Annotated in this window: 57 protein-coding genes, 1 tRNA gene, 1 riboswitch and 2 other annotated features (2 of these 61 cut by a window edge); of the genes, 49 read left to right on the top strand and 9 right to left on the bottom strand. The window is 34.8% G+C overall.

What is annotated here, in order from left to right; translation table 11 throughout:
* The 3 genes from gndA to FC86_RS06185 form a co-directional block, all read left to right on the top strand.
* Positions 1 to 1,264, top strand: partial view of an NADP-dependent phosphogluconate dehydrogenase gene (gene gndA / locus FC86_RS06195; RefSeq protein ID WP_056975198.1) — the 3' portion only. 161 nt of this gene lie to the left of the window's left edge; 1,264 of the gene's 1,425 nt are visible here — the last part of the coding sequence; the start codon falls outside the window, past its left edge; it ends in the stop codon at positions 1,262 to 1,264.
* A 110-nt stretch (positions 1,265 to 1,374) separates the two neighbouring features.
* Positions 1,375 to 2,112, top strand: coding sequence for a response regulator transcription factor (locus FC86_RS06190; RefSeq protein WP_056975197.1), 738 nt, complete (start codon positions 1,375 to 1,377; stop codon positions 2,110 to 2,112).
* Positions 2,069 to 3,670, top strand: coding sequence for a HAMP domain-containing sensor histidine kinase (locus FC86_RS06185; RefSeq protein ID WP_056975196.1), 1,602 nt, complete (start codon positions 2,069 to 2,071; stop codon positions 3,668 to 3,670). The genes FC86_RS06190 and FC86_RS06185 overlap by 44 nt, the downstream gene beginning before the upstream one ends.
* Before the next feature lie 126 nt (positions 3,671 to 3,796).
* On the opposite strand, the gene yidC is transcribed toward FC86_RS06185, so the two are convergent.
* Positions 3,797 to 4,765 (bottom strand): membrane protein insertase YidC, encoded by a 969-nt coding sequence (yidC, locus tag FC86_RS06180; protein WP_056975195.1) that lies wholly within the window; start codon positions 4,763 to 4,765, stop codon positions 3,797 to 3,799.
* Positions 4,766 to 4,916: 151 nt separating this feature from the next.
* Here yidC and FC86_RS06175 point away from each other — a divergent pair, with 151 nt between their 5' ends.
* The 6 genes from FC86_RS06175 (at position 4,917) to greA (ending at position 11,493) form a co-directional block, all read left to right on the top strand.
* A complete protein-coding gene (locus FC86_RS06175; RefSeq protein WP_056975194.1) occupies positions 4,917 to 5,681 on the top strand; it encodes a TrmH family RNA methyltransferase in 765 nt (254 codons plus the stop codon).
* A 64-nt stretch (positions 5,682 to 5,745) separates the two neighbouring features.
* Positions 5,746 to 6,084 carry a winged helix-turn-helix transcriptional regulator gene (locus FC86_RS06170; RefSeq protein ID WP_236692297.1) on the top strand — a complete coding sequence of 113 codons (339 nt, stop codon included), beginning with the start codon at positions 5,746 to 5,748 and terminating at the stop codon, positions 6,082 to 6,084.
* 37 nt (positions 6,085 to 6,121) lie between these two features.
* Positions 6,122 to 6,332, top strand: a binding site (T-box leader).
* 37 nt (positions 6,333 to 6,369) lie between these two features.
* The gene (pheS, locus tag FC86_RS06165) at positions 6,370 to 7,425 is read left to right on the top strand and encodes a phenylalanine--tRNA ligase subunit alpha (RefSeq protein WP_056975192.1); all 1,056 of its coding nucleotides are present in this window, start codon (positions 6,370 to 6,372) and stop codon (positions 7,423 to 7,425) included.
* Positions 7,425 to 9,827: a phenylalanine--tRNA ligase subunit beta gene (gene pheT / locus FC86_RS06160; protein ID WP_056975191.1), complete on the top strand. Its 2,403-nt coding sequence runs from the start codon at positions 7,425 to 7,427 to the stop codon at positions 9,825 to 9,827. The genes pheS and pheT overlap by 1 nt, the downstream gene beginning before the upstream one ends.
* Positions 9,828 to 9,847: 20 nt before the next feature.
* On the top strand, positions 9,848 to 10,933 hold the full coding sequence (mltG, locus tag FC86_RS06155) for an endolytic transglycosylase MltG (RefSeq protein ID WP_056975190.1): 1,086 nt from the start codon (positions 9,848 to 9,850) through the stop codon (positions 10,931 to 10,933).
* A 77-nt stretch (positions 10,934 to 11,010) separates the two neighbouring features.
* Positions 11,011 to 11,493: a transcription elongation factor GreA gene (gene greA, locus FC86_RS06150; protein WP_056975189.1), complete on the top strand. Its 483-nt coding sequence runs from the start codon at positions 11,011 to 11,013 to the stop codon at positions 11,491 to 11,493.
* Positions 11,494 to 11,517: 24 nt separating this feature from the next.
* Here the strand turns inward: greA and FC86_RS06145 are convergent, their stop codons facing one another.
* Positions 11,518 to 14,166 (bottom strand): YfhO family protein, encoded by a 2,649-nt coding sequence (locus tag FC86_RS06145; protein ID WP_056975188.1) that lies wholly within the window; start codon positions 14,164 to 14,166, stop codon positions 11,518 to 11,520.
* A gap of 104 nt (positions 14,167 to 14,270) precedes the next feature.
* Between FC86_RS06145 and FC86_RS06140 the strand changes: the two genes are divergently transcribed.
* The 7 genes from FC86_RS06140 to FC86_RS06115 all read left to right on the top strand — a co-directional run bounded on the left by FC86_RS06140 (position 14,271) and on the right by FC86_RS06115 (position 19,506).
* Positions 14,271 to 16,373 carry a peptidoglycan D,D-transpeptidase FtsI family protein gene (locus tag FC86_RS06140; RefSeq protein WP_056975187.1) on the top strand — a complete coding sequence of 701 codons (2,103 nt, stop codon included), beginning with the start codon at positions 14,271 to 14,273 and terminating at the stop codon, positions 16,371 to 16,373.
* Between the two features lie 74 nt (positions 16,374 to 16,447).
* Positions 16,448 to 16,597 carry a 50S ribosomal protein L33 gene (gene rpmG / locus FC86_RS06500; protein WP_082618877.1) on the top strand — a complete coding sequence of 50 codons (150 nt, stop codon included), beginning with the start codon at positions 16,448 to 16,450 and terminating at the stop codon, positions 16,595 to 16,597.
* Positions 16,598 to 16,651: 54 nt separating this feature from the next.
* The gene (locus FC86_RS06135) at positions 16,652 to 17,200 is read left to right on the top strand and encodes a 5-formyltetrahydrofolate cyclo-ligase (protein WP_056975186.1); all 549 of its coding nucleotides are present in this window, start codon (positions 16,652 to 16,654) and stop codon (positions 17,198 to 17,200) included.
* Positions 17,201 to 17,216: 16 nt separating this feature from the next.
* Positions 17,217 to 17,924, top strand: coding sequence for a rhomboid family intramembrane serine protease (locus tag FC86_RS06130; protein WP_056975185.1), 708 nt, complete (start codon positions 17,217 to 17,219; stop codon positions 17,922 to 17,924).
* Positions 17,924 to 18,136 (top strand): YqgQ family protein, encoded by a 213-nt coding sequence (locus FC86_RS06125; RefSeq protein ID WP_056975184.1) that lies wholly within the window; start codon positions 17,924 to 17,926, stop codon positions 18,134 to 18,136. Before FC86_RS06130 ends, FC86_RS06125 begins: the two co-directional genes overlap by 1 nt.
* Complete coding sequence (locus tag FC86_RS06120) at positions 18,129 to 19,085, top strand: ROK family glucokinase (RefSeq protein ID WP_056975183.1); 957 nt, start codon at positions 18,129 to 18,131, stop codon at positions 19,083 to 19,085. The genes FC86_RS06125 and FC86_RS06120 overlap by 8 nt, the downstream gene beginning before the upstream one ends.
* A gap of 22 nt (positions 19,086 to 19,107) precedes the next feature.
* On the top strand, positions 19,108 to 19,506 hold the full coding sequence (locus FC86_RS06115) for a rhodanese-like domain-containing protein (RefSeq protein WP_056975182.1): 399 nt from the start codon (positions 19,108 to 19,110) through the stop codon (positions 19,504 to 19,506).
* 45 nt (positions 19,507 to 19,551) lie between these two features.
* Here the strand turns inward: FC86_RS06115 and FC86_RS06110 are convergent, their stop codons facing one another.
* Positions 19,552 to 19,737: a DUF3042 family protein gene (locus tag FC86_RS06110; RefSeq protein WP_056975181.1), complete on the bottom strand. Its 186-nt coding sequence runs from the start codon at positions 19,735 to 19,737 to the stop codon at positions 19,552 to 19,554.
* A gap of 75 nt (positions 19,738 to 19,812) precedes the next feature.
* Here FC86_RS06110 and miaA point away from each other — a divergent pair, with 75 nt between their 5' ends.
* From miaA to glnA, 3 genes are all read left to right on the top strand, one after another.
* On the top strand, positions 19,813 to 20,736 hold the full coding sequence (gene miaA / locus FC86_RS06105; protein ID WP_056975180.1) for a tRNA (adenosine(37)-N6)-dimethylallyltransferase MiaA: 924 nt from the start codon (positions 19,813 to 19,815) through the stop codon (positions 20,734 to 20,736).
* Between the two features lie 79 nt (positions 20,737 to 20,815).
* Positions 20,816 to 21,160: a MerR family transcriptional regulator gene (locus tag FC86_RS06100; protein WP_056975179.1), complete on the top strand. Its 345-nt coding sequence runs from the start codon at positions 20,816 to 20,818 to the stop codon at positions 21,158 to 21,160.
* A 39-nt stretch (positions 21,161 to 21,199) separates the two neighbouring features.
* A complete protein-coding gene (gene glnA, locus FC86_RS06095; protein ID WP_056975178.1) occupies positions 21,200 to 22,537 on the top strand; it encodes a type I glutamate--ammonia ligase in 1,338 nt (445 codons plus the stop codon).
* A gap of 22 nt (positions 22,538 to 22,559) precedes the next feature.
* Here glnA and FC86_RS06090 read toward each other — a convergent pair whose 3' ends face one another.
* Positions 22,560 to 23,372, bottom strand: a complete 813-nt coding sequence (locus tag FC86_RS06090; RefSeq protein ID WP_056975177.1) for a LysR family transcriptional regulator — start codon at positions 23,370 to 23,372, stop codon at positions 22,560 to 22,562.
* 118 nt (positions 23,373 to 23,490) lie between these two features.
* Here FC86_RS06090 and FC86_RS06085 point away from each other — a divergent pair, with 118 nt between their 5' ends.
* The 3 genes from FC86_RS06085 (at position 23,491) to ppcA (ending at position 27,590) form a co-directional block, all read left to right on the top strand.
* Entirely contained in the window at positions 23,491 to 24,492 is a 1,002-nt protein-coding gene (locus tag FC86_RS06085; RefSeq protein WP_056975176.1) for a YeiH family protein, read from the top strand.
* A 76-nt stretch (positions 24,493 to 24,568) separates the two neighbouring features.
* Positions 24,569 to 24,749: riboswitch (Lysine riboswitch) on the top strand.
* A gap of 114 nt (positions 24,750 to 24,863) precedes the next feature.
* Positions 24,864 to 26,048: an aminotransferase class I/II-fold pyridoxal phosphate-dependent enzyme gene (locus tag FC86_RS06080; RefSeq protein ID WP_056975175.1), complete on the top strand. Its 1,185-nt coding sequence runs from the start codon at positions 24,864 to 24,866 to the stop codon at positions 26,046 to 26,048.
* Positions 26,049 to 26,105: 57 nt separating this feature from the next.
* On the top strand, positions 26,106 to 27,590 hold the full coding sequence (ppcA, locus tag FC86_RS06075) for a phosphoenolpyruvate carboxylase (RefSeq protein WP_236692301.1): 1,485 nt from the start codon (positions 26,106 to 26,108) through the stop codon (positions 27,588 to 27,590).
* Between the two features lie 49 nt (positions 27,591 to 27,639).
* On the opposite strand, the gene FC86_RS06070 is transcribed toward ppcA, so the two are convergent.
* The gene (locus FC86_RS06070; protein ID WP_056975173.1) at positions 27,640 to 28,611 is read right to left on the bottom strand and encodes an AEC family transporter; all 972 of its coding nucleotides are present in this window, start codon (positions 28,609 to 28,611) and stop codon (positions 27,640 to 27,642) included.
* A 26-nt stretch (positions 28,612 to 28,637) separates the two neighbouring features.
* The gene (locus tag FC86_RS06065) at positions 28,638 to 30,281 is read right to left on the bottom strand and encodes a malolactic enzyme (protein WP_056975172.1); all 1,644 of its coding nucleotides are present in this window, start codon (positions 30,279 to 30,281) and stop codon (positions 28,638 to 28,640) included.
* 138 nt (positions 30,282 to 30,419) lie between these two features.
* Here FC86_RS06065 and FC86_RS06060 point away from each other — a divergent pair, with 138 nt between their 5' ends.
* A complete protein-coding gene (locus FC86_RS06060; protein WP_056975171.1) occupies positions 30,420 to 31,298 on the top strand; it encodes a LysR family transcriptional regulator in 879 nt (292 codons plus the stop codon).
* A gap of 40 nt (positions 31,299 to 31,338) precedes the next feature.
* Here the strand turns inward: FC86_RS06060 and FC86_RS06055 are convergent, their stop codons facing one another.
* On the bottom strand, positions 31,339 to 33,720 hold the full coding sequence (locus tag FC86_RS06055) for a Xaa-Pro dipeptidyl-peptidase (RefSeq protein ID WP_056975170.1): 2,382 nt from the start codon (positions 33,718 to 33,720) through the stop codon (positions 31,339 to 31,341).
* Positions 33,721 to 33,868: 148 nt separating this feature from the next.
* Positions 33,869 to 33,942: transfer RNA gene (locus FC86_RS06050), tRNA-Arg, on the bottom strand.
* Positions 33,943 to 34,093: 151 nt separating this feature from the next.
* Positions 34,094 to 34,166: a sequence feature (ribosomal protein L21 leader region), on the top strand.
* Between the two features lie 18 nt (positions 34,167 to 34,184).
* Here FC86_RS06050 and rplU point away from each other — a divergent pair.
* From rplU to FC86_RS05935, 23 genes are all read left to right on the top strand, one after another.
* Positions 34,185 to 34,496, top strand: coding sequence for a 50S ribosomal protein L21 (gene rplU / locus FC86_RS06045; RefSeq protein ID WP_056975169.1), 312 nt, complete (start codon positions 34,185 to 34,187; stop codon positions 34,494 to 34,496).
* Positions 34,497 to 34,527: 31 nt separating this feature from the next.
* Complete coding sequence (gene rpmA, locus FC86_RS06040; RefSeq protein WP_056975168.1) at positions 34,528 to 34,821, top strand: 50S ribosomal protein L27; 294 nt, start codon at positions 34,528 to 34,530, stop codon at positions 34,819 to 34,821.
* Positions 34,822 to 34,870: 49 nt separating this feature from the next.
* Complete coding sequence (locus tag FC86_RS06035; protein WP_056975167.1) at positions 34,871 to 35,959, top strand: aminopeptidase P family protein; 1,089 nt, start codon at positions 34,871 to 34,873, stop codon at positions 35,957 to 35,959.
* A gap of 62 nt (positions 35,960 to 36,021) precedes the next feature.
* Entirely contained in the window at positions 36,022 to 36,582 is a 561-nt protein-coding gene (efp, locus tag FC86_RS06030) for an elongation factor P (RefSeq protein WP_056975166.1), read from the top strand.
* Positions 36,583 to 36,608: 26 nt separating this feature from the next.
* Positions 36,609 to 37,031: an Asp23/Gls24 family envelope stress response protein gene (locus FC86_RS06025; protein ID WP_056975165.1), complete on the top strand. Its 423-nt coding sequence runs from the start codon at positions 36,609 to 36,611 to the stop codon at positions 37,029 to 37,031.
* 13 nt (positions 37,032 to 37,044) lie between these two features.
* Entirely contained in the window at positions 37,045 to 37,443 is a 399-nt protein-coding gene (gene nusB / locus FC86_RS06020) for a transcription antitermination factor NusB (protein WP_056975164.1), read from the top strand.
* Between the two features lie 56 nt (positions 37,444 to 37,499).
* The gene (locus FC86_RS06015; protein ID WP_056975163.1) at positions 37,500 to 38,345 is read left to right on the top strand and encodes a bifunctional 5,10-methylenetetrahydrofolate dehydrogenase/5,10-methenyltetrahydrofolate cyclohydrolase; all 846 of its coding nucleotides are present in this window, start codon (positions 37,500 to 37,502) and stop codon (positions 38,343 to 38,345) included.
* On the top strand, positions 38,345 to 39,703 hold the full coding sequence (xseA, locus tag FC86_RS06010; RefSeq protein ID WP_082618876.1) for an exodeoxyribonuclease VII large subunit: 1,359 nt from the start codon (positions 38,345 to 38,347) through the stop codon (positions 39,701 to 39,703). Before FC86_RS06015 ends, xseA begins: the two co-directional genes overlap by 1 nt.
* Positions 39,696 to 39,920, top strand: a complete 225-nt coding sequence (locus FC86_RS06005) for an exodeoxyribonuclease VII small subunit (protein WP_056975162.1) — start codon at positions 39,696 to 39,698, stop codon at positions 39,918 to 39,920. The genes xseA and FC86_RS06005 overlap by 8 nt, the downstream gene beginning before the upstream one ends.
* Positions 39,921 to 39,927: 7 nt before the next feature.
* The gene (locus FC86_RS06000; RefSeq protein ID WP_056975161.1) at positions 39,928 to 40,773 is read left to right on the top strand and encodes a polyprenyl synthetase family protein; all 846 of its coding nucleotides are present in this window, start codon (positions 39,928 to 39,930) and stop codon (positions 40,771 to 40,773) included.
* 3 nt (positions 40,774 to 40,776) lie between these two features.
* A complete protein-coding gene (locus tag FC86_RS05995) occupies positions 40,777 to 41,586 on the top strand; it encodes a TlyA family RNA methyltransferase (RefSeq protein ID WP_056975160.1) in 810 nt (269 codons plus the stop codon).
* Between the two features lie 9 nt (positions 41,587 to 41,595).
* Positions 41,596 to 42,036, top strand: a complete 441-nt coding sequence (locus FC86_RS05990) for an arginine repressor (RefSeq protein WP_056975159.1) — start codon at positions 41,596 to 41,598, stop codon at positions 42,034 to 42,036.
* Between the two features lie 14 nt (positions 42,037 to 42,050).
* A complete protein-coding gene (recN, locus tag FC86_RS05985) occupies positions 42,051 to 43,724 on the top strand; it encodes a DNA repair protein RecN (protein ID WP_056975158.1) in 1,674 nt (557 codons plus the stop codon).
* 87 nt (positions 43,725 to 43,811) lie between these two features.
* Positions 43,812 to 44,423, top strand: coding sequence for a guanylate kinase (gene gmk / locus FC86_RS05980; RefSeq protein ID WP_056975157.1), 612 nt, complete (start codon positions 43,812 to 43,814; stop codon positions 44,421 to 44,423).
* Positions 44,424 to 44,438: 15 nt separating this feature from the next.
* Complete coding sequence (gene rpoZ / locus FC86_RS05975; RefSeq protein WP_056975156.1) at positions 44,439 to 44,657, top strand: DNA-directed RNA polymerase subunit omega; 219 nt, start codon at positions 44,439 to 44,441, stop codon at positions 44,655 to 44,657.
* Positions 44,658 to 44,744: 87 nt separating this feature from the next.
* Positions 44,745 to 47,162 (top strand): primosomal protein N', encoded by a 2,418-nt coding sequence (gene priA, locus FC86_RS05970; RefSeq protein WP_056975155.1) that lies wholly within the window; start codon positions 44,745 to 44,747, stop codon positions 47,160 to 47,162.
* Positions 47,163 to 47,175: 13 nt separating this feature from the next.
* On the top strand, positions 47,176 to 48,129 hold the full coding sequence (gene fmt, locus FC86_RS05965) for a methionyl-tRNA formyltransferase (RefSeq protein ID WP_056975154.1): 954 nt from the start codon (positions 47,176 to 47,178) through the stop codon (positions 48,127 to 48,129).
* A complete protein-coding gene (gene rsmB, locus FC86_RS06660) occupies positions 48,119 to 49,456 on the top strand; it encodes a 16S rRNA (cytosine(967)-C(5))-methyltransferase RsmB (RefSeq protein WP_056975153.1) in 1,338 nt (445 codons plus the stop codon). Before fmt ends, rsmB begins: the two co-directional genes overlap by 11 nt.
* The gene (locus FC86_RS06655) at positions 49,457 to 50,197 is read left to right on the top strand and encodes a Stp1/IreP family PP2C-type Ser/Thr phosphatase (protein WP_056975152.1); all 741 of its coding nucleotides are present in this window, start codon (positions 49,457 to 49,459) and stop codon (positions 50,195 to 50,197) included.
* A gap of 4 nt (positions 50,198 to 50,201) precedes the next feature.
* Positions 50,202 to 52,181, top strand: coding sequence for a Stk1 family PASTA domain-containing Ser/Thr kinase (gene pknB / locus FC86_RS05950; protein WP_056975151.1), 1,980 nt, complete (start codon positions 50,202 to 50,204; stop codon positions 52,179 to 52,181).
* Between the two features lie 9 nt (positions 52,182 to 52,190).
* Positions 52,191 to 53,096, top strand: a complete 906-nt coding sequence (rsgA, locus tag FC86_RS05945) for a ribosome small subunit-dependent GTPase A (RefSeq protein WP_056975150.1) — start codon at positions 52,191 to 52,193, stop codon at positions 53,094 to 53,096.
* A 1-nt stretch (position 53,097) separates the two neighbouring features.
* Entirely contained in the window at positions 53,098 to 53,739 is a 642-nt protein-coding gene (rpe, locus tag FC86_RS05940) for a ribulose-phosphate 3-epimerase (protein ID WP_056975256.1), read from the top strand.
* A 3-nt stretch (positions 53,740 to 53,742) separates the two neighbouring features.
* The gene (locus tag FC86_RS05935) at positions 53,743 to 54,417 is read left to right on the top strand and encodes a thiamine diphosphokinase (RefSeq protein ID WP_056975149.1); all 675 of its coding nucleotides are present in this window, start codon (positions 53,743 to 53,745) and stop codon (positions 54,415 to 54,417) included.
* 83 nt (positions 54,418 to 54,500) lie between these two features.
* On the opposite strand, the gene rpmB is transcribed toward FC86_RS05935, so the two are convergent.
* Positions 54,501 to 54,686 (bottom strand): 50S ribosomal protein L28, encoded by a 186-nt coding sequence (gene rpmB, locus FC86_RS05930; protein WP_056975148.1) that lies wholly within the window; start codon positions 54,684 to 54,686, stop codon positions 54,501 to 54,503.
* 176 nt (positions 54,687 to 54,862) lie between these two features.
* On the opposite strand from rpmB, the gene FC86_RS05925 reads away from it, so the two are divergent.
* The 3 genes in view from FC86_RS05925 to recG are tightly spaced (at most 56 nt apart) and all read left to right on the top strand, a layout consistent with a single transcriptional unit that may run on beyond the window.
* Positions 54,863 to 55,225 carry an Asp23/Gls24 family envelope stress response protein gene (locus FC86_RS05925; protein WP_056975147.1) on the top strand — a complete coding sequence of 121 codons (363 nt, stop codon included), beginning with the start codon at positions 54,863 to 54,865 and terminating at the stop codon, positions 55,223 to 55,225.
* A gap of 56 nt (positions 55,226 to 55,281) precedes the next feature.
* Entirely contained in the window at positions 55,282 to 56,943 is a 1,662-nt protein-coding gene (locus FC86_RS05920; protein ID WP_056975146.1) for a DAK2 domain-containing protein, read from the top strand.
* Positions 56,944 to 56,948: 5 nt separating this feature from the next.
* Positions 56,949 to 57,671, top strand: the beginning of a protein-coding gene (gene recG, locus FC86_RS05915; RefSeq protein ID WP_056975255.1) for an ATP-dependent DNA helicase RecG. Its footprint extends 1,311 nt past the window's final position; 723 of the gene's 2,034 nt are visible here — the first part of the coding sequence; it begins with the start codon at positions 56,949 to 56,951; its stop codon lies beyond the right edge, outside the window.

The following is a 57,671-nucleotide window of genomic DNA, read 5'->3' as shown; positions in this document are numbered from 1 at the left end:
AAGTTATAACATCAAAGAATTTGTTGAGAGTCTAGAAAAACCTCGTCGTATTGTGATGATGGTTAAAGCTGGATTTGGGACAGATGCTGTTATCGATGAATTATTACCTTTGCTAGATAAAGGCGATGTTTTAATTGATGGCGGTAATACATTCTTTGAAGACACCGTTCGTCGTAATGAAAAATTAGACAAATCAGGTATCAACTTTATTGGAATGGGTGTATCTGGTGGAGAATTAGGTGCTTTACAAGGACCTTCTATGATGCCAGGTGGTCAAAAAGAAGCCTATGATTTAGTAGCACCAATCTTAAAAGAAATGTCAGCTAAAGCCGAAGACGGCGAACCTTGTGTAACTTATATTGGACCTAATGGTGCGGGTCACTATGTTAAAATGGTGCATAATGGTATCGAATACGGTGACATGCAACTAATTGCTGAAAGCTACAATATTTTGCGCAACGTATTAGGCTTGAGTGTTGATGAAATTGCTGAAATATTTGCTGAATGGAACAAAGGGGAACTTTCAAGTTACCTAATGGAAATTACAGCCGATATCTTAACTCGTAAAGATGACTTAGGTTCAGACAAACCAATTGTTGACTTAATTTTAGATGCAGCTGGTAATAAAGGAACAGGTAAATGGAGCTCACAAAACGCGTTAGAATTAGGGGTTTCACAATCACTAATTACTGAAGCCGTTTATGCTAGATATATCTCTGCCTTTAAAGATGAACGTATTGAAGCAAGCAAAGTTTTAAAGGGACCTAAGTTTGATGGTGCTTCATTGAACAAAGAAGAAGTTATTGAAAGTGTTCGTAAAGCACTATACTTCAGTAAAATCATGAGTTATGCTCAAGGATTTGAACAAATGCGTATTGCAGCAGAACATTATGACTGGCCATTAAACTTTGGTGAAATTGCCAAAATTTGGCGTGAAGGTTGCATCATTCGTGCACAATTCTTGCAGAAGATTACCGATGCATATGATGAAGATGAATCCATTAATAACTTATTAATGAATCATTATTTCGCTGATATTGCAAATGACTATCAAGATTCCGTTCGAGATGTTTTATCTATTGCAATTAAAGCCGGAGTTCCTTCACCAGCATTTTCTAGTGCAGTATCTTACTTTGATTCATATCGTTCAGAAGTAGTTCCAGCCAACCTTATTCAAGCTCAACGTGATTACTTTGGTGCGCATACTTACCAAAGAACTGACCGCGAAGGAACTTACCACTATCCATGGTATGACGAACAATAAATGATAAGGAGCTGTTAATCAATTAGCAGCTCTTTTCTTTTGTCTATGTAAGTGGACTTAAATTATGTTAAAATTAAAAGTGAATATTAAATGAAAGTATCGGTAAAACTATGAGTAAAATTTTAATCATTGAAGATGAAAAAAACTTAGCAAGATTCGTAGAACTAGAATTACAACATGAAAAATATGATACACATGTTGAATATAATGGACGTAAAGGCCTTGAAATGGCTTTAAATGAAGAATGGGATGCCATCTTGTTGGACTTGATGTTACCAGAACTAAATGGTCTAGAAATTGCAAGACGTGTGCGTCAATCAAAGAGTACACCTATTGTGATGATGACTGCTCGTGATTCAGTAATTGACCGTGTTTCAGGACTTGATCATGGTGCAGATGATTATATTGTTAAACCATTTGCTATTGAAGAACTATTAGCTCGTTTGCGTGCTGTATTGCGCCGTGTTGAGATTGAGGACAGCCAAGGGACAAGTAACTTAGCTAAGCAAAAAATTGTTAAATTTAACGATTTAGTTATTGAGACAAGTAATCGTACAGTTCATCAAGATAATAAGATTATCGATTTAACAAAACGTGAATATAATTTGTTGATTACCTTGATTGAAAACGCTAATAATGTTGTTTCTCGTGATCAACTGCTTCACAAAATCTGGGGACCTGATTCAAAAATTGAAACAAACGTTGTTGAAGTTTATATTCGTTACCTAAGAAACAAAATCGATGTTAAAGGAAGACCTTCATACATTAAGACAATACGCGGAACAGGTTATGTAATGAGAACGGATGATTCAGTTGTTAAATCAGACCAAAACGAACAAACAGAATAAAAATAAACAAAAAGAAAAAAAGAATTTTCACATTTCAGTTGCATTTAAATGGACAGCAGTAATGGCATTGACTGTTACAGTGATGTTTGCGGTCTTTTCGTTAGTGATTACACATTTAGTTCAAGAACAGTTAATGGTACAAGAGCGACAAGCTGTAGAGGAAACTACGAAAAATTTTGAAGATCGATTATCAACAATTAGGTCAGATTTAACGATTGCAACTGTGGTTCCAGCACTCTCAACTAAAAATGAGCAATCCAATAATCAGAGTTCAGTTCAAATGTCTTCTGATTTGGATCATAGTGGATTGAGCGAGGCTATTTATAATAATTTAACCAATAAAGATATTAGCGCGACGGTATATAATTTAGACCTTGAAAAATTATTTCAAACGCGACCAACTAATTATTTGCTAAGTCGTGAGACACTATCTTTTGGTGAAAAATTTGTTGAGAATTCAAAGGGTCAAACAATGTATTTGATCAAGGCAATTAAGTCAATAAATGGTCATAATATCACAGGGTATATTGTTGTTGAAAATAAAATGACTAATTATAATAATATTTTGAATGGATTGCGTTTTTGGATGTTTATCTTATCAGCTGTCGGTATTATATTAGGTATACTAGTGAGCTACTTGTTGATATCTGGTATGTTGCGTCCAGTTAGACAAATATCAAAAGTAGCAAGAGAAGTTGATGAGCACCCGGATGAGACAGTTAGAATTCCCGATTTACATCGACATGATGAATTAGGAGATATGGCATCAGCGTTTAATCAAATGCTTGACCGTATGCAACGTTATATTGATCAACAAAAACAATTTGTGGAAGACGTTTCACATGAGTTAAGAACGCCGGTTGCGGTTATTGAAGGCCATTTAAAACTAATTGATCGTTGGGGAAAAGATGATCCAGAAGTACTAGCAGAGTCAATTGATGCTTCAATTCAGGAAATTTCACGTATGAAACACTTAATACAAGAAATGCTTGACTTAACGCGTGCAGAACAGATTGAGGTACTTTTCCCAAATGAGGTTACAAAGGTTTCTCAGGTTGTTCAGCAAGTAGTTGATAACTTGCAGATGATTCATCCAGACTTCAAAATTGTTTTGGATAATGATGTTTCAACGAAGACTGAAGTGAAAATTTACCGTAATCATTTTGAACAAATTTTGATTATTTTGCTTGACAACGCTATTAAGTATTCTAAAAAACGTCAAGAAGTGCATTTATCCGCCTCAACGGACACACGAAATGTTAGTGTGATTGTGCAAGATTTCGGTGAAGGAATTACACCAGAAGATAGAGATAAAATATTTAATCGTTTTTATCGCGTAGATAAAGCTCGAACACGAGAAAAAGGTGGTAATGGGCTTGGATTATCTATTGCACAAAAACTTGTTGGTGAATATGGTGGACAAATTAGTGTTGAATCAGAGCCTAACGTAGGTAGCCAATTTAGAGTTGATTTTCCTATTTACAGACCAGAAAAAACTAAAAGTCGTAATGGAAAACAAAATAAAAAATCAAAATTGATAAAATATGATGAGAAATAGTCATAGTTAAGGAATGTTTTCTGAATTAAAATCAGAAACATTCTTTTTATTTTGAGGGACAAAAAAATCACCTCATAAGCGTTCAAAATTAATTTGAACGCTGTGAGGTGATTTTTAAAAAGTTTGTTAATTTTTTTTATTTTGTTTACCAGCATTTTTTTGACGATTTTGGTCACGTGTATTGGCTGTTTGCGAATTGTCAGAGTTACTTTGAGCTGTGTTGGTTGAAGAAGTACTGTTTAATATTTCTTCAATCACTTCAGGAGTTACAACTTCAACAATTTTAGTGTCTTTGTTTGCTGCTTCACTTTGCTTCTTGATTCGAGGTTGGAGGATGTAAGACATCACCAATTGCTGAATCAATACAACAATACCACCAACTAAGAAGTATAGCGAAATTCCTCCAGGAGTTGCAATACTGATAAAGAAAGTGACTAGTGGGCTAATAAAAGCAGTTGTTTTCATCATAGGCTTTTGTTCTGGTTCGGCCTTGTTATACATAATAAAACTTTGGATAACGTAAAGTAGTGTTGCAATTACTGTGATGATGATAGAAGGACTACCAAGTGAAATACCAAAGAAGCTGGAATGAACAATATCTTGGGAGTATTGAATTGATTGATAAATCCCCATCAAGAACGGTAATTGAATAATTAATGGCAGACATCCAATCCCCCCTGTGATTGACATATTATTTTCACGATAAATTTTCATTTGTAATTGGTTGATCTGCATTTTTTGTTCTTGTGTTGTAGCAGGATTTTTAACTGCTTTTTGAATAAGTTCTGTCTGAGGCTTAACGAGTTTCATGCGTTCTTGGTGACGTAAACTTTTTGATTGCTGATTAATCATTAGTGGCAAAAGAATTAATCTAAGTACGCCGGTGATGATAATTAATCCCCATCCGATACCGTTGGGTTGGCCAATAGTATTACCAATATTTAACATGATTTGTTGAATAGGCTTACCAATTAAAGAATAGATAAAACCTTGGATACCTCCAGGTTCACCAGTAGCAGTGTGAGCAGCACATCCTGTTAAAATCAGGGCCAGTAGTGCAATAAGCACAATAAGTTTTGTGTGTTTTTTAGTCATATAGTTGTCAGAAATCCTTTCTAAGAGTCTCTAGATAATTATACTAGAATAGTCAGTGTAGTCAATTCAAGTCGAAACTATTGAAAAAATGAACCACTTTTGTTTTTTTAGATAAAAGTGGTATAATTATTCATCGCAAAAGGAGAATTTTATGCAACAAATTACATCATTAACGAATAAGACAATCAAAGAATTAAAAAAGCTCCAACAAAAAAAATATCGTCAAAAATATGGCTTATATTTAATTGAAGGCTTTCATACAATTGAGGAAGCATTAAAAACCAACCAATCTTACCGCTACTTGATTGGAACAGCAGATGCTTTGGCTAAGCTAACAGCTAATTATAATGTCAAAGAAGATAAAGTATTAGAAGTAACCGATGAGATTGCGAGCACTTTACGTCAAACCAACACATCACAATCAATCTTTATGGTATTGACTATAAATCAACCTAAGTCCTTTAGCTTTTATCCGGGGAAATGGGTTTTGTTAGATAATCTGACTGATCCAGGAAACGTGGGAACAATTATTAGAACAGCGGATGCAGCAGGTTATGACGGTGTTATATTAAACAATGAAAGTGTTGATTTATATAATGACAAAGTTCAACGAGCAATGCAGGGAAGTCAATTTCATATTACAGTATTGCAACATGAGCTTGGAGATGCAATTACTAGTCTGAAAAACAAAGGAAATCAAGTTTTTGCTAGTTGCTTAAATGATGAAGCTGTCCATTCAAACAAAATTACAGCAGGTAATGCATTTGCTTTGATTATTGGAAACGAAGCTCATGGTGTTAGCACTCAACATTTAGAATTGGCTGATGTCAAAACTTACATTCCTATTTTTGGCCAAGCTGAATCTTTAAATGCAGCTGTTGCTGCTGGAATTATAATGTATCAATTTATTTTATAAAATATAATAAAATATGTTACTATACATTCGTAAGTAACTTTCAAAAATCATGGAGGGATTTAATATGTGCACCAAAACTTTACAGACAACTGAAAATGAAATTTTATGTCATTGTTTTATCGAATCCTTTGAATTTTTAGGTAAAAAATGGAATGGATTAATTATTTGTGCTTTATGTAAAAATGAGGCAATGCGTTTTAAAGATCTAGCCAATATTGTACAAAAGTGTTCTGATCGCGTTTTAACAGAACGTTTAAAAGAACTAGAATCTTTAAAAATCGTTAATCGTTCTGTTGATGAACAAAGTGGCGTTATTCGTTATTCCTTAACTCAAAAAGGTGATGAATTAAAACCTGTTATGGATCAAATTCACGCTTGGGGAAAACGCTGGCACGAGGAATAAATTAGTTGCGATATTGTGCTTTTTAGTTTAGAATTTAAAGCATACAGCGATTGAAGCTAGTAATAGTGTGCCAAATCAAAGCGAGGGTTGGGTAGTGAGAGCAATCCATTTAAGCACTATGAATTTCACTTCAGGAGTAGAATCTAATCCATTCCGGCTATCACCGTTATCTGATGTACTTAAGTGTATTAGACTTTGTGTCTGATAAAACAGGGTGGTACCGCGATGTCAAAAGCCTCGTCCCTTTTTGGGATGAGGCTTTTTTATTTTGAAAGGAGAATTATTATGTCTGTTTTTGATCATATTCAAACATTAAAAGATCAAGGATTAACACAAATTAAAGAAGCTAATGACTTGGATACTTTAAATAATATTCGAGTGAATTTAACAGGTAAAAAAGGTGAACTAACCAAAGTGTTACGTTCAATGAAGGACTTATCAAATGAGGAACGTCCTAAAGTTGGTCAAGTTGTGAATGAGGTTCGTGATTTATTTGCGACAGAAATTGATAACAAAAAAGAACAACTACAACAAGCTGAACTTGAAGCACAAATGCAAAAAGAAGCAATTGACGTCACACTTCCTGGTAAAGAAAGCTATCTAGGAAGCCATCATTTGATTAACATTGTGCGCCAAGATATCGAAGAGTTCTGTGTGAGTTTAGGTTATCAAGTGATTACAGGTCCTGAAGTCGAATCTGATCATTACAACTTTGAAATGATGAACATTCCAAAGAATCATCCTGCTCGTGATATGCAGGACACCTTCTATGTGGATGCTACACACGAACACTTAATGCGTAGCCAAACTTCACCTGTGCAAGCGCGTACACTTGAAAAACACGATTTTTCAAAAAGCCCATTAAAAATGATTTCACCTGGTAAAGTTTACCGTCGTGATGATGATGATGCGACTCACTCACATCAATTTAACCAGTTAGAAGGTTTGGTTATTGATGAAAACATTACAATGGCTCACTTAAAAGGAACACTTCAAGCTATTGCCCAACATGTTTTTGGTGAAGACCGTGAAATTAGATTAAGACCCAGTTACTTCCCATTTACTGAACCGTCAGTTGAAGTTGACGTAACTTGTTTTGCTTGTGGTGGTAAAGGTTGTTCAACATGTAAATCAACAGGTTGGATTGAAGTTTTAGGTGCTGGTATGGTGCACCCTAATGTTTTAGAAAACGCTGGTGTTGATAGTCAAAAATACGGTGGATTTGCCTTTGGTCTTGGATTAGACCGTTTTGCTATTTTGAAATATGGTGTAAGTGATATTCGTGACTTCTACCTTAATGACGTTAGATTCTTAGAACAATTTAGACAGGAGGCCAAATAATGTTAGTTTCATATAATTGGTTAAAAGATTATTTAGATGTGACAGTAGACCCTGCTGATTTAGCTGAAACAATTACACGTACAGGGATTGAAATTGAAACCCTTGAACATCCTCAAGAAGGTTTGAAAAAAATTGTGGTCGGACATGTATTGTCTCTTAAAAATCATGAAGATTCAGATCATTTAAGAGTAGCACAAGTTGATGTTGGTGAAGAAGAACCTTACCAAATCGTTTGTGGTGCACCAAATATTGCAGAAGACCAATATGTGATTGTGGCATTGCCTAACTCACGTATTGCTGGCAATGAAAAAATCAAAAAGGGTAAATTACGTGGCGTTGTTTCCCAAGGAATGATTTGTGGATTACAAGAAATTGGATTCAGTGACTCAGTTGTACCAGAAGAAGTTAAAGACGGTATTTATGTTTTTGAAGATGCGATTGCACCTGGAACAGAAGTTTATGAAGCATTAGGAATGGACGACTATATTCTTGATTTTGATATTACACCTAACCGTGCGGACACTTTATCAATGGAAGGTGCAGCTTATGAAGTTGGCGCTATCTTAAGTCAAAATCCTAACTTAAAGATACCCGAAGTTTCTGAAGATTCACAAAGTTTTGATTCACAAGTCAAGGTATCACTTGATTTAGATGAGTCTGCAGTTTCAAATTATCGTTTAAGATATTTAACAGATGTTAACATTGCTAAAAGCCCACTTTGGATGCAAACACGTTTGATGAATGCTGGAACACGTCCAGTTAATAACGTTGTCGATGCTTTGCAATACGCTATGATTGAAATGGGACAACCATTAGCTGCCTTTGATGCTGATAAAATCGAAGGTGATTTGCAAGTTCGCTTTGCAAAATCTGGTGAAACTATTCAATTGAAAGATCAAGACCCAATTGAACTAGGTACCGAGGACATTGTTATTGCTGACAACCAAAAAATTCTTGCATTAGGTGGTGTTGTCACTTCAACTGCTGCTGAAGTCGATGAAAAAACAACTTCACTCGTATTACAATCAGCTATCTATGATGGTGCTTTAGTACGTAAATCAGCTCAAAGACATGGTGTTAGAACTGATTCTTCTGCTCGTTTTGAAAAAGGTATTAACTGGGATAATACGCAAAAAGCAATCGACTACTTAGCACAACTTATTGCTGAAAATGGTCAAGCAAAAGTATTAGCGGGTACAAAAGTGATTAGAGATACTCAAAAATCACCTGTTGTGATTGATATTACAACTGCTCGTATTAACCATGTCTTAGGAACTGAATTAAGTACAGCAGATATTATTGCTATTTTTGAACGTTTACAATTTGGAGTTGTGGCCGAAGGTGATACTTTAAGCGTGTCAGTTCCAGCAAGACGTTTTGATATTTCAATTGACGCTGATTTAGTTGAAGAAGTTGCCCGTCTTTACGGATACGATAACTTGCCAACTGTTTTACCAGTTGTTGAACAAACAATCGGTGGTTATGATAGACAACAACAAGCATTAAATAAAGCACGTGACTTGTTAGTTGGCTTTGGCTTAGATGAAACAATTAACTACTCTTTAACAACTCATGATAAAGCGATTAGCTTTGTCAAAGAAGCAAAAGATGTAATTGCTTTAGACTGGCCAATGACTAAAGAACACGAAGTGCTACGTCAAAACTTAGTATCTGGGTTATTAGATAGTGCTGTATACAATGCTGCTAGAAAACAAACTGATTTACGTTTATTTGAACAAGGTCGTGTCTTTAGCCAAGAAAATGGTCAAAACCAAGAAGTTGACCACATTGCTGGATTATATGCTGGACAAAACCGTCCAAATAATTGGCAAAATGATGTTAAAAACTTTGATTTCTATGAAGTGAAAGGTCAAGTTGAAGCGTTCTTAAAAGCCATGGGCTTCACTAAAGCAACAAGTTATGTGGCAGAACCAATTAAAGGGATGCATCCAACACGTACGGCAGCTATTTACTACGGTGACCAATACGTTGGCTTTGTCGGTCAAATTGACCCACGTGAATTACCAAAAACTAAGTTGAAAGAAGTTTATGCTTTTGAATTAGATATGGAGACATTACTTTCTATTGATGTTGAACCAACAGTTTCAAAAGAAGCACCAAAATATCCAGCAATCAAACGAGATTTGTCATTGCTAGTCGATGAAGCTATAACTAACTCACAAATCACTTCAGTTATTGATGAAAACGGTGGTAAGCATTTACGTGACGTCCAAGTATTTGACGTTTATTCAGGTGACAAATTAGAAGTCGGTAAACAATCCATTGCTTACCAACTTACTTTCCAAGATTTTGCCCAAACATTGAAAGATGACAGTGTTAATAAGGCTATTGAAGCCATTACACAAGCACTAACATCAGAACTTAATATTAGTGTACGTTAGTTAATGGGGAGCTAATTATTATGAGTAATCGTAAACAAGATAAACCTACAAAAAAATTAGTAAAGTGGATTGTGTCAATACTTGTTATTTTAATTGCTGTCGTAGGAATATCAACGTTTGTATATGTTAATCAATCTTTACAACCTTACAATGTTTCAGATCAATCCAAAAAAACGGTTAATATTCCAGAAGGTGCAACTAATCGTGATGCAGCAATCATTTTGGAAAAAAGTGGGTTAATTAAAAATTCAACTATTTTTACTTACTGGGCTAAGTTTAATCACTATGATGGTTTTAAAGCTGGGGACTACTCACTATCTCCTTCCATGACGCTAAGTGATATTGTCAACAGTCTACAAAATGGCTTAAACAAGGCAACAGAAGGGCAAATTGTCATTAAAGAAGGGGACGATATCGATGATATTGCCACTTCATTTGATAAAAATGGTAAGTTTAAGAAACAAGATTTTCTTGATTTAGTTAATAATAAAGACTTTATTAAAAAATTAGCTGAGAAATACCCAAACTTACTAAATGGTTTAATAGATAGAAATAACTTACGCTACTTATTAGAAGGCTATCTATATCCAGCAAGTTATGACATTTTTTCATATTCAAAACTTGAAGATATTGTAACGACTATGGTTGATAAAACTAACCAAGAAATGACACCATTCTATGACCAGATTAAATCACAAAATAAAACTGTTCACGATGTCTTAACACTAGCTTCTCTAGTTGAAAAGGAAGGCGTTAGTGATAATGATCGTGCTAAAATTGCGGGAGTTTTTGATAATCGTTTAGATCAAGGAATGACGCTTGGAACAGATATTTCAGTATTGTATGCACTAAACCAACACAAGACAATGCTTTCAATTGATGATACCAAGGTAGACTCACCTTATAACCTTTACCAGAATAAAGGAATTGGCCCCGGGCCGTTTGCAATGCCGAGCGAATCTTCGATTAAAGCTGTTTTAAACCCTGCAGATCGTGATCAAAGTTACCTCTATTTCGTAGCTGATTTGAAGACAGGAAAAGTCTACTATAGTAAAACTTATGATGAACACATTGCGACAAATACAAGTTTAGGACAACAAAATTAAACATGTAGTTGACAAATTGGTTTATTCACTCTAATATTTATCAAGAATGAATATAGAAATATGGGGTGTTTATAAGGATGGTCGAAAGAGTATTTCCAATGACAGCTGATGGTAAACAACAGTTAGAGGAAGAATTAGAAACTTTAAAACTAGAAAAAAGACCAGAAGTTATTGAAAGAATTAAAATTGCACGTTCTTTTGGTGACTTATCTGAAAACTCAGAATACGAATCAGCAAAAGATGAACAAAGTGTGCTAGAAGGCCGCATTAAGCAAATTCAAGAAATGCTAAAATACGCACAAGTTGTTGATGCAACTCAAGCAGAAGCAGATGAAGTTGCAATCGGTAAAAAAGTGGTCTTTACAGAAGTGGGTGAAGATGATCCTGAAGAATATATTATTGTGGGTTCATCAGAGTCAGATCCTCTATCTGGAAAGATTTCAAACAATTCACCAATAGCCAATGCATTGATTGGCAAAAAAACAGGAGATGTTGTTTCAATTGCAACCCCTGGTGGCGAATTTGATGTTGAGATTTTAGAAGTAACATTAGCTGATTAAAATAAAAAAACGTCATTAGACATTTTAGTCTAATTGACGTTTTTTTATTTTATGATGTGTATATAAACCACAAATTGTTAAGAAAAATGTCATACTGGATAATATTAACGGATAAATGACATAGTCTGGTTGATAGTAGTATTCAATGTGATGTGAGCCTTGTTCTAGAGGTAAACTCCAAAAAGTATTAGCCCACTTGGTAGGCTTTACAAGATTGCCATCAACTTTGAACTTCCAACCACTATCAGCGGGAATTGAAGTCATGAATCGTTTGTTTTCTGATAAATCAATATCTGACGTATAGTGCGTATTCGATAATTGTTTAGTATTTGTCGGTATTGATTTCAACGAGTCGATATCTGTTTTGAATGAACTATTATCAAATCTATATAAAGACAATAATGAAAACGACAAAAAGTCTTTTTGTAGTTCTAATTTAAAAGTGATTTTGATATCTTTTTGATTGCTAGCAATGTTTAAAACACGATTTTCATTCCCGCCAAGTGAGCTACCACTAACGATAATATCATTAATGTAAAGCTTAACTTGTTTGTTATCAAAGAAGTTTGGCACCAATAAGTAATAGGAATCGTTAGTTTCAGGTGTGAAACTATATTCAACTGTCGCTTTTTTACCTTGCTCTATTACGTGATAAGAAGTTGTATCTAGTGATTTTTCAACACTAACATTTGAAAGAGAAACCGCCATATCAGGTTGCTTTTTAAAGTAGGAGACTTGTTTATTTAGTAAATTAGATAGCAACTCTTCTTGATTTAAAATAGGTCGGTTAGTTGCCAAGGAAACTTCTGAGGAATTTTCTGGTGCAACAAATGAAATTGGTAAAGCATTATCATTTTTATAAACATCAATTTGATAGTTTTTCATGATTTTTTGGTAAGTATCCAGATCAGGTCTGGATGATAGTGTTGCAAATCGATTAGGCGTTTTGAATGGGAACTTATCTGAATTATCAGTGTAATTGTAATAATATTTAACGCCTAATAATGAGTCGGTTAGAAGAGTCCCATTTGTGTAGCTGTAGGAACTACCACTACTTTTAAGACCTATACGGTTCAAAAAACTACTTTGATAATAAGGAGTTAATGAGTTAAAGTGACTGATGCCGTTAAATTGGCCACTAAAAGGATCATCATTTGATCGATAATAAGTTTTTTCTGTTCGATAAAAACTATTATCCGAAGATTTGATTTTTTGGCTGGTATCTGCGTTTTGGTGTGAGTAATTAACGTAAGCACTATTTGATTGATAAGAAATGTTATTCAAACTTGCGGCAAAGTTACTTGAAAGGTCTAATGTGACAAGTGCCATCAATAAAATAGGAGCAATTGCACCCCATGCGTTAAACCGCTTATATAGGTAAATTCCCATTGCAAAGAACATGGCTGTAAAGGCGATATTTAACCAATCTAAAAATGTAAATTGCGTTAAGTTAATTGAGACAAAAATAATAGCTGCAGCAATTAACACTAGTTGAACAATCCAAGTTTTCTTACTATCAAACCTGATATTTTTGAGATAGTCGCTAGCTAGTATTAAACATAAGAAGACTAAACAAAATGTAAATCTACCTGGGAACCAAACAGGAAATTGTCCCATATGCCACATTAAAACAAGCGGAATAAAAGATAAAGAACCAATCATAAAGAAGAAAAGTCCAAAGAAACTAATTCTGATTCGTTTAGCAATGGCTTTGTTCATGAAGAAACCAATAACAGCTAGTAATAAAATACTGCTGAAGTAAATATTTGGCATACCATAAGACATCTGATTGAAGTCAAAGCTACCAATCATTAATTTTGCTAATGTATTTTGTGGAGGATATTGAAAGGCAAATTCGAATTGTGATCCTTGTGACTGCCCTTTACCAGTTAATAGTTCAAGCACAGTGGGAATTAATATAACAGCTGTTAAAAGAGCTGATAAAATATTGGTTGCGGCATATTTGACAAATAGTTTGCCCCAGTTTTTAGGACGATGAATAATCCAAAGTGTGATGTAATAAAAAAGCCCAAACAGTAAAGCCATGTACCCTGAGTAAAAGTTAGTAGTCAACAAAGCACAAGTTATTAATAACAATTTTTTGAAATTGGATTTTGAGATGAACCAATCATCAATGGTCTGAATTAAAATTGGGAGCAAGATAACAGCATCGAGCCACATCAAGTTGAAATTATTAGCCACAACAAAGCCACACATAGCATAAGCGGTTGATAGAGCTAAAGTTGTATAACCGTTTAAATGATTACGTCGATTAAAGTAATAAAAACTACTTAAACCAATAAAACCAATTTTAGTTAAGATAATAAAAAATATCCCCGTTGGGAAGAAGGCGGTAGGGACCAGTAACAAAATCAAATTAAATGGACTTAGTAAATAATAAGCCCAAGTTCCCGACATTGCACCACCTAGTCCCTTGCTAAATGAATAAAAAGCGTCACCAGGATTTTGAGTGACTGTGTGTTTGAAATAAGCCAAAAAGTCAATATATTGTTGACCTAAGTCTACTGTTAAAATTGAATTATCACCAAAAGGATAAGCACCTCTTAGTGCAAAATAAATCAAGAATAAAATAAAAGGTAATAAGAAACTGATCCATCTGAAAGTTTTGATGTTATCGACTTTTATTAGACGAGTTAGATATTTGTTTTGCATAATCTCCATCCATTGTTTAAAAAATTTTCAATACATTTGTACTGAATAGTAATCCACTCCAAATTTTGTTAAAATAATTTTATTATATTAAGGAATGAATTGTCGTGAAATATTTAAAAAAGTTAAAAAATTCAACAAAAAAAAGCACCTCTTCAATCCCTACAAGAATGAATATTCTTTTGGGCGTTATTTTTATTTTATTTGCGTTACTTATTATCCAATCAGGTCATTTGCAATTGAATTATGGAAGCCGGTTTCGTGCTGAAGTCGATACATCAGACCGCAACCTTGTTCAAGCTAATGTTCCCAGAGGAATCATGTATGATTCAAAAGGACGTGTATTGGTTGGAAATGAATCAAAAAATGCCATCACTTATACTCGTGGGATGAATTTAACCACGAAAGGGATGAAAGAAATAAGTGACGACCTTAGTCAGTATATCTCTTTAGACGGTGACAGTGCAACTAGTCAAGACTTAGCAACTTACTATTTAAGTGATACAAGGAATTATAGTGATTTGTTAGCTAAGATGCCTAAAGAGCAGACAGATGCCACAAAATTATCAAGCACACAAATCTATGCTAATGCTGTGAAATATTATATTGGTCAAAAACCACAAGTCACTGACAAGCAAAAGTCAGCATCTATTATGCTACGCAAGATAAGTGCTGCTTCAATGCTTTCGACAGTTTATGTAAAAAATAATAATTTAACCGATAAAGAAGTGGCACTAGTTGCTGAACATTTATCAGAATTACCGGGAGTCAATATTGGTACTGACTGGACAAGAGTTTATCCAAATGGTGACTCTGTTCAAAGTGTTATTGGACGGGTTTCTAGTGAACAAGCAGGACTACCAAGTGACCGGTTGCAATACTACTTAACTCAAGGATATTTGAGAAACGATCGTGTTGGAACTAGTTATTTAGAGCGTCAATATGAGCCGATTTTAAGAGGAACTAAAGCACTTAATCAAGTGAATATTTCATCTTCAGATAATACTATTGAGGAAATCAACACAGTTTATCCTGGATCAAAAGGAAGCAGTCTGACTTTTACTTTAGACTTACAGTATCAACAGATGATTTCAGATAGCTTGAATAAGTATTATCAAAAAGCTCAAGCTGATGGTGTAACAAAATATTCTGCAGGAGCTTATGCTGTGGCAACTAATCCTAAAACGGGTGCCATACTTGGAATTGCTGGCATTGGGCGAAACCCTAAAACTGGCGAAACCTATAGTGATGCTTTGGGAACCATTAATCACGCCTTCACAATGGGGTCTGTTATTAAGGGTGCAACTGTTCTTGGAGGATTGATGAACGGTGCGGTAACCCCTCAATCCAATACTCTACCTGAAGAGGCTATTTATTTAAGAGGAACTCCGGTTATGAAATCGGTTTATCCGCTAGGGACTTTCTCAGCATTAAATGCACAAACAGCGTTAGAAGTTTCTTCTAATATTTACATGATGCAACTGACGCTAAGGTGGTTAAAAGCGGGGTATGTTGCTAATGATTACATAACAATGCCGCAAGATGCTTTTGTGCAAATGCGTAATATTTATTCTCAATTTGGACTAGGTGTTAAGACAGGAATTGATTTACCTAGTGAAGTTGCCGGTTACCCAGGGCGGTCATTTGATACAAAAGGTAATTTGTTATCAGGATCTGCACTGGCGCTTTCTTTTGGTAACTATGATGGGTATACTGTGATGCAATTAGCTCAGTATGTTTCGACAATTGCAAATGGTGGCTATCGTATGAAACCTTATCTTGTTAAATCTATTGGACAAACAACTGACGACAATAAATCCTTTATGACGCAGCACACCAATTCCCCAGAAGTGTTGAACAAAATTGATTTCACATCAGAACAATTACAGGTAGTTAAAGAAGGGTTTTCTCAAGTGGTTCATGGGCATAATGCTTGGGGGACAGCTCATACACTTGCTGATATTCAGCCTGCTGTTGCTGGTAAAACAGGGACTGCACAGACTTTTTATTATGATCCTGATAACCCAGGAAATCCTAACGCACCTGAAACGACAACATCGAGTTTTGTAGGGTATGCACCTGCAGATGATCCCCAAATTGCGATATCTGTTGTTTTTCCTGACTTAGATGTTAATTCCCAGGGACACTACAATTTAGACGTAGCACACGAGATGTTTACAAATTACTTTAAATTGAATCCACAAAAATAGTAGAAAAATCAAAAAAAAAATGTTATTATATACGAGTTAAATGCATCATAGAGAATTTAGGGGGTGTCATACGCATGAACGTAAATATTAACTTAGAGTGTACATCTTGTCACGAACGTCTTTACTTAACAAAGAAAAATAAACGTAACCACCCACAACGTTTAGAATTAAAGAAGTACTGCCCTCGTGAGAGACATGTCACACTTCATCGTGAAACAAAATAATGAAAACAGCAGGGCTAACCTGTTGTTTTTTTAATATATAAAAGGATTTCTATTATGGATAAGACCGAGCTCAGAAAAGTACAGTTTAAGAGATTACAAGAATTTTCTAAAACCACTCAAAAGCAACGAGAAGAAATCAGCTTATTTCACCAGTTTACTTCGCATCCAAAGGTTAAAATAGCTGAGACTATTGGGTTGACTATCGGAGACATGTTTGAAGTAGACACGCTTCCTTTGATTGAGGCGTTGCTTGAAATGGGGAAATCGGTTTATTTAGCTAAAGTACGACCAAAAAAGCAGATGGATTTTATTGCTTATAATTCAGGTGATGGGTTACATCAGTCTAAATTTGGTGTATTAGAACCTAAAAAAGAGTCACCAGTTAAAAATCAGTTAGATTTAATTGTGGTACCGGCGCTAGCAATTAGCAAAACTCACCGCTATCGTGTTGGTTTTGGTGGTGGTTATTTTGATCGTTTCCTAAATCAATATCAAAGTAAAACCGTAACTTTAGCGCTAACGCCGATGATATTTGAAAAAGCAGAGTGGCCGGTTTCTATGATGGATGTTCCAATTGACGAGTTAATTATTCCTGGTGAATAGTAAAGGAGTCTAGTAATTGCAAAAAATTAAACGTTTTATTACTTCAGACATGGTTGTTACTTATACCTTATTAGGTGTAATGGCATTAGTATTTTTGTTTGAATGTCTAAGTAGTCGTCGACTAGCCTTGTTTGATAGTGCGATAGATTCAGGAACATTATTGAACTTTGGTTCGTTATTTAATCCATTGGTTATCATGTTTAATCAATGGTGGCGACTAATCACCGCTCAGTTTATTCATATAAATTTACTACATTTTATCTCCAACGCTGTTATGATTTACTATGTCAGTCAATTTTTAGAACCTACTTTAGGAAAAATAAAGTATTTGAGTGTTTTTTTACTATCAGGAATTGGCGGAAATTTAATGTCTTTAGCCTTTGGTTCGGACTTAACGGTTTCTGCAGGTGCAAGCACTAGCTTATTTGGATTGTTTGGTGTGATTCTCGTTTTAGTGTGGGATAATCAAACACCCGCTATGATGGCTATTAAGCAACAATTTTTAGCCTTAGCTATTTTGAATTTAGTGCTCGATTTATTTATTTCAGATATTAACATTCAAGGGCATTTTGGAGGCTTATTATTTGGTGTATTATTTGGTATAATATTCGGTGGTCAAAAAAATCAAAAATTATATGCTACAAGATGGCGAATAGTTGCGATTTTTGCTACTATAATCTTGACATTAATTTTAATTGGAATAGGAATGCAGGTTTCGTACTAATGAAACAATTGTATGACGTTCAACAATTATTAAAGCGGTTCAATATTTATGTTTATGTTGGTAAGCGTAAGTGGGATATTGAGTTGATGGCACTGGAGCTAGATAATATTTATCATTCTGGCCTGATTACCCAAAAGGAATTTATTTCCGCAAAAGTAGTATTACAGCATGAATATGAAATTGAAAAGAGAAAGGAAGAACAACGTGGATAAAAAATTAATTGGTGTCGACTTAGGAGGCACCACAATTAAGTTCGCTATTTTAACTAACAATGGAGAGATTCAACAACGTTGGGCAGAAGATACAAATATTTTAGATGATGGTTCACACATCATTCCTGATATTATCAAATCTATCAACCACCATTTGAATCTTTATCACATGAAACCAGAACAATTTGCTGGAATTGGAATGGGATCTCCTGGTAGTGTTAATCAAAAGGATGGTTCTGTTGTTGGCGCTTACAACTTAAATTGGCGTAAACCAGTGTTCCCTAGACGTGATATTGAAGAAGGTACAGGAATTCCTGTTTTCATCGATAACGATGCTAATGTAGCAGCTCTTGGTGAAAAATGGAAAGGTGCCGGTGATAATGCCTCTAACGTTGCCTTTGCGACTCTTGGAACAGGTGTTGGTGGTGGAATTATCGTTAACGATCAAATCGTTCATGGTGCTGCTGGTGCTGCAGGTGAAATTGGTCATATTATCGTTGAACGCCATGGATACAGATGTACTTGTGGAAACAATGGTTGTTTAGAAACAGTTGCTAGTGCAACTGGTATTGTACGTGTGGCTAGAGATTTAGCAGAAGAATATGCTGGTAACTCATCACTAAAACGCCTACTGGATGCTGGTGAAGAAATCAGTGCAAAAATTGTGTTTGATTTAGCTAAGAAAGATGATCCATTGGCTGTACGTGTTATCAACCGTATCTGTGATTATTTAGGATACGCACTCGCTAATATTTCCAACACACTAAACCCTGATTTTGTTGTTATCGGTGGTGGGGTTTCTGCTGCAGGTGACTTATTGCTAAACAAAACAACTGAAGCATTTGAAGAATCAGCATTCCCAAGCGTTAGAACTTCAACCAAATTACGCTTAGCCTCACTAGGAAATGAAGCTGGCGTTATCGGTGCTGCTTCACTAATTGTTCAATAAAAAAGCATAAGGGGATTTCGACATGTTAGTTTTATACGTTGTTTTAGCAATTATTGTGTTGGCAATCTTGTTTAATTGGTTATACATTCGTTTTTACAGTAAAAAATTAGCGGGTGCATTGTCTAATGAAGATTTTCAAAACACTATGCGCAAAGCACAGATTATTGACTTACGTGGAACAGATGCGTTCGATCAATCTCATATTTTAGGAGCTCGTAGTATACCTTATACACAACTTAAAATGTCTTTTGCTGAAATGAGACCCGACTTGCCTGTTTACTTATATGCAGATGGCCAAAGCATTTGTGTACGTGCAGCAAGATATCTTGTTAGCAAAAAAGGATTTAAGAATGTTAAATGGTTGAAAAAAGGTTATCGAGACTGGGAAGGCAAAACAAAGTCTTCTCCAAAAAGTTACTAAATAAAAAAGCTTGGTTATTAACCAAGCTTTTTTATTTAGTTATATTTATTTTGCACGACGATGTGCGGATAAACTCTTACGAATTGCGCGACGGCGGTTTTCTTCAATACGTGCAACTTCTTGTTCTTCTGGTTCTACAACTTTTTTCTTGAATGTGAATGCAGCACCTGCAAGAGATGCTACAGTAAGAGCAGTACCAGTTAAAACGCCACCTAAAAATTTTTTAGCCATCTGAAATTCCTCCTTTGAATTGTTAAACCGATTTTATCATAGTTTTAGAAATATATTAATAAAGGACTGTCTAATTTGAAAAAAATATTAATTGTAGCAGGGCCAACTGCTGTCGGGAAAACAGCATTTGGAATCGAACTGGCGCAAAAGTTTAACGGAGAAATAATATCAGGAGACTCAATGCAAGTTTATCGTGAAGTCTCCATTGCGACAGCTAAACCGTCATTACAAGAACAAAAACAAGCAACTCATCATTTGATTAATACGCAAAGTATTTATGATGAGTTTTCTGTTAAAGAATTCGTTGAAAAAGCTGATCAAAAGATTTCTGAAATTACTTCACGAGGTAAGTTGCCAATTATTGTAGGGGGTACAGGCTTTTATTTAAATACATTGATACACGATTTTAAATTGGGGGCAGAAAAAGACGAGAACTATTTCAACATTGAAGAAAACTATCAAAACATGCTTGAGGAAAAAGGTGAAGTCTATCTTTGGCAACTGTTGTCTGAAAAAGACAAAGCTGCAGCTGAGAAAATCCCTAAAGAAAATCATAGACGAGTGATTAGGGCGCTAACCGTAATTAAAGTAACAGGACAATTGTTTTCAAAGCAACAAGAAAGTCTCTCTGTTAAATATGATGCTTTATTGTTGGGTTTAAACACTGATAGAGAAGTTTTATATCAAAGAATCAATCAAAGAGTTGATTATATGATGACAGAAGGATTACTTGATGAAGCAAAACTAATCTATCAAAATCAAAATCGAATTTATCAAGCTAAACAAGCTATAGGTTATAAAGAATTTTTTGCTTACTTCGATAACAATGTAACATATGAAAAAGCCATTGAGCAGTTAAAGCAAAGTTCAAGACGCTATGCAAAACGCCAATTAACTTACTTTAGAAATAAATTACCCATGCATTGGATTGATCCAGTGACCAAAGATAGCCAGTATAATAGTATTTTGAAAGATATTTCAAACTGGTTGAAAAAATAGTGTTAGAAAACCTAACATCAGAGGTTGTGAATTATAAAAAGTGCTGTTATTCTATTGGTGTGTTGATGAGGTATTAAAAATGGATGAGATAAAACAAAGAAAATCACAGCCGTTATTAAAAATTTCGATTGTGATGGAATTGACGGGTTTGACTGCTCGTCAAATTCGCTATTATGAAGATCAAAAGTTAATCAATGTTTATCGTACAAAAGGGAAACAGCGATTATATTCATTAAATCAAGTTGATATTTTATTAATCATAAAGCAGCATTTAAGTGATGGATTCAATATTGAAGACATCAGGGCGTACTTTGATAGTCAAAAACGCCAGAAAAAAGCTGTTAACGATAAACAAGCTAGACGTTTATTATTTGATGAAATGATGAACAATAGTCCTTTTGGTTCATCCAATCAGCACTACTAAATTTATAAGTTAAAGGATAGTTACGACGGAGGAAAAAGAATGTCAAAGGCATATACAAAGCAAGAGATTAGAGAAATTGTTGAACAAGAAAATGTTAAATTTTTAAGATTAATGTTTACAGATATTAATGGTGCTATCAAGAATGTTGAAGTTCCAGCAAGTCAACTAGAAAAAGTCTTGAATAATGAAGCTGCTTTTGACGGTTCTTCAATTGACGGATTTGTAAGAATTGAAGAAAGTGACATGTTACTACATCCAGATTTATCAACCTGGTTGATTTTCCCTTGGGAAGTAGAACATGGCAAAGTAGCACGATTAATCTGTGATGTTTATATGCCAGATGGCACACCATTTAAAGGAGATCCTCGTTACAATCTTCGTCGTGTTTTAAAACAAATGCAAGACCAAGGTTATTCAGCATTCAATATTGGACCTGAACCCGAATTCTTCTTATTTAGACTAAATGAAAACAACAAACCATCACTTGATTTAAATGACCAAGGTGGATATTTTGATTTAGCTCCAGTTGATTTAGGTGAAAACACACGTCGTGATATTGTTTTAGAACTTGAAAAAATGAATTTTGAAATTGAAGCTAGCCATCACGAAGTAGCACCTGGTCAGCATGAAATCGACTTTAAATATGCGGATGCACTTGAAGCAGCCGACAAAATACAAACTTTTAAATTAGTAGTGAAGACTGTTGCACGAAAACACGGGTTACATGCAACATTCATGCCAAAACCTCTACAAGGAATTAATGGATCAGGGATGCATATTAATATGTCACTATTCAAAGATGGTGATAATGTATTCTTTGATAAAAATACAGATAACCAACTATCTAAAGAAGCCATGTACTTCTTATCAGGTATCTTGAATCATGCAAAAGCATTGACAGCGTTGAACAACCCAACGGTTAACTCATATAAGCGTCTAGTGCCAGGGTTTGAAGCACCTGTGTACATTGCTTGGTCAGGTACAAACCGTTCACCTCTTATCCGTGTTCCACAATCACGTGGACTAGGAACTCGTCTTGAATTAAGAAGTGTTGATCCAGCAGCTAACCCATACTTAGCTATTGCAGGAATCTTATCAGCGGGTCTTGAAGGACTTGAAACTAAAGAATTACCAGTAGAATCTGTTGATCGTAACATTTACCACATGACAGATGAAGAACGTCGTGAAAACAATATTACTGATCTTCCAGGAACATTGAATGAAGCGGTTGATGAATTCGCAGAAGATGCTGTTATCAAGGAAGCATTAGGCGAACACTTAACACAAAGCTTTATAGATTCTAAGAAACTTGAATGGTCAGCGTACCGTCAAACCGTTTCTGAATGGGAAAGAGAACAATACATGGAACTATATTAAAAGTAGAAGCTGTCTGAATAATTCAGATAGCTTTTTTTATTTTGTCGATAAAGTTTGTGATCGAAGGATGGGTTTCAAACTTTTGATAAATGAGGTAAAAGTGTCTAAAAAATGGAACCCCTAGGTCTTGAAATTTAATGGTGTCATCAATTGCATCTAAGCTTACAATCGATTTACCAACTCCTTGCTTCAAAAGATCCACGATTAACTGATTATTTTTAATAATAATACTATTTTTAGGTACAATGTTATGACTATTCAGATACTTTTTAGTGTAGTGATAAACGCCAGAACCTTCTTCTCTGAGCAACCATGTATCAGATTTGAGATTACCGGCTAATACTAATTGATCTGTTTTTATTTTTTCAGTAATAATTAAATTGTGATGAACAGGTTTTTCAACGATACCAAAAGCCAAGCGATGATTTAATACATCATCTAAAATTTCTTTAGAATTATGTACTTCAGCTGCTAAATTATACTCGTTATAAATAGCAGGAGGTAATTGAGATAGCAATTGGGGGACGAAAGTATGCGCGCTAGTTTGCGAACACGCGAATAATAAATCATATTTTTTGGGATTATCACTAATATCGGTTTGAATAGTTTGCCATTCTTTCAGAATTTTTGTGGTGCTTTGATATAGTCTGGTGGCATTAGGTGTTGGCTCAAGTTTAGCTTTACCATTTCTAATGAATAATTGTGTATTCAATCTTTCTTCTAGCTGTTTAATGTGCAATGAGAGGCTAGGTTGAGAAGAAAAAAGTTGTTCAGCTGCTTTTGAAAATGACAACGTTTCATATACAGCAATAAAAGTGTGTAGTAATTTGAACATAGGAGTCCTTTCTTTTTGTTATTAAGGTTATTAATAGTATATATAGTTATTATCTATTAAACAAATACCAATATTAATGATGTGGTATAGTTATGCCTGTACTGAAGGAGAGGAAAATATGAAAATAAAAAAATCTTTTTTACCAGGTATTGCAGTGACATTACTTGTCTCTGTTGTTGCTAAATATTTAGCAATTTATTTACCTTTTATTGGAGCAGAATCTTTGGCCATGTTGATGGGGATTTTGTTAGGTAATACTGTTTTAACACAGTCTAAGCTAAATTCAGGTGTTAAATGGTCAGAAAAATATCCCATTGAAATTGGAATTGCACTACTAGGGTTAACAGTAACGCTTAAAACTATAGAGTCTTTAGGGATTAATGGTATTTTATTTATTGTGTTGCAGATGTTGTTGACTATCATTGTGGCAATAGTGTTAGGGAAAAGAGTCTTTAAGGTATCAAAAAAATCATCGCTTTTAATGGCGGCAGGTAATGCTGTGTGTGGATCAAGTGCAATTGCGGCTGTATCGCCAGAAATCAAAGCAAATGATGATGAAAGACGAACTGCAGTAGCAACAGTTAGTTTAGTTGGAATTGTCTTATTAATTATTCTGCCAATTGTCGGTCCTGTTGTACTCGGTAAGCAAGACTTACTTTTAGGTGCATTAATAGGTGGGACTCTTCAATCTGTAGGACAAGTTGTGGGGACAGCGTCTTTAATTAATCAAGACGTGACAACATATGCAACACTATTTAAAATGTTGCGAGTGATTTTATTATCGGTAGTGGTTATCAGTTTTGCAAGAATGGCTCAGGGAAAAAGTCAAAAAACTGCCCAACCTAAAAAATCAGTTAGCCAATACATTAAAGTACCTTGGTTTATTTTGGCATTTATTATTTTTATTTTGATTAATAGTTATGTTAGTTTACCAACGCAGCTAACGCATAGTGCAAAAGAATTAACCAGTTTCTCTGGTGTTATTAATCTTGCTGGTATCGGCTTAAACTTAAAATTGAAAACGATTAAAGATTCCGGTAGTCGATTTTTAGGTTATGGATTATTAATTAGTTTGCTGCAAGTTGTAGGTGCAATCAGTTTAATCAAACTATTGTTTTAGTTACTTATCATTAGTAAATAATTAAATAAAAATGAAATGGGAGCTTGAATTACACGAAAAAATAACTTATAGTTAATTTAGTAGAAGAGGTCGCAATTGACAACAGCTAGTTAGCTCGCTATCACAATAGTATTAGTTAAAATTAGTGAGGGGATATTGCCGAAACGTCAAAGAGTTGTGACGATTTGATGTTGGGGTGTGGTTGAACAAATCACAAACTGTCATAAGCACATAACTTATGGAGAGCTATCGACAAATTGACGTCTAAAACATTTAGATTCTTTTGTCTGCCCAGACAAAGGAATCTTTTTTGTCTAATATTTTAAGTAGCCACTCTTTTGAATAATAATTTACGGAAATAGGAGACTGTCATGCCAGATTTATCGTCAAAATTAAGTGCAACATACAACGAAAAGTTAGACTTAGTTAATCCTTCGGGAATTAGAAGCTTTGATCAAAAAATATCAGCTATCGAAGACATTGTGAAATTAACAATTGGAGAACCTGATTTAGATACCCCCAATCATATCAAAAATGCTGCAGTAGAAAGTATTCAAAATAATGATTCTCACTACTCAGCTCAAACGGGTAAATTAGAGCTTAGAAAAGCAGTTTCTGATTATTTAAAGCGTCAGCAAGGTTTAAATTATAATCCAGAAGATGAAATAATCGTGACAATTGGTGCAACAGAAGCTATTTATGCAACTTTTGAAACAATGCTAAATCCAGGGGACAAAGTGATTGTCCCAACGCCAACGTTTGCCCTTTATTTTCCAATTATTGAATTACTAGGTGCACATCCTATTATGGTTGATACCTCACAAACAGGATTTCAACTAACACCAGAAAAATTAGAAGAAGTTATCAAAGAAGAGGGTTCATCGGTTAAGGCGGTCTTACTCAATTATCCAAGTAATCCAACGGGAGTCGAATACGACAAAGAAACGGTAAAAGCTTTGGCTGATGTTATTAAGCAGCATGATATTTTTGTTGTCACAGATGAAATATATTGTGAATTAACTTATGGTGTTGACCATTTTTCGATTGCTAAGTTATTGCCTCAACAATCAATTTATATTAACGGATTATCTAAATCTCATGCTATGACCGGATACCGAATTGGTTATGTTTGTGGGCCAAAAGAATTTATGTCAAAAGTTACAAAAGTACATGCTTTCATGGTGACGTCACCTTCTAATCCTGCACAGGCTGCGGCTACAGAAGCTTTAAATAATGGAGATGAAGATGCGGTTGCAATGCGCAAAATTTATCAAAAACGCCGTGACTTAATTGTTGATGAATTAACAAGTATGAACTTTGAAATGGCTAAACCTCATGGAGCATTTTATTTGTTTGCTAAAATACCAGCATCCTGCACACAGGATTCTTACCAGTTCGCACTAGAATTAGCTGAACAAGCAAAAGTCGGTGTTATTCCTGGAAGTGCTTTTGGTAAAGGTGGACAGGGTTACATTCGTTTTTCATATGCAGCTTCTGAAGCTGATATTCAGCTAGCAATGGATCGTATTCGTGATTACCTTAACACAGTCAGATAATTAATAACTTGAAATCAGGAGGACAATCAATTGACAGACAGAATGATACCAAATGTAATGGGAACTCAACACCCTGACAATGCCAATATTCCGTTCTTTAAAAAGCATCATAGTCCGTTTGTTTCAGCATTTGAAGAAATAGATGAAGCATATGCTAACTTTTCAACTCTAGATGCCGATGAATATATGTGGGATTGGGAAGGAAAGCATGCCGATTCTTCTGTTATTAGCCGTTTGTACACTAAACAATATGATTATTTTAAAAATCACGAACTTGGTGATGACAAATTTTTAACGTTTAGACTACCTAATATCTGGGAAGAAAAAGGTTATAGTTTGATGCAAGCTATGACAACAATGATGTTGGCAGAAGATTTTGCAGATGATTTAAAGTTCAAAAAGCGCCCGCTATTTGAAGCAGTTTTGCCAATGACTAAAAGTGCAGATCAATTGATTGCTATGGAAGATAAGTTTGCATCGCTTGCACAATTCAAGAATAAAGAGTTTGAAAATACTCACCCTAATAGTGATCAGCTCCAAATGATTCCATTATTCGAAAGTTTTGAAGCACAATTAGATGCTCCTGAAATTTTAAAAGAATATATGGTCATGTATGAAAAACACTTCAATCGACCAATTAAGTATCTACGTGTTTTTCTAGCAGGTTCTGATTCTGCACTTTCAAATGGTTTCTTAAATAGTATTATTGGAAATAAATTAGCATTGTCAAGACTAGGAGCATTTTCAAAAGAAAGTGGTGTGCCGGTTTATCCAATTGCTGGGGTAGGAAGTACAATCTTTAGAGGGGGGCTTTCTCCTAAATCCGTTGACCGTTATCTTCAAGAATTTCCTGGATTAAAAACAGCAACTGTTCAATCGGCCTTTCGTTATGATTATCCAATTGATGAAGTTAAATCAGCAATTGATAAATTACGTAATGGGCTACGTCAAAGTGAGTTTAATATTGTGAATTCAGCTGACGAAGCGATTTTGCTTGAAATCGCAGCAAAAACAGCTAAAGAGTACCATCGTACACTAGATCCGTTGATTAATGACTTGCAATCTGTTTTTGATGCTTTTCCCAAACGTCGTGACCGTCATCAACACGTGGGGATGGTTGGTTATTCTCGTGATGTTGATGGTTACAAGATGCCTCGTGCGATTACGTTTACCGGCTCTTTATACTCGGTGGGAATTCCACCAGAAATAATCGGGTCAGGACAAGCATTGAGTAAATTATCAGAAGATGAATGGGCAACTTTACAAAGCTACTATCCAAATATGAAACGTGACTTTGAACATGTATTAGGCTTTTATAGTCCAGAGGCAATGGCAGTCTTAAAACAAATCAATCCAGAATTTGGTAAGATTGAAGCCGATGTCGCCGATTTAACGAAACGTTTTGGTATTGAAGCTGGTCCAAAAACAAAAGAACAAGCTCAACATTCTCAACTAGCAACAGATTTAGTCAGCATTTCAGATAAAGAAGTTCAGACTTTATTGATTGAAAAAATGAGTAAGCTAAGAAGATTCTTAGGCTAACAAAAAAGACATTTGCAAAAGCAAATGTCTTTTTTGTTACGTTATTAAATTAAATAAATTGAATAATTGACATTAAAATGGGAACAACAATGATAAATAATACGGTACTTGTTGTCACAATATTAGTTGCATATTTAACATCACCGTGAGCCTCATTAGCCAAAATAGGCAGAACGGCAAGCATAGGTGTTGCTGATTGAACAATTAAGGTTTGAGAAGCAAGTGTCGGTAAATCAGAACCCATGCCTCTAACCGCTGTTAATACCAAAATCATGATAATAGGTGAGACAATGAATCTACCTAGTAAAGCTACGATAGTATCACGGTCAAAACTGATGCTTTTTAGTCCTGCATCAGCTAAAACAATCCCGATGTAAATCAATGATAAAGGTGTCACTAAGTTTCCAACATAAGTTAACGCGGAACTGACAAACGAAACTTTCATAATTGGAATATTTAGTAGTAAAAAGATAAGAGCAACTAAGAAACCGATTAAAGGCATTGGTAGAACTTTCTTCCAATCAATTTGACGTTTAGTTTTTTCTTGAGGTTTAGTTGGGTCATCATTTGAAATCAAGAAGACACCAAATGCCCAAGTTGAAACGGTATTAACAATATAGTAGACCAAGAAGAAGGTCATACTTTTATCGCCAAATAGAGCAATATTCAAAGGTAAACCAATAAATATTGTATTAGCATTAACAATTGCATTAACGAAGACGCCACGACGTCCGGGACGAACTTTCATAATTTTAGCTAGTGCAAAAGCAATAATATAGCCAATGATTACACTAATAAAAGCGTAAACAAGATACAAAGAAAAACTTGATAATTGGTCGCGAGATAAGCGGCTCAATACTGAAACAAAGATTGAAGCTGGCAATGCAATATTTTTGATGAATTTTGAAATGGTTCCAGCAAAATTATTGTCGAACCATCCTGATCGTCTGAGAATATAACCGAGTACCATAATCAAAACGACGACGAGAACGCTTTGAATTGAATTCCATAAAACTGCCATTTTAAAACTACCCCTTAATGTTGAATTTAGTCATTGTTGATGTCTTGATATTCAGGTGTCCATTTCATATCAGCTACGGCTTTTTTGACATCTTGAATAGGTTCTTTGTTTAGACCTTGATCAACAATACTTTGAGCAACGACTTCTGCTAATTTTTGTGAGAATTCTGTAATTTTTGAAACGGGAGGTAAGACAGCTGCACCAGGCTTTGAAGTATCAACAATTCCGCCTAAAGCGTGACAAGCAGCAGATAATGTTTCTTTATTAAGTAATTTAGCTGTTGAAGCAATTAACCCAAATCCTAAACCAGGATACATCAAAGCATTATTTCCTTGGCCAATTTGGTAAGAAACACCGTTATAGTCCACATCTTCTGCAGGGATACCTGTTGCGACTAGTGCACGACCATCTGTCCATTTAATTAAGTCTTCAGCGGTAGCTTCAGCTAATTTTGTTGGATTTGATAATGGGAAAATAATAGGACGTTCAGTGTTTTTAGCCATTTCTTTAACGATAGTTTCGGTGAAAGCACCAGGTTGAGTAGAAGTCCCAATCATAATTGTAGGATGTACGGCTTTGACGATAGCTTCTAGGTTAGTCAATTCATCAGCGTTAGTGAATTCACTACGTTTTCTGGTGAAAGGTTTTTGAGCAGGAGTTAAATCAGGTGTATCTTCAAATAATAGGCCTTGTTTATCAACGGCATAAAAGTGCTGTTTAGCTTCTTCTTCAGTCAAACCTTCTTGCATTAATTCGTCCATAATTTGGTTAGCAATTCCCATGCCAGCAGTTCCGGCACCGAATGTTAGAATTTTTTGGTCTTTGATGCTTTCTTTTGAAATATTTAATGCGCCTAAAATACCAGCAAGCACAACCATACCGGTTCCTTGAATATCATCATTAAAAGTCGCAATTTTATCCTTGTATTTATCTAAAATAACTTGAGCATTTGAACGGCCAAAGTCTTCCCAGTGTAATAGTGATTCAGGAAATAACTTTTGTTCTGCTTGAACAAATTTGTCGATTGCTTCATAGTAACGGTCGCCTGTAACTCTTTTGTGGCGGTTACCTAAATATAAGGGGTCGTCTAATAGTTTTTGGTTGTTAGTTCCGGCATCAATGCTGACAGGAAGCACTTGTGAAGGATCAATACCTGCAGCAGCAGTGTAAACCATTAATTTACCAATTGCGATGTCAACACCGTTAACGCCCCAATCTCCCATACCTAAAATACCTTCACTATCTGTCACAACAACTAAGCGGATATCACGACCACCAGCTGCGTTTCTTAGCGTATCTTCAATATCTTCGGGCGTATCGACAGAAACAAATGCAGCATTTTGAGGATTTAAGAACAGTTCATTGTATTGTTCAATAGAATCTGCAACTACGGGATCATACACAATAGGCATGAACTCAACAAGATGGTCATCCATCAAACGATAGAATAAAGTTCTGTTTTCGTTGAATAGTGTCATCAAGAAAATGCGTTTTTCAAGCGGTGTTGTTTTGCTTTGAAATTGAGCATATGCTTGCGTTGTTTGTTGTTCAAGTGTTTGAACTTGGCTAGGAAGAGTTCCAGTTAAGCCTAATTTTTGACGTTCTTGTTTTGTGAAAGCAGTTCCTTTATTTAAAAAAGGATTATTTAAAATAGATTGGTTATGTAACATTTTGATGTTCCTTTCGACTATATAAAATTAAGTACGAATCTTATCCTAGAACTGTCGAAATATTATAGTCAAACTTGTGATATACTATAAATTAATTTTATAGTATACCTAAAAACACTGTCGTAATGGGAGTTAGTTATGAACATTAAACATCTAGATTATTTTCAAGAAATTATTAGTCAAAAAAATTTTTCAAAAGTGGCTGAAAAATTTGAAGTGAGTCAGCCAACAATTACAACGGCTATTAAAAATCTCGAAAAAGAATTTGGTACAGCTTTGTTAGTACGTGATCGCATTCATAATACGGTTAGTCCCACACCAAGTGGATTACAATTGGCTGAACATGCAAAAGTTGTCTTACATGAAATTGAAGTAGCCCATCAAGAAATTAATAATTTGACACAAAATAAGATTGTACTGGGATTGCCGCCAATTATCGAGAATTACTATTTTCCTAAGATAGGATCAAAGCTAGCCAAAGAAGGCCTACTTTCAAATGTTCATACAGTTGAAGGTGGATCAATAGCTTTGCGTAATGCCGTAAGAGATGGCAATGTTGATTTGACTTTGCTTGGATCAATTGAACCTTTGGCTTATCAAAATTTAATAGCAGAAGAATTCGATAGGCAACCTTTTTGCGTTTATGTTTCAAAGTCGCATCCTTTAGCTAATCGAAAACGGATTTATTTTAACGAGCTTCGTCACGATGCTTTTGTATTTTTAGATAGTAATTTTGTTCATAACACAGCGTTTAATAAACTAAGTCGACGGAATCATTTCAGACCTAACATTGTCTTTAAATCTAATGATACACATATTTTGATGAAATTAATTAGTGAGAATGTAGGGGTGGGGTTCTTTACTAAGATAGTTGACCATAACGAAGAGGAAGTAACTTGTCTAGAATTATTAGATCATGAACAGCCTGAATTTATCACGAGTATTGTGTATCGAATAAACTATGTTTTGACACCTAGCCAACAACAATTATTGACTATTTTGCACAGTATTTTATAGAAAAAAGCCAACTCAGATAGCAAGAGTTGGCTTTTTGTTTTTATTTGATTGAGTAGTTAAATGATGATTGTGTTAAGTCAATAGTATAAGTTGTTTGTTCTAGTGGACGTTTGGTCATGCCAACGTCTGTGCTGTAAATAATTAAGCCTAGTTGACTGTCTTTTGGAAGATGGTAATACGTAGGCTGCAGTTCAAAACTTAACTTGTAAAATTCATTAGGATTAATATCGACTGCTTGTTTACCTTGGTAGTTTTGCAAATTAGCATGTCCTTTTGCGATTAATTTAAAATCTGTTGTTTGAGTTTGAGGTTTAAATTCTCGCAGTGTTTCATAAGCAAATTGATAACCTAAAGGTTGAGCATTCATCTCAATGATTTGAGGAACGATTGATAAACGATGGCGTTTTTGATACTCAACTAACATTACAGATAGTTGACCTTTGTTCATTGAAGAAGCCACAGATAAGTTTATCTTTGGACGTCCTACCAAAGTACTATCAGTATTATTTTGAGAAAGTCTAATTTTAAGTTGTTCAGAAGCTAACTCGGATAATTCTCCTTTGATGAATGCATTTTCCCACTGTCTGGGACTTAGACCAAGCTGCTTGAAAGTTTGTCCATTATCTGTGAAGATCTTAACTTTTTCAGAAGCTAGTTCAGATAATACTTGAGAATGTGGCGCACCAATGGCATTATTCCATGTTTTTTCAGCGTGCCATACATCTGCTTCGATATTATCTTGTATTAGAACATTAGGCCACTGCTCAGCAGCGTTATTTTGACTATTTAGTAGTTCTTCAGATAGCCATAAGTTCATCATGTTAGTGAAATCGATGGAAGCAAGGTTGTTCATGTAAACATGTTCACCTTGATGGAGGAATAATTTATGCTTAATAGGAAGTTTTTCTAGTTCTTGCCAAAGTTTGTAAACATTTTTGGGTTTAACATTCCAGTCATTAAGGCCATGGACACCAATATAAGAACAGTTTAGCTTTTCGAGTTGATGGCGATAGTTTCTAATGTCCCAAAACTCACTGTATTGTCCAGTTGTACGATCTTGTTGTTCTTGTAGGTAGGCCATTTGTTTTTTGAATTGTTCTTGCAATTTTAAAGCATGCCCGCTGTCTTTTAAATTACTTTGGCAAACAACAGCTAATGAATCACAATCTTCACCCTGGCAAGCATCAGGAGCGATAACTAAACCATTTTCACGATAATAATCATACCAACTTGAAATAGCTGCTTCAGAAATAATTGTTTTAAGTCCTTTAACTCCCGTGCTTGCAACAGCTGTTGCAAGGGTTCCTAAGTAAGATTTACCGGTCATGGCAATATTACTATTTGACCAAAAAGCAGCGGTTGTTTTGGTTCTTGCAGGGGAAGTATAAGCAATCCTATCACCTGTAAGCCACTCAATAACTTCTTTAGCACAAGTTGTTTCACTAGGATCACCAGTGTTGCGTAAGCCGTCAGAACCTCTTGTTCCAAAACCACCAGCGTATATATTAGCAAACCCACGAGCAAAGAAATAGTCATTTAGACGATAAATACGTTGTCTTGTTGCTGTTTCTTCAGCATGTTGTGTAGAGGATGCATCAAGGACAGTTTTTTCAAATGTATTAATAGTTGCTTCTCTGAAATAAGGCTGATTTTCCATTGTTACTTTGGTGAGGTTTTCATCTACATTATGCAAATCATTTTTGTCATCATTTGTACCACCAAAATAGGGGTTGGCTGTATACAGGGAGGGAACTTTTAGACCAAAATCAGTTTCTTTTGGTCTAAAAATGGTGACTTGAAGCAAATCTTTTTGACCATCTAAGTCGGTATCAAGATCACTTTCAACATAAACAACTTCTCTAATCATGTTTTGAGCATCAAAAACAGGCAATGATTTACCATTAAAGAATAGGTGTTGATTAAAGTGAGGGTCTTCAATGTATTTTAAGAAGAATCCTTTATCCGCAAGATTATCAATTAACTCATATCCGTTTTTTGCACGTGTATTTAATAGTAGATACAGTGCTTCGATGAAGTTGGTATCATCTATTTTATCTGTTTCAATAAAAGGCAATTGATTTTCTTTCAATAGCTTAAAAGGATCTGATAAGTCAAAATCTTGATTAGCTTCGTAGTTGAGTAATTGGAGAGCTAGAGCATAGAATTCGCAATTACTAAGAGCTGTGTTATCTTTATTTAACCATTGTTTAAGTGTTTTTTGATTATTGATAGCTAGTAAATCAAATTTATAGTCAAGAGATTCATTTGATGTGACTTCAGGAAAAAAATTGCTAAAAGCTGTGTAGATATTATTTGAAAAAGAGAGTTTGTTGTAGTTTTTAGATACAAAATCTAGTTGTTCAAGTTCTTTTTGCTGTTGCTCCAGTGGCAGGTGTAATCTGCCATATTGATTATAATTCATCTGAATCCTCCGCATTATTAAAAAATTAATGATTAGCTAATAATAATTTTATCTTTTTTAGAGAGATAATAAAAGGGCTTAACGTTAGATAAACAAAAAAGGGACTAACTCTCAAATGAGTTAGTCCTTTTTTGATGGAAATATAAGATGACACAGGTGAGATTCGAACTCACGACCTACGGTTTAGAAGACCGTTGCTCTATCCAGCTGAGCTACTGTGTCAAAACATTACTTAAACAGTATACCTAGAATGAGAGCAGGTGTCAACAATAAATGCTAATTTTTTTAAAAGAAATATTTATTGAATATTTAACTTAATAAATTGACGTTTTATTACTTATTTGATAATATTAAGTAGTTGTATTTGTGTACCTCACATCTGCAACCGCATGCTCAAGGTTTTAAGCCGTTAGGCACCTTGTTTAGTGGCGAGTCTAAGAATATATTTTCAGGAGGTGTACAATATGTACGCAATTATTAATACAGGTGGTAAACAGTACAAAGTCGAAAAAGGCGAAGCTGTTTACGTAGAAAAATTAAACATTGAAGAAGGCCAAAACGTAACATTTGACCAAGTTGTTCTTGTAAACGACGGCAAATCTACAAAAGTTGGTACTCCTTTTGTTGAAGGTGCTAGTGTTGTGGCTAAAGTTGAAAAACAAGGTAAAGAAAAGAAAGTTGTTACTTTCAAATACAAACCTAAAAAACATAGCCATACTAAAAAAGGTCACCGTCAACCTTATACAAAAGTGGTTATCGAAGATATTAAAGCTTAATTTAATTTAATGACTTTGCGAGGTGAAAAAAATGCTAGATCTTAACAATATTAAACTATTTTCTAAACATAAAGGTGGAGGTTCTACTACTAACGGTCGTGACTCTGCTGGTCGTCGTTTAGGTGCTAAACGTGCTGATGGTCAAACTGTAACAGCTGGATCAATCTTATTCAGACAACGTGGAACAAAAATCCATCCTGGTCAAAACGTTGGACGTGGTGGTGACGATACTTTATTTGCAAAAATTGAAGGTGTTGCCAAATTCGAACGTCTAGGTAGAGATCGTAAACAAGTTTCAGTTTACCCATTAGAACAAGCTAAATAATAACTTTTAAAAGGCTGAAATTATTCAGCCTTTTTTTATTGGAGGAAATATGAATCTTTATCAAAAAAGAAGAGAACAAATCTACCAAAAATTAACTAAAGAGCAAAAACAGGCAGTATTGTTATTCAACGAAAAAAATATTCGCTATTTAACTGGGTTTACAGGTGATGAAGCTCAGCTGTTACTCACTGTGCAAGAGGAGGCAGTGTTAATGTCGGATTCGAGGTTCATGGGTCAAATTGAATCTGAAGTTGACAAACAAGTTGAAATTTATAACAAAAAAAAATCATTGCTTAAAGAGTTAAGTGAAGTTATAACTAGTCGAAATATTAAACAACTAGCAATTGAAGGCGATCACATTAGTGCTTCTTTATTTATGGACTTAGCTGATAGGTTGAGTCTTATTGAACTTAATTTTTGCCATCAGTGGGTAGAAAAACTTCAAATGATAAAAGATACTGATGAAGTTTCCCTAATAAAAAAAGCAATTGAAATTTCAGAAAAAAGTTTAGAAAAAATTTTACCAAAAATTAAACCAGGCATTACAGAAAAACAGGTAGCTAATTTATTAGACTTTCAACTAAAACAAGATGGCTTATCCGACATTAGTTTTGAAACAATTGTTGCTTCAGGCTATCGTAGTGCCTGGCCACACGGAGCTGCTAGTGATAAAAAAATCAAAAACAATGAGTTAGTCACAATTGACTTTGGAGGTTACTATAAAGGGTATACGTCAGATATTACGAGAACTTTTGTGGTAGGTGAAGTATCTGATGAGCTCCAAAGAATTTATCACATTGTTTTGGAAGCTAATAAACGTGCCACGGATAAAGCAAGAATTGGTTGTACAGGACTTGAAGTTGATCGTGCAGCACGTGAGTATATTCAAGAATGTGGGTATGGCGAATATTTTGGACACGGAATTGGACACGGTATCGGTTTGAATGTTCATGAATTAACTGATTCAAGATTATCGTTCAAAGATGTCACATTACAAAAAGATATGATTATTACAATTGAGCCTGGTATCTATGTTCCAGGACTTGGCGGTGTTAGAATAGAAGACGATGTATTAGTAACTGATGGTGAACCAGAAGTACTAACGACATTGTCTAAATCCCAATTAATCAAATTATAATCTTGCACTATACATATTAAAATTGATATTATAAAGTACAAGTAAAAGCGGAGGAAAAATACATGATTTCAGTAAATGATTTAAAAAATGGTTTAACAATTCAATTCGATGGACAATTATGGAAAGTAAATGAGTTTCAACACGTAAAGCCGGGTAAAGGTGGAGCATTTGTACGTACAAAATTACGTAACTTGAGAACAGGTGCTGTTCAAGAAAAAACTTTCCGTTCAAGTGAAAAAGTTGAACGTGCAACAATTGATAACAATGAAATGCAATATTTATATGCTGATGGTGACAAGCACGTGTTCATGGATACAAAAACATATGAACAAGTTGAATTACCAAATGATGAAATTGTAGAAGAATTAAAATTCATGAAAGAAAACATGACTGTCAACGTGACAATGTTTGAAAATGAACTACTAGGTGTTGAACTACCTAAAGTTGTTGAATTAACTGTTGCTGAAACAGAACCTGGAATTCGTGGAGATACTTCTTCTGGTGGTTCAAAACCTGCTACAATGGAATCAGGAGCAGTTATACAAGTACCATTCTTCGTTAACGAAGGTGATGTATTGAGTATTAACACAACAGATGGAACATATATTTCTCGCGCAAACTAGTAGATTAGTAAAGTAGAGGTGTCGATATGGCAGAAGATACAGCGATTTTGTTAGCAAAAGATGGATCAGATGATCAAATTAAGGTTAACCTGCATGTACTTGAAATTATTTTGGGGATTGCCGCAACAAAAGTAGAAGGCGTTTATCAAATGCGAGGTACTTTTGGCAATAATCTCAATGAATTATTTGGGCGTATCAATCGAGGTAAAGGTGTCACAATTGAGGTTAATGAACATAATCAGTTAAAGACAAATGTTTACGTTTACTTGAAGTACGGCGTTAGTGTTCCGCAAGTTGCGTTGACACTTCAAAAAGAGTTAACTGAGCAGCTTAAACAAATGACTGATTTAAAATTAGATAAAATTAATATTCATGTTGTTGGTCTTGTTTCTCAAAAACCTGAAAAAATCGACCCTGATGCTTTATTTGACGAGGAAATGACTGATTAAGGGAGAGCCAAATATGAACCAACACGATATCCGCCGAGCAGTGCTTCAAGCAAATTTTATTCAATTAAGTAGTGAGTTAACAGTAGATCAAGCACTTGAAACTGTGAAAAATCATTATTTGAACGAAGAAGATACATTACCTCAATTCTTAGAATTGTTAGTTAAAGGTGTGGCATCAAAAAGAGATGAATTAAATCAAGTCATTGATGACCGTTTAAGTGATAAATGGCAATTTAACCGAATTGCTAAAATCAATATTGCAATCTTACAATTAGCATTGTATGAATTACAGTATACTGAAACACCAACGGCTGTTGCTATTAACGAAGCTTTGAATTTAGCTGATGAATTTAGTGACGAAAAATCCAAGAAATTTATTAATGGATTATTATCAAATTTTAGTAAGCAATAATAATGAAAAAGCTGGTATATTTTTGTATACCAGCTTTAATTATAATGGAGGAAACTATGTTTAAACTGATAAGCGGAAAAGCTATTGCCCAAAAGAGACAAGAAAATTTGCGTCTAGAAGTTGAGAACTTAAACGCTAATGGCGTAACTCCTAGTTTAAGAGTGGTTTTAGTTGGAAATAGTGGACCTAGTGAAATCTATGTGCGTAATAAAGCACGTCGTGCGAAGGAACTTGGGCTAGATTTTAACCTAATTAGATTCGATGAAACAGTTTCTGAAAAAGAATTAATTGAATTTATTGATTCATTAAATCATGACAAAACTGTGGATGCTATATTGGTTCAACTACCTCTTCCACAGCACATTAATGAAGAAAAAGTTGTTCAAACAGTCTCGCCCAATAAAGATGTAGATGGTTTTAGCCCGATTAATTTTGGCTATTTATGGCAAAATAATCCAAATATTATTCCTTCTACAGCTGGGGGTATTATGACTTTACTTGAAGAAAGTGATATTACGACTACCGCTAAGCATGTTGTGATTGTCGGCCGTAGCAATATTGTTGGCCGTCCTTTGGGAGCTTTGATGTTAAATTCTGATGCAACAGTTACCATGGCTCATTCTAAGACTAAAGATTTGAAGTCGATTACCAAACAAGCTGACATTTTAATTAGTGCGGTAGGTAAAGCACACTTTATTACAGCAGATATGGTTAAAAAAGGTGCTACAGTAATTGATGTCGGGATGAATCGAGATGAAAATGATAGACTAGTGGGAGACGTTGATTTTGATGATGTTTCTTCAGTAGCCGGTGCTATGACCCCTGTTCCTGGAGGAGTTGGTCCAATGACAATTTTGACATTAATGGAACAAACTATTGAAATAGCTAAAAAGCGTGTTTAATGATGACAGAAGAAAAATATTTAAGTGTTTCAATTTTAACAACCTACTTAAAGCGAAAATTTGATTTGGATCCATATCTCAAAAAAGTATATTTAACAGGAGAAATTTCTAATTTTAGAATGCGTCCTAATACACATCAGTATTTTTCAATTAAAGATAATCAATCCAAAATTAATGTGGTGATGTTTAAGTCCGCTTTTCAAAAGTTAAAATTTACCCCCGAAGAAGGAATGAAAGTGCTAATAGAGGGTCATGTTAGCATTTATCCACCGACGGGTAGTTATCAGTTTTATATTGATAGCATGCAACCTGATGGGATTGGAGCATTATATGCAGCATATGAACAACTCAAAAGTAAGCTAATCAGTGAAGGAATATTTTCGGCTGATAAAAAAGAAATCCCAAAGTTTCCAGACAAATTAGCAGTTATTACAAGTCCGTCTGGGTCTGTGATTCAAGATATTATTACGACAGTTAAACGGCGTTATCCTAAATGTCAGATTGTTTTATTTCCAGCAATTGTACAGGGTGAAAAAGCCAAAGATAGTTTAATTAGAGCTATTCAACAAATTAAACAAACACATCTTGAATTTGATACAGTGATAGTTGGCCGAGGCGGTGGATCGATTGAAGACTTATGGCCATTTAATGAAGAACAAGTGGTTCGACAATTATTTGAGTTGGACATACCAATTATTAGTTCAGTTGGTCACGAAACTGATACAACTTTAAGTGATTTAGTAGCAGATGTTAGAGCTGCTACGCCAACGGCTGCTGCAGAAATTGCAACACCTAATTTACCAGATGTCATTAATTATTTAACTCAAGCTAGAAGCAGAGTTTATCAATCAATTTCAAAAGAACTAGCTTATCGTAAGCAATCATTAGTTAATCTAACTGACAATCCTTTCTTGAAAAATCCTGGTCGTATTTATGAGCAGCAGCTACAATTAGTAGATCAACTATCTAATCGCCTGCACCAAACAGTTAATCAAATTGTAAAGAAAAAGAGTTATCAATTTGAAATTATTGGTCAACAAATAGATGGTAAGTTATTGAGTCAACGAATTAGTCATTATCAAATGCTGGTAGACAATCAAGAGCGTCAGTTAACTTATTATTTTAGGCAACTGTTAAATCAGCAACTAGCACGTGTACAATATGCAATGAATCAATTAGATGCACTAAGTCCGCTCAACACAATGAATCGGGGATATACTTACACAGAAGACAGCCAAGGACAACTAATCAAAACGGTTGCTGAACTGTCTGCCAATCAGCAATTAATAGTTCACTATCAAGATGGTAGTGCGATAGTAGATGTACGTGAAATAAAAAAGGAGAATAAAGATGACTGAATCAACTAACTTTGAATCCCAGTTACAAGAATTGGAAACTATTGTTAAAAATTTAGAAAATGCACAAGTTCCTTTAGAAGAAGCACTTGATCAGTTCAAAAAAGGTGTTGAGCTAAGCCAATCGCTTCAAAAACAATTAGTTAGTGCAGAAGATACTGTTAATAAACTAATGAATGAAGAAGGACAACTACAAGACTTTAATACAGAAAAGGACTAAATATAGCGTGAAAAAAGTAAAAGAGTTGCAAGCAGATTATTTATCAAAATTTAACCAATTTCTAACTTCTGAAATTGAAACAAAAATCCAAAATCCTGATTTTGCTCAAATACTTAAATACTCAATTCAAGCGGGTGGGAAACGAATTCGCCCCCTATTTGTATTTGCTGTTTGCAAGATGTTTAATCGTCCAATTGATCAAACTGTTTTTAAAGCGGCAGCCGCAATTGAATGTTTGCATACTTATTCACTTATTCATGATGACTTACCAGCTATGGACAATGATGATTATCGCAGGGGTCAGTTAACTAGTCATAAAAAATTCGGTGAAGCTAATGCAATTTTAGCTGGAGATGCTTTGTTGACATTAGGTTTGCAGTGGCTAGCTGAATTACCTAATCATGCTAGTGATATTGTTGCTTATGTTAGTCAAGCTGTCGGTCCAAATGGTATGGTTTATGGTCAGTACTTGGACGTTCGGTCTGAAACTGATCAATCGATTCAAGATATCGCAAAAATTCATCATTTGAAGACAAGCCGATTATTTCAGGCAAGTTTATATACCGGACTTAAGCTGTCTGAAGCAACGGCAGATGAAATTTCAAGTACCTTGCGTTTTGGGGATGCATTTGGATTAGCGTTTCAAATCTTTGATGATTTAGATGATGCTAAACAAAGTTCACCAGAAGGTCATGACGATCAAGATAAGACAACTTATGTTAGCGTATATGGAATTGACGGCGCACAATCTCATTTGACCGAAGAGATAAGTAAAGCTCGATTAGCATTAATTGATATGTCTGGTTGTGATTACTTATTAGATTTTTTAGATTACTTTGACAGCGAGGAATAAGAGTTGAAAAAAAGAGTAGATGTAATTTTAGCAGAACAAGGGTATTTCCCTTCAAGACAACGTGCTCAAAGTGCGATTATGGCGGGGAACGTCTTAGACCATAATCATCAACGAATTGATAAAGCGGGAGATAAATTTGAGGAATCTGAAACATTTATCTTAAAAAATCATGATGCTAAGTATGTGTCACGAGGTGGCTTTAAATTAGAAAAAGCCTTGAAAGTTTTTGATATCTCATTACAAGATAAAATTTGTTTAGATATTGGCGCTTCAACTGGTGGTTTTACAGATGTTGCCTTACAAAATGGTGCTCAAAAAGTTTATGCTTTAGATGTAGGATATAATCAATTAGCTTGGTCTTTAAGAGAAGACCCTCGAGTAGTTGTGATGGAAAGACAGAATTTTCGTTATAGTACGCTGGCTGATTTCACTCAAGGTCGTCCAACTTTTGCGATGACCGATGTCTCATTTATTTCATTAAAACTAATTTTGCCACCCATGTATAATATTTTAGAAAATAATCACGATGCCGTTTGCCTAATTAAACCTCAATTTGAAGCAGGACGTGAAAAAGTAGGTAAAAAAGGGATTATTAAAGACCACAAGGTTCATGCGGAAGTACTAGAGACAATTATTGATTTCTCACTAAAAACTGGTTTTGATGTTCTTAACCTAGACTTCTCACCGATTAAAGGTGGTCATGGTAACATTGAATTTTTAATTCATTTACGTAAAAATGAATCTGGGTCTGGTCAAAACCAATGGAATAAGCCTGTATCAGAACTAATAGCGTTAGTCGATGAAGGAATTTAAAGTAAAATAATGAAAAAAGTACTGAGACAAAATGCAATTTTAGATATTATTAAAAATAATACTGTGCAGAGTCAACAAGAATTACTAGACCATTTAAATCATCGAGGCATCGAGACTACACAGGCGACAATATCTAGAGATTTTGATGATTTATACATTGATAAAAATCGTTTAACAGCTACAGGTTTTGCTTATGGTCAAAATAAAAAAATGACGCAATTGAAGAAAGATAGACAGTTTTTGTCGTTTCCAATAACGGATATTAAGCAAAAGCGTGACATGGTTCAACTACAAACACACCCAGGAATGGCTGAGGCTTTGGGTGAAGAAATTAAATCCAAAGATTTAGAAGGACTATTCTCTGTTATTGAAAATGATGCATTGGTTCTAATTATTTTTTATTCAGTTAAAGATGCATCAGCTTTTATTAAATATTTGCATCAATTGTAAGAAATGGGGATGCTATGTTAAGTCAATTAGATATTAAAAATTTTGCGATTATTGAAGAAATTCAAATGACGTTTAATAATAAAATGTCAACTTTAATTGGTGAAACCGGTGCGGGTAAGTCAATCATTATTGATGCATTATCACTACTACTTGGTCAACGCGCTTCGTCTGAAATGGTTCGCAGTCAGGCTAGTGAAGCGGTAATCACGGGATTATTTGAACTTGATCGCAATCATGATAAGATTCAACATTTACTAGATAATTATAATATTGAGCTAGATGATAGCCAATTAGTTATTCAAAGACGACTTTCTCAAAAAGGGCGCAATATTATACGTGTAAATGGAGAACTGACAACAGTGAGTTTACTGAAGCAATTAAGTCCATTCTTAGTAAATATTCATGGCCAGCACGACCAACAAATTTTAATGAATCAAATGGCTCATCTCTCGTTGTTAGATGATTATGCTAAAGAAAAACTAAACAAAGTTAAAAAAAATTATACTGAAGCATTTGAAACTTATCAAAACTTATCTCGTAAATTAGAAAAAATCACGGATAATGCTCAACAAGTTGCTCAACAAGTTGATATTTTAAATTTTCAAATAAATGAAATAGATGAAGTTGAAATTAATTTTGAAACGGACCAAAAACTTGAAGAGGAACTTGAAAGGTTATCAAATTTCCAGTCTATTAGTGACAAAATCTATCAATTATTAGCTTATTTTGAATCAGATGACCAAGGTTTAGCATCAATGATGAATGCTGTTAAAGCTGAGTCAGATAATCTAACTGTTTACGGAACGGAGTTCAAAAATTTAGCACAAACTGTTAACGATGCTTATTACTCGATTGATGATGCCAATCATCAACTGCATACGATTTCTGATAACTTTGACTTTGATGAGGATCATTATCAATATATTTCTGATCGTGTAACGCAATTAGTAACGTTGCAAAAAAAATATGGCCCCACATTAAAAGACGTACTCTCTTTTAGAGACAGCGCTCAAAAACAATTAGATGAATTATTTTTCAGTCAAGATGATATTGAAGCCATCAAACAACAACGTGAAAGCGTTTTAAGAGATGTTAAAAAGTATGCTGCCCAACTGACAGATATTAGAAGTAAACAAGCTAAACTTTTAGAGCAAGAAGTTAAGCAGCAGTTAAAAGATTTGTATATGGATAAAGCCCAATTTGAGATTAGATTTCGGTTAAATAAAGAGTTTGATAAAAATGGTCAGGATAATGCGATGTTTTATATTTCATCTAATACTGGCGAAAACCTGCAGCCCTTACACAAAGTAGCTTCTGGTGGAGAACAGTCGCGTGTGATTTTAGCCTTGAAAACTATTTTTTCACGAGCTGATCAGGTTTCTACCGTTATTTTCGATGAAATTGATACGGGAGTTTCTGGCAGAGTAGCGACCGCCATTGGTCAAAAAATGAGGCAAATTGCCCAAAATCAACAGGTTTTAGTTATTACGCACTCGCCACAAATCGCCTCATTATCGGATTATCGCTATTTGATTGAAAAACAAGTTCTCGATAATCGAACAAAAACAGTGATTAATAAACTTAATTTAGACGATTCAATTGAAGCTATTGCCAAGATGATTGCGGGTGATTCAGTTACCAATCCAGCTTTAGAAAATGCTAAGGAGCTACTTGGTTTAACGCAATAGAGGCTATTTATATCTTAAGGCTTGAAAAATGTTTGGAATTATTGCATTATTATAGTAATACTTTAAAAATGTTGGGAAGATAAAACGATGCCAAGTAAAGGTTTATTAATTGTCCTATCCGGCCCCTCTGGTGTGGGTAAAGGGACAGTCAGACAAGCACTTGTTGAAAGCCATGCTTTTGACTTTAAATATTCAGTTTCAATGACAACTAGAAATCCTCGTGAAGGTGAAGTTGATGGTATAGATTACTATTTCAGTGATAAGGCTTCTTTTGAAGCAGCCATTGAAAATGGGGAAATGTTGGAATACGCACAGTACGTTGATAACTACTATGGGACACCACTTAAACCCGTTAATGATATGTTAGAACAAGGGCATGATGTTTTACTTGAAATCGAAGTAAAAGGTGCAATGCAAGTTAGAGATAAAATTCCAGAAGGAGCCTTTATCTTTTTAACACCGCCTGACTTGTCTGAATTAAAAAACCGTATCGTCAAACGTGGTACTGACGATTTAGATGTCATTCAAAAGAGAATGACTAAGGCTAAAGAAGAAATTTTGATGATGGAAAGTTACGATTATGCTGTAGTTAACGACGAAGTTGACTTAGCAGTGCAAAAAATCAAATCCATCATCGATGCTGAACACGTTCGAGTTGACCGTGTAATCGATGATTACCGTCAAATGTTAGATAAATAAAAGGAGTAACAATTTATGATTTCATATCCATCAATTGACAAACTATTAACAAAGGTTGATTCACGTTATTCATTAGCAGTTTTAGCTGCAAAACGTGCACATGAATTAGAAGATGGCGCACCTCAAGCTATTGAAGAATACAAGTCAAGAAAAGTTGTCGGTCATGCACTTGAAGAAATCGCTGAAGGTGCCGTTGAAATCGACCCAAACCATAAGGCTAATGTTGCACGTTAATAACTAATTGGCTTATATTTTGATGAACCTTCATCAACATCTTTGTATGTGGATGGAGGTTTTTTAATCGTAAAGAGAGGTTTTTGCATGTCTAAGTTTGCTGACGTAATTGTTGACGTGGCGACACAAGATACCAATAAAACATTTCAATATCAAATTCCTAGTCAACTATCTGATTTAGTTAAGGTCGGTTCAAGAGTAGAAGTCCCATTCGGACGCCGAAAAATTCAAGGATTCGTCGTTACTATCAAATCAACTAGTAGTTTTTCAGGAAAATCGAAGAACTTACTATCTGTGATTGATGAATTTCCTCCTTTAAATTCTGAACTTCTACATTTGTCAGATCAGTTAGCTAGTCATCTACTAACTTATCGTATTTCGGTTATTCAAACGATGTTACCTAATGTTTTAAAAGCTAACTATCAACGATTTTTGCAACCAACTGACTCTATTTCTGAGTCAACTTATCAGCAACTATTTCAAAATCAAGAAACAAAGCAGTTACCGCTTAACCAGATTAAAGATTATGAGTTAATTAAACTCATTCAAAAATCACTCAAAAATAAAGAAACAAAAATTGTTTATCAGGTTAAAAATAAAGCAAAAGATAAAGTGACAACTCAAATCGATTTAGGACTGGGCATGCCGGTTTATCAAAAATTATTGGCCTCAATAAGATCCAATGCAACAAATCAACAAAAGCTTTTGAAATTCATCATAAAAAATCCACAAAAGTTCCCTATTATACAGACACAGTTGGTTAAAGAAGCAGAATTATCGACTAATTTTCTATCAGAAGTAGAAAAAAAAGGTTGGATAAAACGCTCAAAGATTCAAATTAATCGGAACCCACTTGCTGACTTGACGATACAAAATGAGGCTTCTGCTAAAGTGTTAACACAGGAACAAGAAACAGCGGTTCAAGCAATTAATCATGCATTAGCTAAAAGACAAAAGCAGGTATTTTTACTCGAAGGAATTACAGGAAGTGGCAAGACAGAAGTTTATTTACAAACAATTGCTAAAGCACTGACAAATCAAAAACAGGCTTTGATGTTAGTTCCTGAAATTGCTTTGACACCTCAAATGGTTAGGCAAGTTTTTGCACGTTTTGGTGCTAAAGTGGCAGTTTTACATAGTGGGTTATCTGATGGTGAACGTTATGATGAGTGGCGTCGGATTAATGGGCAAGAAGTTGACGTTGTGGTGGGGGCAAGAAGTGCCATTTTTGCACCACTGCAAAATTTAGGATTAATTATTATTGATGAAGAGCACGAGAGTACTTATAAGCAAGAAGAGAATCCTAAATATCATGCACGTGAGGTTGCAAAGTGGCGGGCAAAGTATCATCAAGCTGTTTTAGTTTTAGGTAGTGCCACACCTTCACTAGAATCAAGAGCTCGAGCACAAAAAAAACGCTATCAACTTCTGTTGATGACAAAACGCCCGACACAGTTAGCACTACCACAAGTTGACTTAATTGATATGACACAGGCTCATTTTTCAAGTCAGCTAGATTTATCTGATGAATTAATTACCGGCATTAAACAGACTATTGCTAAAAAACAACAAGTTATATTGTTGTTGAATCGGCGAGGATATGCTAATTTTATGCTATGTCGCGATTGCGGCTATGTACTAAAGTGCCCACACTGTGATATTTCTTTAACACTCCATAAAGACACTCAACAAATGAAATGCCACTATTGCGGGTACGAAGCATCTATTCCTAAACGATGTCTTGAGTGTCAGTCTACTCGGATTAAGTTCTTTGGTAGTGGCACTCAAAAAATTGAAGAATTATTGCAACAATTAATACCTGAATCGACTATTTTAAGAATGGACGTTGATACAACCAGAAGAAAAGGTGGCCATCAAAAAATTCTGGATGCTTTTGGTAACCATGAAGCTGATGTTTTATTGGGCACTCAAATGATAGCCAAAGGGTTAGATTTTGAAAATGTAACCTTAGTAGGTGTCATTAATGCAGATAGTGGCCTATCGTTTCCAGATTTCAGGTCATCTGAGAAAACGTTTGATTTGTTGACGCAAGTTAGTGGCCGTGCAGGACGTGCCAGTTTACCTGGAAAAGTCCTGATTCAAACCTATAATCCTAATCACTATGCGATTCAACTAGCTAAGAATCACAATTATGAAGGATTCTATCAAAAGGAAATGGCAATCAGACGCCAAGGGCAATATCCGCCTTATTTTTATTTGAATTTAATTACCGTAACGAGTAAATTAGAACAAAAGGCAGCAATGGTGGCCTTTAAAATTAAAAGCCTGCTAAAAAAAGAACTCAGTGACCAAGCTTTGATTTTAGGACCAACACCTCAGGCAGTAACACGCCTTAAAGACCATTACTACTATCAAATTTTAATCAAATATAAAGTTGAGCCTAAATTGTACTCAGTACTCAATACAATTAAAACTCAAGCTTTTGATTCGAAAAAAGACAAGGTCAATATCTATTTAGATGTTGATCCTTATCAATTTAATTAGAAGGTGACAAAAAATGAAAACAATTATTTTTATGGGGACACCCCAATTTAGTGTCCCAATTTTAAAAGGGCTCAATGAGTCTGGCGATTATAAAATAAAAGCGGTTGTAACTCAACCAGATAAAAAATTAGGTCGTAAAAGACAATTAACACCCACACCCGTAAAGGCTTATGCTAATGAAGCTGGGTTACCTGTTTTTCAACCAGAAAAGTTAACTCAAAGTGACGAGTTATCTAAACTAATCCAAGTACAAGCAGATTTTATTGTAACGGCTGCTTATGGTCAGTTTTTGCCAACCAATTTCTTGAATTCTGTCAACATTGCAGCTGTTAACGTTCATGGATCGTTATTGCCTAAATATCGTGGTGGGGCACCTATTCAATATGCCTTGAAAAACGGTGATGAAAAAACGGGTGTAACGATTATGGAAATGGTCAAAGAAATGGATGCTGGTGACATGTATAGTCAAGAAAGTATTAAAATTTCTGACGAAGACAACGCAGCTACGATTTTTGACAAGTTAAGTTATTTGGGTCGTGATTTACTATTACAAACACTACCTAAAATCGCTGCAAATCCTACTGACAAAACGCCACAAAATCCAGATAATGTTTCGTTTTCACCTACAATCAGTAAAGAAGAAGCACAAGTATCTTCAATTCTGACAGCTAAAGAGGCTCATGATTTAATTCGAGCACTTAATCCGAATCCAGGTGCCTTCCTTTATATTAATGGGGTGCGAACAAAACTGTGGCAATCACATGTGTTAGATGAAAAAACAGATTATAAACCTGGTGTACTTGTTGATAACCATAAACGTTTTTGTCTAAGTTTTGCTGATAATAGTGTACTAGAAGTCGATGAAATTCAACCAATGGGTAAACCTCGAATGAAAATCAGCGATTATCTTAACGGCCATGGTCGAAATCTAAAAATTGGAGAAAAAGTAGTTAGTGATGAAGAATAAATCTGCTAGACGAATTGCCTTAGAAACCTTGATTTCAGTATTCAAAAATAAGAGTTACTCCAATATCGCATTAAATCATGCACTAAAAAAATCAGACCTTTCAAGTCACGATAAAAGCTTAGTAACACAATTAGTTTATGGAACAATACAACATCAAATCTATTTAGATTATCAAATTCGTGCTATTTTTAAAGAAAATAAAAAAGCGCCTTGGATGAGACCACTTCTAATGATGTCTATTTATCAACTATTCTTTTTGGATCGTGTTCCAAATCATGCGGTATTAGATGAGGCCAACCTATTGGCAAAGCAATATTCTAAAAATAATTTGTATAAAGTTGTTAATGGTGTCTTACGAAATGTTATCCGTCAGGGTCAACAAAAGCCAAGTCAATCAAATAGTGTTAGATACTTAGCAACAATGTACAGTATTCCCGAATGGTTGGTTGATTATTTTATTGGTCATTTTGGAAAAGGAAAAGCTGAAAGTATTTTACAATCGATTAATCAGCCACCACAAAACACAATCAGAATTAATCGCAAAGTTACAACTAAACCAGAAGTTTGCCAATGGTTAAATAAACAAAATATTCAATATGAAGAATCCAAACTTTCTCCTGATTCATTACATTTATCATATGGTCCAATCAACCAACTAGAGTTGTTTGAAACAGGAGCAATTACCATTCAAGATGATTCGGCAACACTAGCTGCCCAAAGCCTAAAAATACAGCCAAATGATAACGTTTTAGATGCTTGTGCAGCTCCAGGTGGTAAAACTATTCAAATTGCTGAAGAGTTAGCATCTGGGAGAGTGACGGCTCTAGATATTCATAAAAATAAGTTGAACTTGATTAAAGACAACGCAACACGTATGCAAGTTGCTGATTTAATTGAAACCAAACAATTAGATGCTAGATTAGTGAGTCAAGAACTTGGAACAGAAATTTATGATAAAATCCTAGTAGATGCACCTTGTTCAGGATTAGGTTTGTTGAGAAGAAAACCAGAAGTTAAATATACAAAAGAACTTTCTGATGTTAAAAAGCTCAGCCAAATCCAACTTGAAATTTTAAATGGTGTTTGTGATAGCTTGAAACCAAACGGTCGTTTGGTTTATAGCACATGTACCATTACTAATGAAGAAAATGAACAGGTTGTTAACTCTTTTTTGAAGCAACATCCTGATTTTTCATTAGAAAAGGTTTATCTAAAAGCTGATAACGAAACAATCAGATCTGATGACTTTGTCCGTATTTTTCCAGACACCTATCAGACTGATGGGTTCTTTATCGCTTCTTTAGTCAAAAGTGAAGGAGATAAATAAGTGATACAGACTGCATGGCAAACAGATGTTGGGTTAGTTAGAAAAACAAATCAAGATTATGTCAAAGTGTTCACTAATCCAGAGGATTTAGTTCTCGCAGTTGTGGCTGATGGTATGGGTGGGCATCGTGGAGGTGATGTAGCTTCTTCTATGGCTGTGAATCACATTGGTTATAGTTTTGAGCAAACTTCTATTCATAGTTACAACGAAGCAAAATCTTGGTTAGAAGCCGTTTTAGTTAAAGAAAATAAGGCAATATTAGAAGCAAGCAATCAGTTCAAAGATTTACGTGGTATGGGAACAACTATTGTTTTAGTAATTGCTTTTAAAGATGCTTATTTATTCGCTCACTTAGGTGATTCCAGAGCTTACTTATTAAAACAAGAAATTTTATATCAAGTGACGGAAGATCATTCCTTGGTAAACGAATTATTGAAGCAGGGTGAAATCACACCTTCACAAGCTAAAAACCATCCACAAAAAAATATCATTACAGAGTCACTAGGCGTTTCTCAATCAATTAATCCAGAATACGTCAAAATGATTCCTAACAAATTTGATATTGTTTTATTGTGTAGTGATGGTTTAACAAACACGTTAACTCGTTCACAAATTCAAAAGGTCTTGAATCAAGATATGACTTTACAAGAAAAATGTGATGTTTTAATTGCACTAGCTAATGAAGCTGGTGGCGAAGATAACATAACAGTGTGCTTGTTAACAAAGAATGAAGAGGTGTAATTGTATGTTAGAAAAAGGTTATTTACTAGCCAAAAGATACAAAATTATCAAGCTTATTGGCCGTGGTGGAATGGCTGACGTTTATCTTGCACAAGACATAATTTTAGAAAGACACGTTGCAATTAAAGTCATGCGCGGAGAATTTCAAAATAATTCACCATTAGTTAGACGCTTTCAAAGAGAAGCATTAGCCACTAGTGAGCTAAGTCATCCTAATATTGTGAGCATCTTAGATATTAGTGAATCGCAAGGGATGCAGTATCTAGTTATGGAATACATAGATGGCTCTAATCTAAAAGATTATATTAAAGAAAATTATCCCATTTCAATGAATAAAGTCATCAACATCATGGACCAGATTTTGTCAGCAATTAAACTAGCTCATCAACATGAAGTAATCCATAGAGATTTAAAATCTCAAAATATTTTGATTAGCAAAACAGGTGTGGTTAAAGTAGCAGATTTTGGAATCGCCATTTCATTAGGTAAAAATGCGGTGACGCAAACTAATAGTTTGTTGGGATCAGTTCATTATATTTCACCCGAACAAGCTAAGGGCTCAATGGCTACTAAACAATCTGATATCTATTCACTGGGAATTATCTTATATGAATTGATAACAGGAAATGTGCCTTTTGGCGGCGAAACAGCTGTGTCAATAGCTTTGAAACACTTCCAAGAAAATATTCCATCCATCAGAAAAATGCACCCAGATATTCCACAATCACTTGAGAATGTGGTTTTAAAAGCGACTTCTAAAGATCCAGAAGATCGCTATGAAAGTGTTTCAAAAATGAAGGCAGATCTTGATTCAGCACTTGCGGCTAATCGAGTTGATGAAGTTAAGTATGAACCTGCACATGCTTTGAAAACTGATGACACAAAAGTTATCCCAGATTTATCAGGTCATGTTGCTAACTTAACTGAAGCAGAGCGTGAAGAGACAAATCATGGGGCCGAAAGTTCAGAAGAGGACAAAGTTCCTAAAAAACGTCATCTTTTTTGGTTTATTGGTTCAGGTATTACGTTATTTTTATTAATCATCTTCTTAGTATTTAAGGTGTTTGCTTCCAATGGAACTATGATTATGGTTCCTAATTTAGAAAATCTAACCCAATCAGAAGCTCAAAGTCAATTGACAGCGCAGGGGTTAGCAGTTGGAGCCGTAGACGGGCAAAATAATTCAACAGTTGAAAAAGACAAGATTATTAGGAGCATGCCCAGTGCCAATACTCAAGTGAGATCAGGAACAAAAATTGGATTGATTATTTCCTCAGGACCAGGATTAACTGCTATTCCAAATGTAGTTAATCAAAACTATGATCAAGCTAAGGAAGTGCTAGAAAAAGCTGGATTTACAGTTCAAAGGAAGGACCAATCTTCTGATTCAGTCGATAAAGATTTAATCCTAGCACAAAGCGAACCCTCTGGTAAACAAGTGGATGCATCAAAAACAACAATTACTTTAACTGTCAGTACAGGTATTCAAAAAATTAAATTACGTGATTTGAGCGGCTATTCGGAAAAGAGCGCACGCGATTATGCTAATGAAGTTGGAATTAATTTAACAATTAAGCAAGATTATTCTAATAATACTCCTGAGGGTCAAATCATTAGTCAAAACCCTAACGCACAAGTTGAAGTTAAAAAAGATGATAATGTTACCGTTACAATATCCAAAGGCAAGGAACCATCATATGAATCTAGTTCTAGTTCTAGTTCAAGCTCACAATCAAATAACAATAAAATCATTACCCAATCTTTCGAAATTGATTACAAAAAAGATACTGCAGTTAATGGTCAAAATCACATTCAAATATACGTTAGTGATGCTTTGAACAGTGGACGTAATATTTATCGTGATGAACAAATCACACAAGATAAAGACTATACAATTACATTTAACTTAGCACCTAATACTAACGGCTCTGTTAGAATTGTTAGAGATGGTGAAACCATTATTAATCAAACAGTGAAAAATTAGCGAGGTTTTATGATAAAAGGACAAATTATTAACTCTATTTCAGGATTTTATGACGTTGTAACTGACCAAGGAAAATATCGAACAAGGGCCAGAGGAAATTTGAGAAATAAGCGACAAAAACCTATTGTTGGAGACTACGTTGAAATTCAACCAGAAGAAGCTACTAAAACTGGTTACCTAATGTCTATAAATGAACGAAAAAATTCATTAAAACGGCCATTACTAGCCAATATTTCTGATGTTTTATTGCTTATTTCTGCCAGGGAACCAGAATTTTCTCCGAAGCTACTAGATCGATTTTTAACCTTCATTGAAGAACATCATGTCGATATTGCTATTTATATTTCTAAAATGGATTTACTTTCTGATGATGAAGTAACACATTTAAAGAAGCAACTAACCTATTATGAAAATATTGGTTATCCTGTTTTTTATTCAGACCAACCATTATCAGTATTAAAAACTTACTTTAAAACTAAACATTTAAGTGTTTTAGCAGGTCAATCGGGTGTTGGGAAATCGACATTACTCAATCAACTTAATCCAAATGCTCAACAAGAAACTGCTGAAATTTCCCAGACTTTAAATAGAGGTAAACATACGACGCGCCAAGTTCAATTATTTGAACTAGAGTCTGGTTATTTAGCAGATACACCCGGTTTTTCATCCATTGATATTCAAATGATTCAGATAGATGACTTACGAGATTGCTTTGTTGAATTTAGAAGTAAAGCACATCTTTGCCAGTTTAGATCATGCCAACATTTTAATGAGCCTAATTGTGAGATAAAACACTTGGTTGAAACGGGTGAAATTTTACAATCTCGTTATGATATGTATTTAGAACTACGCGAAGAAATTGAAAGAAGTCGTACACCAGAGTATGTTAAAAAGCAAAGAAAAAGGAGAAAATAAAATGAGAATTATGCCTTCTATTCTAGGTGCGAATAGCCTTGAGTTACATAAAGAAATTGCTAGAGCAAAAGAATCAGGCATTAATGGTCTTCACATTGATGTGATGGATGGTCATTTTGTTCCTAACCTAGGTTTTACGGCTCAAAATGTTAAAGAGATTAAACAAAACTTTCCTGAAATGGAAGCAGAAGTTCATTTAATGGTAAGTCATCCAGAACAAATGATTACTGACTTTATTGATGCAGGTGCAGACATGATTGAATTTCATTTTGAAAGCACCACGAATGCTTATTATTTAGTCCAACAAATCAAAAAAGCAGGTGTTAAAGCGGGTATTGTACTGAGTCCTGCGACACCGGTATCAGTTGTTATGTCTTTGATTGAAATCGTTGATCAGATTTTAATTATGACAGTTAACCCAGGATTTGGTGGACAAGCCTTTATCAAAGAAATGATGTCAAAAGTAGCTGAAGTAGCTCAACTTAAAAACGCTCAAAATACTGACTTTGAAATCGAAGTTGATGGTGGTGTGAACGACCAAACTTTTGAGCTTGTGAAAAAAGCAGGTGCCACTGTAGCTGTTTCTGGTTCTTACTTATTTAAAGGCAACAATTTTCACGAAAGACTAAGCAGGTTGGTATAAAAAATGTCGGGGAACATAAACGTTGTCTTAGGCGGCCCCTCCGGTTATTATCCGACTGATTTGAAAAATCGTTTACAAACAGGCGGGAGAGTTATTGGTGTTGATTATGGTGCACAGTGGCTTTTGGACAATGAAATTATTCCTGATATGGCAATTGGTGATTTTGATTCAATCAGTGAATGTCAAAAATATCAATTAAAAAATAAGGTTGATAATTGTTTGATTTACTCAACTCATAAAGATTATACAGATGGTCAGCTTGGACTGATGAAGGCGGTTGAACTGTTAAAACAGCAGGGAACTGATGATTTAATCATGATTTATGGTGCAACAGGCGGGCGGCTTGACCATTTGCTTTCAAACATATTCATGGTACTAGCACCAGATGTTTTACCTTATGTTGAAAAAATCAGATTGATAGATAATCATAACGAAGTTATTTATATTAGTGAAGGGAAACATCAATTTTACGCTAAACAGGATCAGAATCAAACTTATTTTTCTGTCATCCCGTTAACTGGTGTTTCTCATTTAACTATTGCGGGAGCAAAGTATCCATTAACAGACTTTTCTTCTGAACAACTTCAACCTTTTATTAGTAATGAATTTGAAGAAGATAATCCAATACAAGTACAGCTAGATAAAGGTATCATCGCCATTATTTATAGCAAAGATTAATATGTATGTATAACGTAGACAAAATAAAAAAGCCATGTTCATTAAGAACATGGCTTTTAATTGTTGTTTGTATTAATTAAAAATTAAACACGGGTAACTTTACCGGATTTTAGAGCTCTTGCTGAAACCCAAACACGTTGTGGCTTTCCATCAACAAGGATGCGAGCTTTTTGAAGGTTTGGCTTCCACTTGCGACGTGAAGAGTTCAAAGCGTGTGAACGCGCGTTACCGAATGTTGTCTTACGACCTGTAATTACATCTTTTGCCATTTGCTAAACCTCCTTTTCCAGTAAAATAATTCAATTACTAATATAAGATATCACAACCAATAGAATAATTCAATTACTATATGAATTTTATCAAAAATAATTTAATAATTGTATGCGCTGTGATAAAATAGAAAAAGTAAATGATTTGGCTTCATTATTGGTAATGGAGGGAAGATATGACTGTAAAAATAAACACAAAATATGGACAAATCGACATTTCTAATAACGTTATTGCAACTGTTGTTGGTGGTGCCGCCACAGATATCTATGGTATTGTTGGTATGGCAAGTAAGAATCAACTTAAAGATGGTATGAACGAGATTTTAAACCGTGAAAATTACACTAAAGGTGTGGTTATTAAACAAAATAATGGTGATATTGTAGTTGATGTTTATATTATTGTCGGTTATGGCGTTAAAATGTCAGAAGTTAGTCGTAATGTGCAAAACAGCGTCAAGTATCACTTGAAACAATATTTAGGAACACAAGCAAAATCTGTCAATGTTATTGTACAGGGTGTCAAAATTCTAGAAGACTAGTTAAAAGCAAAGCTTTGCTAGTTTTATTTATTTTCAAATATCTGGAGGTTATAGTATTGGTTGTCACTGAGATTAATTCAGCCAAGTTTCGCGATATGGTACGTATTGCGACTTATCGCTTAAATAAAAACGCAGAATTTGTTGATTCATTGAACGTTTTTCCTGTACCTGACGGAGATACGGGAACAAATATGAATCTAACAGTTCAAAGTGGGGAAAAAGCTGTTAATGAAAGCAATGGTTCACAAGTAGGTGAACTAACTGCAGCTTTAGCTAAAGGAATGTTGATGGGAGCACGTGGAAATTCAGGTGTTATTTTGTCACAGTTATTTAGAGGATTCTCCAAAAAGACTGAAGACAAAGAAGTTCTTGATTCACAAGCTTTAGCAGATGCTTTTGTTGGTGGTGTCGAAACGGCTTATAAAGCTGTTATGAAGCCTGTTGAAGGAACAATTTTAACAGTTGCTCGACAAGCTGCTCGTGCCGGACAAAAAAAGGCAACAGAAACATCGGACGTGAACGAAGTTATGCAAGCAGTTGTTGAAGGCGCACACAAATCACTTCAACAAACACCAGAATTATTGCCCGTTTTAAAAGAAGTTGGTGTTGTTGACTCAGGTGGACAGGGATTGCTGTTTGTTTACCAAGGCTTTTTAGAAGCACTAACAGGTGAAAACGTTTCAGATTTATACCAACCCGATAAATCTGAAATGGATGAAATGGTTAATGCCGCTCACCATCAAGGCGTTCAACCACAAATCTCAACACAAGAGATTCACTTTGGATATTGTACAGAAATGATGATTGATTTAACTGCCGATTTTGAAGGTAAAAAAGAATTCGAATACGATGAATTTAGAGAATATCTAAATGACTTAGGTGATTCTTTATTAGTTGTTTCTGACGATGAAGTAGTTAAAGTTCATGTGCATACAGAAGTACCGGGACATATTTTCTCTTATGGTAATAAATTTGGTAAATTAGATAAAATCAAAGTAGATAATATGCGTATCCAACACGAAAATGTTGTAGACGAATCTCATAAATCAGAGGTAGAACCTGTTGATTTTGCGGTTGTTGCTATCGCAGTTGGTGAAGGTTTACGTCAATTGTTTGAAAGTTTAGGTGTCAGCTATGTCTTGAGTGGTGGTCAAACAATGAACCCAAGTACACAAGATATCGTTGATGCTGTTGAAAAAATAAAAGCGAAAAAAGCGATTATCTTACCAAACAACGGTAATATTATGATGGCTGCTAAACAAGCTAAAGAAGTATTATCCATCCCTGTTGAAGTAGTCCCAGCAAAAACAGTTTCTCAAGGAATGTCAGCAATGCTTGGATTTGATCCAGAAGCTTCACTTGAAGACAATGCTGAAAGTATGACTGAATTAATCGAAGGTGTCACAAGTATTCAAGTTACTCGTGCAATTCGTGATACAGAAATTGACGGTGTTGAAATTCACAACAACGACTATATGGGACTTTTAGATGGTAAAATTGTTCACTCAACTTCTGATAAATTTGAGACAATTCTTGAAACCGTTAAAGATGGGTTAGATGAAGATAGTGAGATTGTAACTATTATTATTGGTGAAGATGGTTCAGAAGAAGAAGCGCAACAACTAGAAGATTGTATTTTAGAAATTGATGAAGATTTAGAAGTTGAAATCCACCAAGGTGATCAACCCGTATACGATTACTTAATCTCAATAGAATAATAATGATGAAGAAAAAGCTTTTAACCCCCTTAAAAGAGATAAAAAATGTTGGACCTAAAACACTCGATAAATTTAAACAATTAAACTTATCGACAGTTTATGATGTCCTTTATAGTTATCCAAGAAAATATGACGATTACAATGCGTATGAATTATCTGCGATTGAAAATGGTCAAAAAGCGACGTTTGTAGGTCGTGTTATCACACAACCTATTGTTCGTAAGGCAGGTTTTAAAAGAACAATTCTTTCTTTCAAACTAAAAATTGACCATGAAATCATCATGGTCAGTTTTTTTAATCAACCTTGGATGAAATCAAAAATTGAACAGGGTGAAGTCATTGCCGTTTACGGAACTTATCAAAAACCGGCTCAAAGGCTCAATGCTATACAACTAGTCCCTCAAAACTATTTAAATCGTTTGATGCCAAGCTATTCATTGAGAAAAGTTTTCTCACTTGAAAGCTATCAAAAGTTTATTGTGAGTTTATTGAAAGACCGTGAATTGATTATTGATGATGCAATACCACTTTATTTAAGACAGCGGTATCAATTGTTGAACGATAATCAATTAATTAGATTCATGCATTTTCCAAAAACAAAACAACAACAGCAACTAGCTAGACGAAGTGCTGCTTTTCGGGAATTCTTTTTGTTTCAGATGCAATTACAAGAGATTATCTATCAAGAGTCTTATCAAGAAGTTGGTATTGTCAGGCAGTATCATCGC

Source organism: Holzapfeliella floricola DSM 23037 = JCM 16512 (assembly GCF_001436605.1).
Classification (GTDB): Bacteria; Bacillota; Bacilli; order Lactobacillales; family Lactobacillaceae; genus Holzapfeliella; species Holzapfeliella floricola.
Note: the sequence above shows the minus strand (reverse complement) of the source record. Positions and strands in the feature narration are given on the sequence as shown.

Coding starts and splice junctions, on each gene's coding strand:
- rpmG (WP_082618877.1), top strand. CDS start 16,448: ATGAACGTAAATATTAACTTAGAGTGTACATCTTGTCACGAACGTCTT.
- FC86_RS05925 (WP_056975147.1), top strand. CDS start 54,863: ATGACTGTAAAAATAAACACAAAATATGGACAAATCGACATTTCTAAT.
- FC86_RS06170 (WP_236692297.1), top strand. CDS start 5,746: ATGTGCACCAAAACTTTACAGACAACTGAAAATGAAATTTTATGTCAT.
- FC86_RS06100 (WP_056975179.1), top strand. CDS start 20,816: ATGGATGAGATAAAACAAAGAAAATCACAGCCGTTATTAAAAATTTCG.
- pheT (WP_056975191.1), top strand. CDS start 7,425: ATGTTAGTTTCATATAATTGGTTAAAAGATTATTTAGATGTGACAGTA.
- rsmB (WP_056975153.1), top strand. CDS start 48,119: ATGAAGAATAAATCTGCTAGACGAATTGCCTTAGAAACCTTGATTTCA.
- pheS (WP_056975192.1), top strand. CDS start 6,370: ATGTCTGTTTTTGATCATATTCAAACATTAAAAGATCAAGGATTAACA.
- efp (WP_056975166.1), top strand. CDS start 36,022: ATGATTTCAGTAAATGATTTAAAAAATGGTTTAACAATTCAATTCGAT.
- FC86_RS06055 (WP_056975170.1), bottom strand. CDS start 33,720: ATGAATTATAATCAATATGGCAGATTACACCTGCCACTGGAGCAACAG.
- rsgA (WP_056975150.1), top strand. CDS start 52,191: ATGATAAAAGGACAAATTATTAACTCTATTTCAGGATTTTATGACGTT.
- FC86_RS06065 (WP_056975172.1), bottom strand. CDS start 30,281: ATGTTACATAACCAATCTATTTTAAATAATCCTTTTTTAAATAAAGGA.
- FC86_RS06090 (WP_056975177.1), bottom strand. CDS start 23,372: ATGTTCAAATTACTACACACTTTTATTGCTGTATATGAAACGTTGTCA.
- FC86_RS06175 (WP_056975194.1), top strand. CDS start 4,917: ATGCAACAAATTACATCATTAACGAATAAGACAATCAAAGAATTAAAA.
- recN (WP_056975158.1), top strand. CDS start 42,051: ATGTTAAGTCAATTAGATATTAAAAATTTTGCGATTATTGAAGAAATT.
- greA (WP_056975189.1), top strand. CDS start 11,011: ATGGTCGAAAGAGTATTTCCAATGACAGCTGATGGTAAACAACAGTTA.
- FC86_RS06035 (WP_056975167.1), top strand. CDS start 34,871: ATGAATCTTTATCAAAAAAGAAGAGAACAAATCTACCAAAAATTAACT.
- FC86_RS06110 (WP_056975181.1), bottom strand. CDS start 19,737: ATGGCTAAAAAATTTTTAGGTGGCGTTTTAACTGGTACTGCTCTTACT.
- FC86_RS06135 (WP_056975186.1), top strand. CDS start 16,652: ATGGATAAGACCGAGCTCAGAAAAGTACAGTTTAAGAGATTACAAGAA.
- FC86_RS06060 (WP_056975171.1), top strand. CDS start 30,420: ATGAACATTAAACATCTAGATTATTTTCAAGAAATTATTAGTCAAAAA.
- FC86_RS05935 (WP_056975149.1), top strand. CDS start 53,743: ATGTCGGGGAACATAAACGTTGTCTTAGGCGGCCCCTCCGGTTATTAT.
- pknB (WP_056975151.1), top strand. CDS start 50,202: ATGTTAGAAAAAGGTTATTTACTAGCCAAAAGATACAAAATTATCAAG.
- mltG (WP_056975190.1), top strand. CDS start 9,848: ATGAGTAATCGTAAACAAGATAAACCTACAAAAAAATTAGTAAAGTGG.
- rpmA (WP_056975168.1), top strand. CDS start 34,528: ATGCTAGATCTTAACAATATTAAACTATTTTCTAAACATAAAGGTGGA.
- gmk (WP_056975157.1), top strand. CDS start 43,812: ATGCCAAGTAAAGGTTTATTAATTGTCCTATCCGGCCCCTCTGGTGTG.
- FC86_RS06070 (WP_056975173.1), bottom strand. CDS start 28,611: ATGGCAGTTTTATGGAATTCAATTCAAAGCGTTCTCGTCGTCGTTTTG.
- FC86_RS06115 (WP_056975182.1), top strand. CDS start 19,108: ATGTTAGTTTTATACGTTGTTTTAGCAATTATTGTGTTGGCAATCTTG.
- FC86_RS06025 (WP_056975165.1), top strand. CDS start 36,609: ATGGCAGAAGATACAGCGATTTTGTTAGCAAAAGATGGATCAGATGAT.
- rpe (WP_056975256.1), top strand. CDS start 53,098: ATGAGAATTATGCCTTCTATTCTAGGTGCGAATAGCCTTGAGTTACAT.
- priA (WP_056975155.1), top strand. CDS start 44,745: ATGTCTAAGTTTGCTGACGTAATTGTTGACGTGGCGACACAAGATACC.
- yidC (WP_056975195.1), bottom strand. CDS start 4,765: ATGACTAAAAAACACACAAAACTTATTGTGCTTATTGCACTACTGGCC.
- FC86_RS06080 (WP_056975175.1), top strand. CDS start 24,864: ATGCCAGATTTATCGTCAAAATTAAGTGCAACATACAACGAAAAGTTA.
- rpmB (WP_056975148.1), bottom strand. CDS start 54,686: ATGGCAAAAGATGTAATTACAGGTCGTAAGACAACATTCGGTAACGCG.
- FC86_RS06125 (WP_056975184.1), top strand. CDS start 17,924: ATGAAACAATTGTATGACGTTCAACAATTATTAAAGCGGTTCAATATT.
- FC86_RS06145 (WP_056975188.1), bottom strand. CDS start 14,166: ATGCAAAACAAATATCTAACTCGTCTAATAAAAGTCGATAACATCAAA.
- rplU (WP_056975169.1), top strand. CDS start 34,185: ATGTACGCAATTATTAATACAGGTGGTAAACAGTACAAAGTCGAAAAA.
- FC86_RS06185 (WP_056975196.1), top strand. CDS start 2,069: ATGATTCAGTTGTTAAATCAGACCAAAACGAACAAACAGAATAAAAAT.
- FC86_RS06190 (WP_056975197.1), top strand. CDS start 1,375: ATGAGTAAAATTTTAATCATTGAAGATGAAAAAAACTTAGCAAGATTC.
- rpoZ (WP_056975156.1), top strand. CDS start 44,439: ATGATTTCATATCCATCAATTGACAAACTATTAACAAAGGTTGATTCA.
- FC86_RS05990 (WP_056975159.1), top strand. CDS start 41,596: ATGAAAAAAGTACTGAGACAAAATGCAATTTTAGATATTATTAAAAAT.
- ppcA (WP_236692301.1), top strand. CDS start 26,106: ATGGGAACTCAACACCCTGACAATGCCAATATTCCGTTCTTTAAAAAG.
- FC86_RS06015 (WP_056975163.1), top strand. CDS start 37,500: ATGTTTAAACTGATAAGCGGAAAAGCTATTGCCCAAAAGAGACAAGAA.
- fmt (WP_056975154.1), top strand. CDS start 47,176: ATGAAAACAATTATTTTTATGGGGACACCCCAATTTAGTGTCCCAATT.
- glnA (WP_056975178.1), top strand. CDS start 21,200: ATGTCAAAGGCATATACAAAGCAAGAGATTAGAGAAATTGTTGAACAA.
- nusB (WP_056975164.1), top strand. CDS start 37,045: ATGAACCAACACGATATCCGCCGAGCAGTGCTTCAAGCAAATTTTATT.
- FC86_RS06005 (WP_056975162.1), top strand. CDS start 39,696: ATGACTGAATCAACTAACTTTGAATCCCAGTTACAAGAATTGGAAACT.
- xseA (WP_082618876.1), top strand. CDS start 38,345: ATGATGACAGAAGAAAAATATTTAAGTGTTTCAATTTTAACAACCTAC.
- FC86_RS06085 (WP_056975176.1), top strand. CDS start 23,491: ATGAAAATAAAAAAATCTTTTTTACCAGGTATTGCAGTGACATTACTT.